The organism is Kineococcus lubricus, assembly GCF_050871965.1.
Lineage (GTDB): Bacteria > Actinomycetota > Actinomycetes > Actinomycetales > Kineococcaceae > Kineococcus.
Window position 1 is genome coordinate 113861 of the sequence record NZ_JBJLSK010000002.1, and the last position, 56169, is coordinate 170029.

Annotated in this window: 56 protein-coding genes, 1 tRNA gene and 1 pseudogene (2 of these 58 only partly in view); 31 read left to right on the forward strand and 27 right to left on the reverse strand. The window is 75.0% G+C overall.

Annotated elements, in window-relative coordinates; translation table 11 throughout:
* Positions 1 to 2251, forward strand: partial view of a beta-glucosidase gene (locus ACRYRX_RS01830; RefSeq protein ID WP_432510086.1) — the 3' portion only. 23 nt of this gene lie to the left of the window's left edge; 2251 of the gene's 2274 nt are visible here — the last part of the coding sequence; its start codon lies beyond the left edge, outside the window; its stop codon occupies positions 2249 to 2251.
* 58 nt (positions 2252 to 2309) lie between these two features.
* Here the strand turns inward: ACRYRX_RS01830 and ACRYRX_RS01835 are convergent, their stop codons facing one another.
* Complete coding sequence (locus ACRYRX_RS01835) at positions 2310 to 3359, reverse strand: serine hydrolase domain-containing protein (RefSeq protein ID WP_432510088.1); 1050 nt, start codon at positions 3357 to 3359, stop codon at positions 2310 to 2312.
* Positions 3360 to 3655: 296 nt separating this feature from the next.
* Between ACRYRX_RS01835 and ACRYRX_RS01840 the strand changes: the two genes are divergently transcribed.
* Entirely contained in the window at positions 3656 to 4624 is a 969-nt protein-coding gene (locus ACRYRX_RS01840) for an NAD(P)-dependent alcohol dehydrogenase (RefSeq protein ID WP_432510089.1), read from the forward strand.
* Between the two features lie 27 nt (positions 4625 to 4651).
* Here ACRYRX_RS01840 and ACRYRX_RS01845 read toward each other — a convergent pair whose 3' ends face one another.
* Positions 4652 to 5119 carry an NUDIX domain-containing protein gene (locus tag ACRYRX_RS01845; RefSeq protein WP_432510090.1) on the reverse strand — a complete coding sequence of 156 codons (468 nt, stop codon included), beginning with the start codon at positions 5117 to 5119 and terminating at the stop codon, positions 4652 to 4654.
* Positions 5120 to 5221: 102 nt separating this feature from the next.
* Between ACRYRX_RS01845 and ACRYRX_RS01850 the strand changes: the two genes are divergently transcribed.
* Positions 5222 to 6292 (forward strand): cell wall-binding repeat-containing protein, encoded by a 1071-nt coding sequence (locus ACRYRX_RS01850; protein ID WP_432510091.1) that lies wholly within the window; start codon positions 5222 to 5224, stop codon positions 6290 to 6292.
* Positions 6293 to 6424: 132 nt separating this feature from the next.
* On the opposite strand, the gene ACRYRX_RS01855 is transcribed toward ACRYRX_RS01850, so the two are convergent.
* Genes ACRYRX_RS01855 through ACRYRX_RS01890 form a run of 8 tightly spaced genes read right to left on the reverse strand, consistent with a single transcriptional unit; the run spans position 6425 to position 13275 of the window.
* Positions 6425 to 7543 carry a bifunctional 2-methylcitrate synthase/citrate synthase gene (locus ACRYRX_RS01855; protein WP_432510092.1) on the reverse strand — a complete coding sequence of 373 codons (1119 nt, stop codon included), beginning with the start codon at positions 7541 to 7543 and terminating at the stop codon, positions 6425 to 6427.
* Entirely contained in the window at positions 7540 to 8448 is a 909-nt protein-coding gene (gene prpB / locus ACRYRX_RS01860) for a methylisocitrate lyase (RefSeq protein ID WP_432510093.1), read from the reverse strand. The genes ACRYRX_RS01855 and prpB overlap by 4 nt, the downstream gene beginning before the upstream one ends.
* Before the next feature lie 9 nt (positions 8449 to 8457).
* A complete protein-coding gene (locus ACRYRX_RS01865; protein ID WP_432510094.1) occupies positions 8458 to 9975 on the reverse strand; it encodes an MmgE/PrpD family protein in 1518 nt (505 codons plus the stop codon).
* Positions 9972 to 10631 (reverse strand): GntR family transcriptional regulator, encoded by a 660-nt coding sequence (locus tag ACRYRX_RS01870; protein WP_432510095.1) that lies wholly within the window; start codon positions 10629 to 10631, stop codon positions 9972 to 9974. Before ACRYRX_RS01870 ends, ACRYRX_RS01865 begins: the two co-directional genes overlap by 4 nt.
* A 57-nt stretch (positions 10632 to 10688) precedes the next feature.
* Entirely contained in the window at positions 10689 to 11201 is a 513-nt protein-coding gene (locus ACRYRX_RS01875) for a hypothetical protein (RefSeq protein WP_432510096.1), read from the reverse strand.
* Positions 11198 to 11746, reverse strand: coding sequence for a hypothetical protein (locus ACRYRX_RS01880; RefSeq protein WP_432510097.1), 549 nt, complete (start codon positions 11744 to 11746; stop codon positions 11198 to 11200). Before ACRYRX_RS01880 ends, ACRYRX_RS01875 begins: the two co-directional genes overlap by 4 nt.
* Positions 11747 to 11804: 58 nt before the next feature.
* On the reverse strand, positions 11805 to 12329 hold the full coding sequence (locus ACRYRX_RS01885) for an adenylyl-sulfate kinase (protein WP_432510098.1): 525 nt from the start codon (positions 12327 to 12329) through the stop codon (positions 11805 to 11807).
* Between the two features lie 10 nt (positions 12330 to 12339).
* The gene (locus ACRYRX_RS01890) at positions 12340 to 13275 is read right to left on the reverse strand and encodes an AraC family transcriptional regulator (RefSeq protein ID WP_432510099.1); all 936 of its coding nucleotides are present in this window, start codon (positions 13273 to 13275) and stop codon (positions 12340 to 12342) included.
* Between the two features lie 96 nt (positions 13276 to 13371).
* Here ACRYRX_RS01890 and ACRYRX_RS01895 point away from each other — a divergent pair, with 96 nt between their 5' ends.
* From ACRYRX_RS01895 to ACRYRX_RS01925, 7 genes are all read left to right on the forward strand, one after another.
* Complete coding sequence (locus ACRYRX_RS01895; protein WP_432510100.1) at positions 13372 to 14238, forward strand: NmrA family NAD(P)-binding protein; 867 nt, start codon at positions 13372 to 13374, stop codon at positions 14236 to 14238.
* Positions 14235 to 14663 carry an anthrone oxygenase family protein gene (locus ACRYRX_RS01900; RefSeq protein ID WP_432510101.1) on the forward strand — a complete coding sequence of 143 codons (429 nt, stop codon included), beginning with the start codon at positions 14235 to 14237 and terminating at the stop codon, positions 14661 to 14663. The genes ACRYRX_RS01895 and ACRYRX_RS01900 overlap by 4 nt, the downstream gene beginning before the upstream one ends.
* 850 nt (positions 14664 to 15513) lie before the next feature.
* Complete coding sequence (locus ACRYRX_RS01905) at positions 15514 to 16980, forward strand: TIGR04463 family radical SAM/SPASM RiPP maturase (protein ID WP_432510102.1); 1467 nt, start codon at positions 15514 to 15516, stop codon at positions 16978 to 16980.
* A gap of 208 nt (positions 16981 to 17188) precedes the next feature.
* Positions 17189 to 17662 (forward strand): Cys-every-fifth RiPP peptide CefA, encoded by a 474-nt coding sequence (locus ACRYRX_RS01910; protein WP_432510103.1) that lies wholly within the window; start codon positions 17189 to 17191, stop codon positions 17660 to 17662.
* A 336-nt stretch (positions 17663 to 17998) separates the two neighbouring features.
* On the forward strand, positions 17999 to 18295 hold the full coding sequence (locus ACRYRX_RS01915; protein WP_432510104.1) for a hypothetical protein: 297 nt from the start codon (positions 17999 to 18001) through the stop codon (positions 18293 to 18295).
* Positions 18292 to 18888, forward strand: coding sequence for a hypothetical protein (locus ACRYRX_RS01920; RefSeq protein WP_432510105.1), 597 nt, complete (start codon positions 18292 to 18294; stop codon positions 18886 to 18888). The genes ACRYRX_RS01915 and ACRYRX_RS01920 overlap by 4 nt, the downstream gene beginning before the upstream one ends.
* Before the next feature lie 32 nt (positions 18889 to 18920).
* Complete coding sequence (locus ACRYRX_RS01925) at positions 18921 to 19523, forward strand: hypothetical protein (protein ID WP_432510106.1); 603 nt, start codon at positions 18921 to 18923, stop codon at positions 19521 to 19523.
* Between the two features lie 32 nt (positions 19524 to 19555).
* Here ACRYRX_RS01925 and ACRYRX_RS01930 read toward each other — a convergent pair whose 3' ends face one another.
* Complete coding sequence (locus tag ACRYRX_RS01930) at positions 19556 to 20041, reverse strand: hypothetical protein (protein ID WP_432510107.1); 486 nt, start codon at positions 20039 to 20041, stop codon at positions 19556 to 19558.
* Positions 20042 to 20208: 167 nt separating this feature from the next.
* The gene (gene dxs / locus ACRYRX_RS01935; RefSeq protein ID WP_432510108.1) at positions 20209 to 22152 is read right to left on the reverse strand and encodes a 1-deoxy-D-xylulose-5-phosphate synthase; all 1944 of its coding nucleotides are present in this window, start codon (positions 22150 to 22152) and stop codon (positions 20209 to 20211) included.
* A gap of 148 nt (positions 22153 to 22300) precedes the next feature.
* On the opposite strand from dxs, the gene ACRYRX_RS01940 reads away from it, so the two are divergent.
* The gene (locus tag ACRYRX_RS01940; protein WP_432510109.1) at positions 22301 to 22975 is read left to right on the forward strand and encodes a DJ-1/PfpI family protein; all 675 of its coding nucleotides are present in this window, start codon (positions 22301 to 22303) and stop codon (positions 22973 to 22975) included.
* 36 nt (positions 22976 to 23011) lie between these two features.
* Positions 23012 to 24301: an alpha/beta hydrolase family protein gene (locus ACRYRX_RS01945; RefSeq protein ID WP_432510110.1), complete on the forward strand. Its 1290-nt coding sequence runs from the start codon at positions 23012 to 23014 to the stop codon at positions 24299 to 24301.
* On the opposite strand, the gene ACRYRX_RS01950 is transcribed toward ACRYRX_RS01945, so the two are convergent.
* Genes ACRYRX_RS01950 through ACRYRX_RS01965 form a run of 4 tightly spaced genes read right to left on the reverse strand, consistent with a single transcriptional unit; the run spans position 24243 to position 27254 of the window.
* Positions 24243 to 24788, reverse strand: coding sequence for a GNAT family N-acetyltransferase (locus tag ACRYRX_RS01950; protein WP_432510111.1), 546 nt, complete (start codon positions 24786 to 24788; stop codon positions 24243 to 24245). The genes ACRYRX_RS01945 and ACRYRX_RS01950 overlap by 59 nt on opposite strands.
* 43 nt (positions 24789 to 24831) lie before the next feature.
* Positions 24832 to 26034, reverse strand: coding sequence for a serine hydrolase domain-containing protein (locus ACRYRX_RS01955; RefSeq protein WP_432510112.1), 1203 nt, complete (start codon positions 26032 to 26034; stop codon positions 24832 to 24834).
* 46 nt (positions 26035 to 26080) lie between these two features.
* Complete coding sequence (locus ACRYRX_RS01960; protein ID WP_432510113.1) at positions 26081 to 26746, reverse strand: Pr6Pr family membrane protein; 666 nt, start codon at positions 26744 to 26746, stop codon at positions 26081 to 26083.
* 25 nt (positions 26747 to 26771) lie between these two features.
* Positions 26772 to 27254 carry a Uma2 family endonuclease gene (locus ACRYRX_RS01965; RefSeq protein WP_432510114.1) on the reverse strand — a complete coding sequence of 161 codons (483 nt, stop codon included), beginning with the start codon at positions 27252 to 27254 and terminating at the stop codon, positions 26772 to 26774.
* 94 nt (positions 27255 to 27348) lie between these two features.
* Between ACRYRX_RS01965 and ACRYRX_RS01970 the strand changes: the two genes are divergently transcribed.
* Positions 27349 to 27873, forward strand: coding sequence for a GNAT family N-acetyltransferase (locus ACRYRX_RS01970; protein WP_432510115.1), 525 nt, complete (start codon positions 27349 to 27351; stop codon positions 27871 to 27873).
* A gap of 42 nt (positions 27874 to 27915) precedes the next feature.
* Positions 27916 to 28287 carry a DUF427 domain-containing protein gene (locus ACRYRX_RS01975; RefSeq protein WP_432510116.1) on the forward strand — a complete coding sequence of 124 codons (372 nt, stop codon included), beginning with the start codon at positions 27916 to 27918 and terminating at the stop codon, positions 28285 to 28287.
* A 9-nt stretch (positions 28288 to 28296) separates the two neighbouring features.
* On the opposite strand, the gene ACRYRX_RS01980 is transcribed toward ACRYRX_RS01975, so the two are convergent.
* From ACRYRX_RS01980 to ACRYRX_RS01990, 3 genes are all read right to left on the reverse strand, one after another.
* Positions 28297 to 30093, reverse strand: coding sequence for a glycoside hydrolase family 15 protein (locus tag ACRYRX_RS01980; protein WP_432510117.1), 1797 nt, complete (start codon positions 30091 to 30093; stop codon positions 28297 to 28299).
* Positions 30094 to 30149: 56 nt separating this feature from the next.
* Complete coding sequence (locus ACRYRX_RS01985) at positions 30150 to 30386, reverse strand: hypothetical protein (protein WP_432510118.1); 237 nt, start codon at positions 30384 to 30386, stop codon at positions 30150 to 30152.
* Positions 30387 to 30875: 489 nt separating this feature from the next.
* Entirely contained in the window at positions 30876 to 31391 is a 516-nt protein-coding gene (locus tag ACRYRX_RS01990) for a GNAT family N-acetyltransferase (protein ID WP_432510119.1), read from the reverse strand.
* Between the two features lie 117 nt (positions 31392 to 31508).
* Between ACRYRX_RS01990 and ACRYRX_RS01995 the strand changes: the two genes are divergently transcribed.
* On the forward strand, positions 31509 to 32177 hold the full coding sequence (locus tag ACRYRX_RS01995) for a DAK2 domain-containing protein (protein WP_432510120.1): 669 nt from the start codon (positions 31509 to 31511) through the stop codon (positions 32175 to 32177).
* Positions 32178 to 32256: 79 nt separating this feature from the next.
* A complete protein-coding gene (locus ACRYRX_RS02000; RefSeq protein WP_432510250.1) occupies positions 32257 to 32871 on the forward strand; it encodes a YceI family protein in 615 nt (204 codons plus the stop codon).
* Positions 32872 to 32967: 96 nt separating this feature from the next.
* Here ACRYRX_RS02000 and ACRYRX_RS02005 read toward each other — a convergent pair whose 3' ends face one another.
* Positions 32968 to 34104, reverse strand: coding sequence for a lycopene cyclase family protein (locus tag ACRYRX_RS02005; protein WP_432510122.1), 1137 nt, complete (start codon positions 34102 to 34104; stop codon positions 32968 to 32970).
* A gap of 15 nt (positions 34105 to 34119) precedes the next feature.
* Here ACRYRX_RS02005 and mscL point away from each other — a divergent pair, with 15 nt between their 5' ends.
* Positions 34120 to 34554 carry a large conductance mechanosensitive channel protein MscL gene (gene mscL, locus ACRYRX_RS02010; protein WP_432510123.1) on the forward strand — a complete coding sequence of 145 codons (435 nt, stop codon included), beginning with the start codon at positions 34120 to 34122 and terminating at the stop codon, positions 34552 to 34554.
* Between the two features lie 107 nt (positions 34555 to 34661).
* Positions 34662 to 34955, forward strand: coding sequence for a hypothetical protein (locus ACRYRX_RS02015; protein WP_432510124.1), 294 nt, complete (start codon positions 34662 to 34664; stop codon positions 34953 to 34955).
* On the opposite strand, the gene ACRYRX_RS02020 is transcribed toward ACRYRX_RS02015, so the two are convergent.
* Together ACRYRX_RS02020 and ACRYRX_RS02025 are read right to left on the reverse strand one after the other, a co-directional pair.
* The gene (locus ACRYRX_RS02020) at positions 34922 to 37123 is read right to left on the reverse strand and encodes a putative bifunctional diguanylate cyclase/phosphodiesterase (protein WP_432510125.1); all 2202 of its coding nucleotides are present in this window, start codon (positions 37121 to 37123) and stop codon (positions 34922 to 34924) included. The two genes, ACRYRX_RS02015 and ACRYRX_RS02020, sit on opposite strands and share 34 nt — an antisense overlap.
* A gap of 134 nt (positions 37124 to 37257) precedes the next feature.
* Positions 37258 to 38919 (reverse strand): P-loop domain-containing protein, encoded by a 1662-nt coding sequence (locus tag ACRYRX_RS02025; RefSeq protein WP_432510126.1) that lies wholly within the window; start codon positions 38917 to 38919, stop codon positions 37258 to 37260.
* A gap of 73 nt (positions 38920 to 38992) precedes the next feature.
* Between ACRYRX_RS02025 and ACRYRX_RS02030 the strand changes: the two genes are divergently transcribed.
* On the forward strand, positions 38993 to 40681 hold the full coding sequence (locus tag ACRYRX_RS02030) for a GGDEF domain-containing protein (RefSeq protein ID WP_432510127.1): 1689 nt from the start codon (positions 38993 to 38995) through the stop codon (positions 40679 to 40681).
* On the opposite strand, the gene ACRYRX_RS02035 is transcribed toward ACRYRX_RS02030, so the two are convergent.
* From ACRYRX_RS02035 to ACRYRX_RS02045, 3 genes and pseudogenes are all read right to left on the reverse strand, one after another.
* On the reverse strand, positions 40632 to 41462 hold the full coding sequence (locus ACRYRX_RS02035; RefSeq protein ID WP_432510128.1) for an SDR family oxidoreductase: 831 nt from the start codon (positions 41460 to 41462) through the stop codon (positions 40632 to 40634). The genes ACRYRX_RS02030 and ACRYRX_RS02035 overlap by 50 nt on opposite strands.
* Before the next feature lie 40 nt (positions 41463 to 41502).
* Complete coding sequence (locus ACRYRX_RS02040; protein WP_432510129.1) at positions 41503 to 42126, reverse strand: CG0192-related protein; 624 nt, start codon at positions 42124 to 42126, stop codon at positions 41503 to 41505.
* 54 nt (positions 42127 to 42180) lie between these two features.
* Positions 42181 to 42309 (reverse strand): annotated as a pseudogene (locus ACRYRX_RS02045) (PPOX class F420-dependent oxidoreductase); the annotation flags it as partial.
* A gap of 132 nt (positions 42310 to 42441) precedes the next feature.
* Here ACRYRX_RS02045 and ACRYRX_RS02050 point away from each other — a divergent pair.
* The 3 genes from ACRYRX_RS02050 to ACRYRX_RS02060 are packed head-to-tail and all read left to right on the forward strand — an operon-like array spanning position 42442 to position 44867.
* Complete coding sequence (locus ACRYRX_RS02050) at positions 42442 to 43224, forward strand: sensor domain-containing protein (RefSeq protein ID WP_432510130.1); 783 nt, start codon at positions 42442 to 42444, stop codon at positions 43222 to 43224.
* Positions 43214 to 43720 (forward strand): SigE family RNA polymerase sigma factor, encoded by a 507-nt coding sequence (locus ACRYRX_RS02055; RefSeq protein WP_432510131.1) that lies wholly within the window; start codon positions 43214 to 43216, stop codon positions 43718 to 43720. The genes ACRYRX_RS02050 and ACRYRX_RS02055 overlap by 11 nt, the downstream gene beginning before the upstream one ends.
* A gap of 49 nt (positions 43721 to 43769) precedes the next feature.
* Positions 43770 to 44867: a GGDEF domain-containing protein gene (locus tag ACRYRX_RS02060; protein WP_432510132.1), complete on the forward strand. Its 1098-nt coding sequence runs from the start codon at positions 43770 to 43772 to the stop codon at positions 44865 to 44867.
* A 101-nt stretch (positions 44868 to 44968) separates the two neighbouring features.
* Here the strand turns inward: ACRYRX_RS02060 and ACRYRX_RS02065 are convergent.
* Positions 44969 to 45052, reverse strand: a tRNA-Leu gene (locus ACRYRX_RS02065).
* A gap of 151 nt (positions 45053 to 45203) precedes the next feature.
* Between ACRYRX_RS02065 and ACRYRX_RS02070 the strand changes: the two genes are divergently transcribed.
* From ACRYRX_RS02070 to ACRYRX_RS02100, 7 genes are read left to right on the forward strand one after another with little or no spacing between them, the layout of a single operon-like run.
* Positions 45204 to 45902, forward strand: coding sequence for an FhaA domain-containing protein (locus ACRYRX_RS02070; RefSeq protein WP_432510251.1), 699 nt, complete (start codon positions 45204 to 45206; stop codon positions 45900 to 45902).
* A gap of 13 nt (positions 45903 to 45915) precedes the next feature.
* Positions 45916 to 46398 (forward strand): FHA domain-containing protein FhaB/FipA, encoded by a 483-nt coding sequence (locus tag ACRYRX_RS02075; RefSeq protein WP_432510133.1) that lies wholly within the window; start codon positions 45916 to 45918, stop codon positions 46396 to 46398.
* Positions 46399 to 46401: 3 nt separating this feature from the next.
* Positions 46402 to 47781: a Stp1/IreP family PP2C-type Ser/Thr phosphatase gene (locus ACRYRX_RS02080; protein WP_432510134.1), complete on the forward strand. Its 1380-nt coding sequence runs from the start codon at positions 46402 to 46404 to the stop codon at positions 47779 to 47781.
* Entirely contained in the window at positions 47781 to 49154 is a 1374-nt protein-coding gene (locus ACRYRX_RS02085; protein ID WP_432510135.1) for an FtsW/RodA/SpoVE family cell cycle protein, read from the forward strand. Before ACRYRX_RS02080 ends, ACRYRX_RS02085 begins: the two co-directional genes overlap by 1 nt.
* The gene (locus ACRYRX_RS02090) at positions 49151 to 50614 is read left to right on the forward strand and encodes a peptidoglycan D,D-transpeptidase FtsI family protein (RefSeq protein WP_432510136.1); all 1464 of its coding nucleotides are present in this window, start codon (positions 49151 to 49153) and stop codon (positions 50612 to 50614) included. Before ACRYRX_RS02085 ends, ACRYRX_RS02090 begins: the two co-directional genes overlap by 4 nt.
* A 36-nt stretch (positions 50615 to 50650) precedes the next feature.
* Positions 50651 to 52612 (forward strand): Stk1 family PASTA domain-containing Ser/Thr kinase, encoded by a 1962-nt coding sequence (gene pknB / locus ACRYRX_RS02095; RefSeq protein ID WP_432510137.1) that lies wholly within the window; start codon positions 50651 to 50653, stop codon positions 52610 to 52612.
* Positions 52609 to 53439: a metallophosphoesterase gene (locus ACRYRX_RS02100; protein WP_432510139.1), complete on the forward strand. Its 831-nt coding sequence runs from the start codon at positions 52609 to 52611 to the stop codon at positions 53437 to 53439. The genes pknB and ACRYRX_RS02100 overlap by 4 nt, the downstream gene beginning before the upstream one ends.
* A 25-nt stretch (positions 53440 to 53464) precedes the next feature.
* Here the strand turns inward: ACRYRX_RS02100 and ACRYRX_RS02105 are convergent, their stop codons facing one another.
* Positions 53465 to 53821 (reverse strand): hypothetical protein, encoded by a 357-nt coding sequence (locus ACRYRX_RS02105; protein WP_432510140.1) that lies wholly within the window; start codon positions 53819 to 53821, stop codon positions 53465 to 53467.
* An 83-nt stretch (positions 53822 to 53904) separates the two neighbouring features.
* Here ACRYRX_RS02105 and ACRYRX_RS02110 point away from each other — a divergent pair, with 83 nt between their 5' ends.
* Both ACRYRX_RS02110 and ACRYRX_RS02115 read left to right on the forward strand, forming a co-directional pair.
* Positions 53905 to 54981, forward strand: coding sequence for an ATP-binding protein (locus ACRYRX_RS02110; protein WP_432510141.1), 1077 nt, complete (start codon positions 53905 to 53907; stop codon positions 54979 to 54981).
* Positions 54978 to 56169: the 5' portion of a PP2C family protein-serine/threonine phosphatase gene (locus tag ACRYRX_RS02115; protein ID WP_432510142.1), read on the forward strand. Its footprint extends 728 nt past the window's final position; 1192 of the gene's 1920 nt are visible here — the first part of the coding sequence; the start codon lies at positions 54978 to 54980; the stop codon falls past the right edge of the window. The genes ACRYRX_RS02110 and ACRYRX_RS02115 overlap by 4 nt, the downstream gene beginning before the upstream one ends.

A 56169-nucleotide genomic window follows, 5' to 3' on the forward strand; every position in this document is an offset into this window, starting at 1 on the left:
CCCCCGCAGCCGCAGCCGCCGGATCACGACGACGGCCGCCACGACGCTCGCCCTGCTCGCCCCCCTGGTCACCAGCGCCCCCGCCACCGCCGCCCCCACCGCCGCGGACGCCCCCACCTCCGCCGCCTGCCGCGACGTGCCGTGGATGGACCGCACCCGCACCCCCGAGCAGCGGGCCGCGGCGCTGCTGGCCGCCAGCAGCCAGCACCAGAAGTACCGCTGGCTCGTGGAGCAACCCGCCAACAGCCCGCAGCAGACCGACTTCCAGGGCGTCCGCTACCCGGCGCAACTGCCCTGCACCCCGACCGTCGTCTACACCGACGGCCCCGAGGGCGTCCGGAACGTCACCGGGGTCACCGCGTTCCCCGCCGCGATCGCCGCCGCCTCCACCTGGGACGAGCAGCTCGTCTACGACAAGCACGTCGCGCAGGCCGACGAGGCGTTCGGCAAGGGGAAGAACGTGATCCTGGCCCCCGGGCTGTCCGGCGGCCGCACCCCGCTGGCCGGGCGCACCCCCGAGTACCTCGGGGAGGACCCCGTCCTGTCCGGTGTCCTGGGTGCGGCCGGCGTGCGCGGCATCGAGGCCGAGGGCCGCGTCCTGGCCGACCTCAAGCACTACGTCGCCAACGAGCAGGAACTCGACCGCGAGGAGAGTTCCTCCAACGTCGACGAGCGGACGCTGCGGCAGGTCTACGACCTGCCGTTCGAGATCGCGGTGCGCCGCGGCGACCCCGAGAGCGTCATGTGCTCGTTCAACCAGGTCAACGGCGTCTACGCCTGCGAGGACGAACGCCTGAACACCGTCCTCAAGGACGAGTTCGGGATGCGCGGGTACGTGGTGTCCGACTTCGGTTCCGTGCACTCCACGGCCGCGTCCCTCATGAACGGGCTCGACCAGGAACTCAACCGGCCGGTGTGGTTCACCCCGTACCTGCTCGACGAGGCGCTGACCCGGGGGCAGATCACCCAGGCACGCATCGACGAGGCCGCCACCCGCGTCGTCACCGCGTACATCCGCGGCGGGCTGTTCGACAACCCGCTCCCGGCCCGGCCGCGCGCCGACGTCTCCCCCCGCGCCCACACCGAGATCGCCCGCCGCACCGCCGAGCAGGGCAGCGTCCTGCTCGCCAACGACGGCATCCTGCCGCTGCGGCCCGAACGGGGGCAGAAGATCGCCGTCGTCGGCGCCACCGCCTCGACCCGGGACACCGACGGCCTCAGCGCGGCCGACGCCTGCGGCATGCCGCTGCCGGAGCGGTTCGGCGGGAACTCCACCATGGCGTGCGAGAACCTCGTCGCCGCCGACACCGCCCTGCGCGACCGCGCCCGCCAGGAGGGCGCGTCGGTGACGTTCACCGACGGCACCGACCTGGAGGCCGCCGCCGCGGCCGCCGCCGACGCCGACGTCACCGTCGTGTTCGGGTACCAGCGCGCCGGGGAGTTCGCCGACGTCCCCGACCTGCGGCTGAACGGGAACGGGGACGCCCTGATCGACGCGGTGGCGGGGGCCAACCCGAACACCGTCGTCGTCCTGCAGACCGGCACCGCCGTCGAGATGCCGTGGCTGCCCGACGTCCGCGCCGTGCTGGAGACCTGGTACGCCGGCGAGCAGCAGGGCCCCGCGATCGCCTCGCTGCTGTTCGGCGACGTGAACCCCTCCGGCAAACTGCCCATGACGTTCCCGAAGTCCCTGGCCGACACCCCGACGAACACCCCCGAGCAGTACCCGGGCGTGTTCGCCGACGGCAGCACCGAACGCCCCGAGGGTTCCACCGAGATCCGGCAGGTCGACTACTCCGAGGGCCTGCAGGTCGGTCACCGCTGGTACGAGGCGCAGGGGATCGAGCCGCTGTTCCCGTTCGGGCACGGCCTGTCCTACACGAGCTTCGCGTACGGACCGCTCGAGGTCGTCCCCGCCCCGACCGGAGCGCAGGACGGGGTGACGCTGCGGTTCTCGTTGCGCAACACCGGCGAGGTCGACGGCACCGAGGTCGCCCAGGCCTACCTGTCGCTGCCCGACGCCGCGGGCGAACCGTTCCGGCGCCTCGTGGGCTGGCAGCGGGTCGCGCTCGACGCCGGGGAGGAGCGCACCGTGGAGATCGCCCTCAGCGCGGCCGACGTGGCCGACCTGCACCTGCTGGAGCACTTCGACGTGCGCACCGGGACGTGGGTCACGACCCCCGGCACCCACCGCGTCGACGTCGGCGGCTCGCTGCGGACCAGCACGTCGGCGGAGTTCGAGCTCCGCTGAGGCACCCCGGCCCCGTCGGCGTCGGGGAACCGCGACCGACGGGGACCGGGGGTCCGGTTCAGGGGGTGCCGGCCCCGTTCACGAGGTCGGTCAGCAGAGCCATCCCCGCCCGGTCCACCGATCGTGCGGTGTTCGTCAGCACCACCACCCCGACCCCGAGCTCGGGCTGGAAGCCGGCGAAGGAGGAGAAACCGCCGGTGGCACCGTTGTGCCACAGCACGGAGTGCCGGGAACCCCGCAACGGGGTCAGCATCCAGCCCAGGCACACCTGCAGCCACCGGGTCGCCCGGAACCGCGGCTGCTGCACCAGGCGCAGCGCGTCGGGCACCGGGCCGGTCCCGGGCTCGAGGTGCGCACCGAGGAAGGTCAGGACGTCGTTCGCGCTCGACCACAACCCGCCGCCCGGTGCGACCGCGGCCAGGTCCCAGTCGGGCACCGGCCGGCGGCGCCGGGAGTGCCCGGTCGCCCGGCGGTCCTGCTGGTCGGCGCGCGGGTCGGGAACGGTGTCGTGCAGCCCCAGGGGTCCGGTGATCTCGTCGGCGACGAGCCGCTCCCAGGAGGTCCCCGCGTGCCGGGCGAGGGCCTGCCCCAGCAGGGCGGCACCGAAGTTGGAGTAGCGGACCCGCCGGCCGGGGCGCGCCCGGGGCCTGACCCTGCCGTACCCGGCGACGAGGTCGTCGACGCCGAACCCCCGGTAGGGGTCGGACCACTGGCGCAGCCCGCGCAGCAGCACGCCGGGCGGCAGGCGGGGGAGCCCGGAGGAGTGCCCGGCCAGGTGAGCCAGGGTGATCGGCGGCTGCGACGCCGGTGTGGGCAGCTCGGGGAGCAGTCCGTCCACGGGGGTGTCGAGGGCGAGTTCCCCCCGGGCCACCGCGGTCGCGAGGAGGAGGCTCGTGAACACCTTGGTCACGGACCCGATCTGGAACAGCGTGTCGCCGTCCGGGGTGGTCCCCGCGGCCCCGGTGCTGCCCGTGCCGTGCACCGCCCGTTCCCCGCCCCGCACCGCGGCCACCACCAGACCCTCGTGGCGGCCCGCCTCCGCCTCCGCGGTGCGCCGCACCAGGTCCGCCAGGTCCGCCAGGTCCACCGGGTCACCGTGGGAGTTCACGCCCCGATCCCAGCACGACCGGCCCACCCGGTCCTCCGCCGTTCGGCGCCTCCTCGATCATCCGACCGTCGGCGACTCCCCCGCCTCACCCCCACCCCGCAGGCGGCGTTCCCGCCCGTCGAGCAGCAGGTCCCGCCCCAACGCGAGGTCCTCGGTGCGCCCGGGGGGGGCGACGTGCGCGGCGGCTTCGACGCCGAGTCCCGGCCGAGGGCTGGGCACCGGCTTCCCGGGTCTACGGTGGGCGCGCGGCGTCACCTCACGTCGTGAGCCCCGCCGGGGCCGACCGAGGGAGAACCGTGCGCGCAGTGGTGCAGGACCGGTACGGCAGCGGGGACGTCCTGCGCAGCGCCGAACGCCCCGAACCCGTGCCCGGCCCCGGCGAGGTCCTGGTCGAGGTGCTGGCCGCCGGGATCGACCGCGGCACCGAGCACCTGGTCACCGGGCTCCCCCACGCGGTGCGGCTGGCCACGGGCCTGCGCCGACCCCGCCGCACCGTCCCCGGCCGCGACCTGTCCGGCCGCGTCGTCGCGGTCGGCCCCGGCACGCCCTTCACGGTCGGGCAGACCGTGTTCGGCATCGGCCGGGAGGCGTTCGCCGAACGCGCGATCGCGCCCGCCACCACCCTGGCCGTCGTCCCCGACGGCGTGGACCCGCTCCCCATGGCCGTCGTGGGCGTCTCGGGAACCACTGCGCTGCAAGCGGTCCGCCGCCACGGGAAGGTGCGCCCCGGGCAGCGCGTCCTCGTCCTGGGCGCCTCCGGCGGCGTCGGCTCGTTCGCCGTGCAGCTGGCCGTCGACGCCGGCGCGCAGGTCACCGCCGTCACCGGGCCCACCAAGCGCGAGTTCGCCCTCGGCCTGGGCGTGCACCGGGCCGTCGAGCACACCCGCCCCGACCTGTTCGACGTCCTCGGCCCCCACGACGTCGTCGTCGACACCGGCGGCGCCGCCCCGCTGCGGTCGGTCCGCCGGGCGATGACCCCCACCGGCCGGCACGTCATCGTCGGCGCCGAGGGCGGCGGCGCCCTGCTCGGCGGGCTCGACCGGCAGGCCCGCGCGGCCGCCGGGGCCCTGGTGTCCCGGCACTGGGCCGGGACGTTCGTGTGCCGGGAGAACGCCGACGACCTCACCGAGCTCGCCGACCTCGTCGCGCGGGGACGGCTGCGGCCCGCCCTGGACCGCACGTTCGCGCTCGAGGAGGCGGGCGAGGCGCTGCGGTACCTGGCCGCCGGGCGGGTCCGCGGCAAGATCGCCGTCCGCGTCGCCTGACTCAGTCGCCTGACTCAGTCGCCTGACTCAGGGGCCGAGGAGTTCCAGCAACCGGTCCACGAACACCACCTGGCCCGCCACCAGCTTCGCCCGCGCCACCTCCGGAGCCAGCCAGGCCACCCGGTCGAGCTCGGGGAACTCCCGCACCCGCCCCGACCTCGGCGGCCACTCCATCGTGAACGTCCCCGGCGTGACGGCCGCCGGGTCCAGGTCCGCCTCCCCCGCCCACACCGTCACGACCTTCCCCCCGGACTGCCGGGCCTCGCCGAGCGGGACGAGCACCACGTCCGGCATGGGAAGGCCCAGTTCCTCGGTGAACTCCCGGCGGGCGGCGTCCGGCAGCTCCTCACCGGGTTCGGGTTCCCCCTTGGGGATCGACCAGGCCCGCTCGTCCTTCCGCGCCCACAACGGCCCGCCCAGGTGCCCGAGCAGGAGTTCGACCCCGCCGCCGGCCGCACGGCGGTGGAGCAGGATCCCGGCGCTGCGTCTGGGCACGGCCCGATCCTCCCCCGCCCCCCACCGGCCCGCAGCCGGGAAAACCCCCACCCCGGCAGGTCACAGCTGCCACACTGGCCCCACCCGATCTCAGGAGGACCCGTGTCCAGAACGTCCCTGCGGAACGCGCTGCTGACGGCGGCGGCGCTCGCGGTGACCACGCTGGCGGCCCCGTCGGCCGCCGCGGCACCCGAACCGGGGTTCGAGACCCTCACCCCGCTGTGCTCGCCCTCTCCCCCGGTGCACCACCCGTCCTGCCGGGTTCCCGCCAAGGGCGCGCCGCTGCCCAGCGGAACCCCGAACCAGGTGGTGCAGCTCAGCGGCGCCGACCGGTTCGCGACGGCCGCCGCGATCGCCGCCCACGGTTTCCCCGAGGCCGACGTGGCCGTCCTGGTCAGCGGTGAGGACCGCCACCTCGTGGACGCCCTGTCCGCCGGGCCGCTGGCCCGCAGCCTCGCTGCGCCGGTGCTGCTCGCCACCCGCGACGCGGTGCCCGCCGCGACCGCCGACTACCTGCGCACCACCGGCGTCCAGTCGGTCCTGCTCGTCGGCGGCGAGGACGCGCTGTCGGCCACCACGGCGCAGCGCCTGCAGGCCCTCGGCATCGGCGACGTGCAGCGCCTGGCCGGCGTCGACCGGTACGCCACCTCGCGCGCGGTGGCGGCGTTCATGCCCACGAAGACCCACGGCTGGGTCGCCTCGGGTGAGGACGCGCACCTCGTCGACGCGCTCGCCGCGTCCGGGCCGGCGGCCCGCCTCGGCGAACCCCTCGTCCTGGTCGCCGACGACGACCCGATCCCCGCGGGGCAGACCCTGCAGGCGCGCGGGGTGACCGAGGTGACGGTCGCCGGCGGGCCGGAGGGCGTGCTGCCCGAAGCCCTCGCCGCCCTGCCGATGCCGCACCGGGCCGCCGGGGAGGACCGCTACGGGACCGCCGCCGCCCTCGCGGTGGAAGCGGTCGAGCGCGGCGTCGCCGCCGAGGACATCGTGTTCGCGCCCGGGGTCACCGGTCACCTCGTCGACGCCCTCGCCGCCGGGCCGCTGGGCCGGGCCACGCTGCTCGCCGGGGACCAGCAGTCCTCGTTCGACGTCATCGAGGCGTGGTTCGACACCTACGGCGCCGGGCGGGTCACCGCGGTCGGGGCCGTGGAGGTCGACGGCGGCGACGCCTGACCGCTCACCCGGCCCCGCGCGCCGACGCGGGGCCGGGTCCTGCGGCGGTCCGAGTCGTGGACGCTCCGCGCCGACGGGTTCGTCGCGAGGCGTCCACGGCGCGGGCCCCCGCGCCCCCGCGTCGCGCGATCGTCACGGCACCCCCGGGACGTGGCGCAACCCCGGCCCGTCGTACTCCGACAGCGGCCGGATGAGCGAGTTCGCCGCCCGCTGCTCGATCACGTGCGCGGTCCAGCCGACGACGCGCGCGGCCACGAACACCGGTGTGAACACATCGGTGTCCAGCCCGAGCAGGTGGTAGGCGGGGCCGGCCGGGTAGTCGAGGTTCGGGCGGATGCCCTTGGCCCCCGCCACCGCCTCCTCCAGCGCGTCGTACAGGTCCAGGACGTCGGTGCGGCCGCGGGCGGTGGCGAGGTCGTGCAGCGCGGCCCGCATCGTCGGGACGCGCGAGTCCCCGTTCCGGTAGACGCGGTGCCCGAAACCCATGACCTTCCCGTGGCGCTCCAGGGTTCCCGCGAGCCACGCGCGGGCGCGGTCGGGTGAACCCTCCCCCGGCCCGATCTCCTCGAACACCTGCCACACGGCCTCGTTCGCGCCCCCGTGCAGCGGGCCCTTCAGCGCCCCGACCGCGGCGGTGACGGCCGAGTGCAGGTCCGACAACGTGGACGTCACGACCCGGGCCGCGAACGTCGAGGCGTTGAAGGAGTGCTCGGCGTACAGGACCAGCGACGTCTCGAACGTGCGGACGGCGACCTCGTCGGGTTCGGCGCCGGTGACGGTCCAGAGGAAGTTCGCCGCGTACCCCAGGTCGTCGCGCCGTGCGGGCAGGTCCTGACCGCGCCGGCGCCGCTGGGCGAGGCCGACGACGGCGGGCAGCGCCGCGAACAGCCGTTCGGCCTTGGCGAGTTCCGCCTCCGGGGAGTGGTCCCCCGCCTGCGGGTCGAGGGTCCCCAGGACGCTGACGGCGGTACGGACGACGTCCATCGGGTGCGCCTGCACCGGGGTCTCCTCCACGACGCGGCGCACCCGGTCGTCCAGCGCCCGCCCCGCCCGTTCCCGCTCGCCGAACCCGGCCAGGGCCGCTTCGGGGGGCAGTTCGCCGTCCCACAGCAGCCGCGCGACCGCCTCGAACGGCAGCGTCGCGAGTTCCTGCACCGGGTACCCGCGGTACAGCAGGGAGTTGGTGTCCGGGTCGACCTTGGAGACGGCCGTGGTGTCCGCGACGACCCCGGCCAGACCCTTGTGGATCATCCTCGGTTTCCTTCCAGGCTGAAGTCGTACACGGAGGAGTCGAACGCGCCGTACCCGGCGTAGTCGACGAGGTCGTACAGCTCGGCGCGGGTCTGCATCTCGGGGACCTTCCCCTCCAGCGTCCCCGTCCCGCCCAGTTCGGTGAGCGCGCGGTCGGCGGCCCCCATCGCCAGCCGCAGCAGCGACACGGGGTGGATGACGATCCGCACCCCGGCGTCGCGCAGCTGCGCGTGCGTGAACAGGTCGCTGCGGCCGAACTCCGTCATGTTCGCCAGCACCGGGACCTCCAGCGCCGAGCAGATCGCCTCGAACTCGCCAAGGTCCGCCATCGCCTCGGCGAACACGACGTCCGCCCCCGCGTCGACCAGCGCCCGCGCCCGGCGGACCGTCGCGTCGAAACCCTCCACGCCCCGCACGTCGGTGCGCGCGACGACGAGGAAGTCGGGGTCGCGGCGGGCGTCGACGGCGGCCCGGACGCGCCGCACCGCCGTCGCCTCGTCGACGACCTGCTTGCCCTCCAGGTGCCCGCAGCGCTTGGGGTTCACCTGGTCCTCCACGTGCAGCCCGGCGACCCCGGCGTCCTCCAGGGCCTGCACGGTGCGGGCCATCGACAGGGGCTCGCCGAACCCGGTGTCGGCGTCGACGAGCACGGGCAGGTCGGTGACGCGGGCGATCTGCGCGGACCGGCCCGCGACCTCGGTGAGCGTCGTCAGCCCGACGTCGGGCAGCCCGAGGTCGGCGGCCAGCACCGACCCGGACACGTACACCCCGTCGAAACGGTGGTTCTGGATCAGCTTGGCGGACAACGGGTTGAAGGCCCCCGGGAACCGCAGCAGCTCCGTCCCGGCCAGGGCCAGCCGGAAGGCGTGGCGCTTCGCGCTCGGCGTCGTCGACGAGTACAGCACGGTGTCCTCCTAGAACAGTCCGCCGGGCAGCGGCACGGTCTCGAGCAGTTCGGGCGGGGCGACGACCCCGAGTTCGCGCACCTGCGCCGGGGTGAGCCGCGGCAGTTCCCGGGCCAGCGCGGTGAAGCGGGCGACCTCCTCGTCGGGCAGGACGCCCGCGGCCAGCGTGGCGAGCTTCGCCTCGTACTGCGCCCGGGTGAACGGGTGCGCGCCGAGGGGGTGGGCGTCGGCGACGGCGATCTCGTCGACGACCGTCGACCCGTCCCGCAGCCGGGCCTCGACGCGGGCCCCGAACGCCTTCCGGGCCGGGTCGGTCGAGTGGTACCGCTCGGTCCACTCCGGGTCCTCGACGGTGGACACCGTGCGCCACAGGGCGACGGTGTCGGGGCGGGCGGCGCGTTCGCGGGCGTAGGAGTGGACGTGGTGCCAGCCGCCGTCCTGCAGCGCCACGGTGAAGATGTACGGCACCGAGTGGTCCAGGGTCTCCCGGCTGGCGGTGGGGTCGTACTTCTGCGGGTCGTTCGCGCCGGACCCGATGACGACGTGGGTGTGGTGGCTGGTGCGCAGCACGATCGACTCGACGTTCGCGGGGTCGCGCAGCTCGGGGTGCTCGCGGTGCAGGCGGCGGGCGAGGTCGATGACGGCCTGCGCCTGGTACTCCGCGGAGTGCTCCTTGGTGTACGTGTCGAGGATCGCCCGGCGGGGTTCGCCGGGTTCGGGCAGCGGGACGCGGTAGACGGCGTCCGGGCCGTCGAGCAGCCACGCGATCACCCCGTCCTCGCCCTCGTAGATCGGGGCGGGGCTGGTCTGCCCCCGCACCGCCCGGTCCACGGCCTCGATGGCGAGCTTCCCCGCGAACGCGGGCGCGTACGCCTTCCACGTCGAGATCGCGCCCTTGCGCGACTGCCGGGTCGCGGTCGTGGTGTGCAAGGCCTGCCCGATGGCCTGGTGGACGACCTCGGTGGACAGGCCCAGCATCGTCCCCAGGCCCGCCGCGACCGAGGGGCCGAGGTGGGCGACGTGGTCGATCTTGTGCCGGTGCAGCGAGATCGCCCGCACGAGGTCGACCTGCACCTCGTAGGCCGTGACGATCCCCCGCAGCAGTTGCGCGCCGTCGCAGCCGAGGTGCTGCGCGACGGCCAGCAGGGCGGGGATGTTGTCCCCCGGGTGGGAGTAGTCCGCGGCCAGGAACGTGTCGTGGAAGTCCAGTTCGCGCACCGCGACGCCGTTCGCCCACGCCGCCCACTCCGGGGAGGAGTTCTGCGTCGTCCCCACCACGCGGGCCCCCTCCCCGCCGCGGGAGACGGGGTGGTCCAGCGCCTGCGAGCGGGCCGAGACGACCGGCGGGCGCAGCAGCGACGCCGCGCTGACGGCGGCGTTGTCCAGGACGCGGTTGACGACCATCTCGGCGACGTCGTCGTCGACGGGGACGTCCTCGGTGGCGAGCTCGGCCAGTTTCCACGCCAGTTCCTGCGACCGGGGGAACTCCTCGTCACTGCGGTGGACGCGGACCTCGTGCTCCTTCACGCGCTCTCCTCTCGGGTCGACAGCCGGCTCCGGAAGTGCGTGCGGCTGCGGTGCAGGTGGACGTGGACGGCGTGCGCGGCGAGGTCGGCGTCGCCGTCGTCGACGGCCTCGGCGATCAGCTGGTGCTCGGAGGCGGCGGCGACCAGCCGGCCCGGGTCGTGCCGGGCGAGGCGGCGGATCCGGACCAGGTGGGTGCGGACGTCGTCGAGGGCGCGCACCAGCCACGGGTTCGCGGCGGCCGCGTCGAGGGCCGCGTCGAACTCGGCCGTCACCGCGTAGTACCGGTCGAGGTCGCCGGCGGCGACGAGCCCGGGGGCGCGGGCGAAGCGGCGGACGAACCCGCCGAACTCCGCGCCGCTGCGGGCAGCCAGCCGCGCCGCCTTCACCTCCAGCGCCTCCCGGACGTCGTAGAGGTGTTCCAGGTCGGCCAGGTCCAGGGGGGCGACGACGAGCCCGCGGCCCCCGACGGGGCGGGCCAGCCCGTCGCGGACGAGCCGGGCGAAGGCCTCGCGGACGGGCGTGCGGGACACCCCGAGCCGGGCGCTCTGCTCCAGCTCGGCCAGCACCGCCCCGGGGGCCAGGACGCCGTCGAGGACGTCCTCGCGCAGCCGGGCGTACGTGCGGTCGGCCGCCCCACCACGTCGCTGTGCATGCACAGCCCGAGTCGACCGCACTCGGAGGCGGAAGTCAACGCCCCGGTGCATGCAGAACGGTCACGGCTCGACCAGGGGCACCGCCGTCGCGGCGACCTGCGCGAGACCGTCCAGCCGCAGGGTCGTCGAGGTCGTCGGCAGCGCGGGGCCCCACGCCACGTCGACCGTCACGCACCCGTCGGCGGGCAGCCCCGGCACGCGCAGCTCGCAGGAGTCGTACCGCTCCCCCGCCGCCCACGACGCGTTGTCCTGCCGCTCGAACAGGGCGTACCGCTGCCGCCGGCCGTCCACGGTCACGTGCACGACCGGGTCGTCCGGCGAGGCCGGGAACTCCTGCCACCGGCGGCTCTGCTCGGCCGCCTCCTCCTCGCTGCGCGGCGACGGGTTCTCCGGGAGCACCGCGACGTCGCGGCAGTGGGCGACGAACCACAGCTTCAGGCCCTCCGGGAACGCGAACACGCACCGCAACCCGACCCCGATCCCCGGGGCGCGGGCCAGCACCACCGGCCCGTGCGCGAGCGCCCCCAGGCTGCCCCACGCGCCGAACGGTTCCTCGACCTCCCAGGGGTTCACGCCAGCACCTCGGGGAACCGGTGGAAGTACTTCGGGTCGGTGAGGGTCAGCACCGTCGTGGTCGTCGGCAGACCGACCTCCGGCCAGCCCGTCCGCACGGTCACGGTCCCGTCCTCCCCCGGGCGCGGGTGCCGGGGACCGGCGATCCACGGGGAGGGGAGCCACCAGTCGACGGAGATCGTCACGGCGGGCTCGAACGTCCCCGCGTCGGGGTCGCCCCGCCCGTGGCTCCAGGTCGAGTGCAGCAGCACCTCGGTCTCCCGGGGCTCACCGTCCTGGAGCACCTCGAACCGCAGGGCGCTGTGCGGTCGGGGCGGCCGGGCGGGCACCCGGCTCCTGCTCCGGCTGCGGCCGCTGCGGGGCCGGGGGCTGACGTCGTGGACCTCCTGCGCGGCCGGCCCCACCGCCTTCGTGTCGGTGGACAGCACCATCCCGTCGGGGTACCCGAAGGCGCACCGCAACCCGACGCCGATCCCGGGGCCGCGGGCGAGCACCGCGGGCCCGTGGACGACGACACCCAGCCCCTGCGTGAACGACCGGCTCACGCCCCCCACCCGACCACGCGGACCCCCTCGCGCGCACCCCCACCGCGCCGGTCGGGGATCAGGACCAGCCGACGGCGCGGGCGACCGCGGCGGCCACCGCGGCCGGTTCGTCGTGGGCGCGGACGTCGACGACGACGTCCCCGATCCCCGCCGAGTGCAGGATCGCGTCGAGCTCGGAACTGCGGTGCAGGTGCCAGTCCAGGGCGGTGCCGTCCCCGGCGTGCCGCACCTGCAACCGGTCCGCCACGACCGTCAGGTCCGGCCGCAACCGGCACACCGTCAGCGGCACCCCGACCGCGTCCTCGTACAGCCCGCGGTGCGCCGGGTCCTCCAGCACCCCCGCCAGCACGAGCCGTACGGCCCCGGCGGCCCGGTGGTTGCGGGCCACGTCCCGCAGGTTCGCCAGTTCCAGCCGCTCGTGGAAGGGGTCGTCGGGCGGGCTGGGCCAGGCGTCCCGCAGGGCGTCGAGGTCGACGACCGCGTGCGGCACCCCCGCGGCCCGCAGCACCACCCCGAGGGCGTTCGCGGTCGTGGTCTTGCCGGAACCGACGGTCCCGGTGAGCAGCAGAGCGGCCGGAGTCACCCGGGGAACGCTAACCCGTCGGCGCGGCCGCGCGGTGCTCGCGCGGGCTCGTCCCGAACTGCCGGGAGAACGCCGCGCTCAGCGCGTACGGCGACCCGTACCCGACGCGCCGGGCGACCGCGGCGAGGGTCGCACCCGGTTCCAGGAGGAGGTCGGCGGCCAGGTCCAGCCGCCACGTCGTGAGGTACCCCATCGGGGGCTGCTCCACGAGGGCGGTGAAGCGCCGCGCCAGCGTCGCCCGGCTCGTCGCGACGGCCGCCGCGAGCGATGCGGTGGTCCACGGGTGCTCGGGGCGGGTCTGGAGCAGCCGCAGCGCCGGCCCCACGACGGGGTCGGCGGCCGCGGCGTACCAGCCCGGCGCGTCGTCGGCGGCGTCGAACCAGGCCCGCAGCGCCGACACCAGGAGCAGGTCCAGCAACCGGTCCAGCACCGCGTCCTGCCCGAGGGTTTCCTGCACGACCTCCCGCGCGAGCCAGTCCAGGACGGGCCCGGTCGCGGCGTCGGCGCGCAGCACGACCAGGCGCGGCAGCGCACCCAGCAGCCGCCGGCTGATCGCCCCGTGCCCGGGGTAGGTGCCGGTGACCAGGCGGGTGCGGGGGTGGTCGCTGTTGCCCCACACCCGGGGACCGCGCCAGGTCAGCGGCACCTCGACGCCGTCGAGGGTGGTGCAGCGCTGGTCGGCGTCGATGAGCGCCTGCGGTGCGGTGCCGGGGTCGTCGGCCACCGCGTAGGGCGCCGGGCCGCGGACCACCGCCACGTCCCCGGGAGCGACCCGTTGCGGCGCAGCATCTCCGCAGAGGACCCAGGCCGATCCGGTCACGACGGCCACCACGGTGAGCGGGGCGCGGTCGTCCACCCGCAACGCCCACGGCGGTTCCAGGTCGCAGCGCAGCACGAACGCCCCGCGGGCGCGGGGGCCGGCGAGCAGGTCCGCGAGGGGGTCCACGCCCACCACCGTAGGGCGGCGCCGTGAGACGCCGGCGCATGCGGCTGCGCCGGTCGGCCATGTACGGCGCGCACCCGGCGGGCGTTGGCTGGGTCCATGACCACGACGACGAACCCCACGACCACTCCAGCGGCGGGTGCGGCGACCGGCCCCGTCCTCGTGCTCGGCGGCACGGGCACCACCGGGCGCCGGGTCGCGCAGCGGCTGCGCGAGGCCGGGCGCGACGTGCGGATCGCCTCGCGCGCCGGCCGCCCGCCGTTCCAGTGGGCCGACCCGGCGACGTGGGGGCCGATCCTCGACGGCGCGTCCGCCGCGTACGTCGCCCACGCCCCCGACCTGGCCGCCCCCGGCGCCCCCGACGTCGTCACCGCGTTCGCCCGGGAGGCCGTGCGGCGCGGGGTGGGACGCCTGGTGCTGCTGTCCGGCCGCGGCGAGGAGGAGGCCCGGCGCGCCGAGGACCAGGTGCGCCGCGTCGCCCCGGGCACGGTCGTCGTGCGCGCCAGCTTCTTCATGCAGGACTTCGACGAGAAGTTCCTCGTCGAGCAGGTCCGCGCCGGGCACGTGCGGCTGCCCGTCGCGGCGGTGCGCGAACCGTTCGTCGACGCCGAGGACGTCGCCGCCGTCGCCGCCGCGGCCCTCACCGACCCCCGGCACACGGGGGCGACGTACGAGGTGAGCGGCCCGGAACTCCTGACCTTCGCGCAGGCCCTGGCGCTGGTGTCCGCCGCCACCGGCCGAGAGGTCGCGTTCACCCGGGTCCCCGTCGCGCAGTACCGGCGGGAACTGGACGGGCAGGGGGTCCCGCCGGACGTGGTGGACCTGCTGACGTACCTGTTCACCGAGGTCCTCGACGGCCGCGGGGAACGGCTCAGCCGCGGGGTGCAGGACGCGCTGGGCCGCGAACCCGGGAGTTTCGCCGACTACGCCCGCCGCGCCGCCGCGACCGGGGCGTGGAACCGGTGAGGGCGCTCGCGCTGGCGGGCGGCGTGGGGTGCGCCGTGGTCGGCGGGGTGTTCTTCGCGTTCTCCACGTTCGTCCTGCCCGCGCTGCGGCGGCTGCCCGACGCCGACGCCGCGCGGGCGATGCGGTCCGTCAACGAGCTCGCCGTCCGGCCACCGCTGGTGCTGGCGCTGTTCGGGACCGCCGCCGCGGTCACCGTGCTGGGCGTCCTGGCGGTGCGGCGCGGGGAGGTCCGGCTCGTCGCCGGGTGCGCGGCCTACCTGCTCGGGGTCGTCGTCGTCACCGTCGTCGCGAACGTCCCGCTGAACGACCGGCTCGCGCGGGGGCAGAACGGTTTCGCCGAGTTCGCCCGGGCGTGGGCGGGGTGGAACCACGTCCGCACGGTCGCCGGGGTCGGGGCCGCGGTGCTGCTGCTCACCCGCGCCTGAAGGTCTCCGGCGATGACTTCACCCCTGCCGCGGGCGGCGCTGCCTCGCCACACGTCCAGACGAGACGTCGTTCCGGTAACGGTGGCCGCTACCGCCCCAGAACGGCTGCCCCCGGCTTCGGCTGTGCACCGCCCCGCATGGTTGGCGTCCCCTCCACCCCGACCGTAGCGGCGAGCCGGTGTCTGAGACCGGCTCCACCAGCGTTCGAGATCTCCGACTGTTCGCCGGGAGCAACACGTTCCCCGTGGTGTTGTCCCGGTTCAGCCAGGCACCACAGGCATCGCGCTCCCGCTCCTGCACCGAGAGCGGCTTCTCGCCCGGATCTTCCGCGCTCCACCACTTTGGGCTCCCGACCCGAGCGTTGCCGCATACCTCACCGGAAGCCTGAGCGCCTTGACGGAAGGATGTCGCAACGGGACGATGAGGTACCAGTCTCGCTGGCACGTGCACCTCCCGGGAGCCGTCATGCCTAGTGAAGAACGAGAAGTGCGGAATGAAGTCGTCCTCAACGTGGAGGGCGTGGAAGCCGAGACCAGACTGAACGAGCTGACGGTCGGGCAGTTCGTTCAAGTCATTTCTCAGCTCTTCGCCCAACTACCCCGATCGAGTCGCAGCAGTCCACGTGAAGTAGAAGCAGCGATAGATGCTGTGCGGCGCACCATAGGGGAACGGCGCGACGCTGAATCGCCCGCAATGCAGCGGATGATCCGAGAAGGCCAAGAGGCCATCCTCACGTCGCTCCCCGCGGTCATCAGTGAGTTAGAGAGTGCTCGCACCGAGATTATGGCGAGCCCGCGGTCGACGAAGAAGTCGACCAGGAAAAGTCCGTCCTCGCGAGGAGGCGACGGACGTGCGTGATCTCCCGACGGTCAAGCCGTCTCGGTACAACGTCTGGGTTCCACTCAAGGACGGGCGGAGCCTGCTCCATAACACTGCATCAGGAGCGCTTCTGCTGTTGGAAGCGGAGGATGGCGGACCCGTAGTCGAAGCGCTGCAGTCTGATGAGGTCCGGCTACCTCAAGACGTGCGGCGTGCCCTGCTGTACGGCGGGTTCATAGTCGAAGAGCGGTTGGACGAAGTCGAGGAGTTGCGCCTCCAGTTCGAGAGTCGCCGAGTCGATCCGACACGAATGGTGCTCACGGTGGCGCCGACCCTGGCCTGCAACTTCGGGTGCGACTACTGCTTCCAGGGAAAGGACAAACCGACGGGAAGGATGTCGAAGGACGTCGAGGCGGCCATCGTGCCGTTCTTGTCGTCGAAGTTGAGCACAGTACGTGAGTTGCACGTCGCCTGGTACGGCGGTGAGCCTCTCATGGCCATGCCCACAATCGAGTCCCTCTCAGACGAGTTGATGACCGAGTGCGCGAACAGAGGCATCCAGTACGACGCCATGATCGTCACCAACGGTTACAGCCTGACGGCCCGAGTGGCCGAAGCACTGACCAGCCGTCGCGTCAGGCTCGCCCAGGTGACACTTGACGGGGCCGCCGATTACCACAACCGACGACGCATGCTCTTGAGTGGTCGTCCGACTTTCCAGCGCATCGTCGACAACATGAAGGCCGCCATCCGGGAGACTGATTTGCGCATCGCGGTGCGGATCAACATCGACTCGAGAAACCAGGGCGAGATATTCGGCCTCATCGACGCGCTCGTCGACGAAGGCCTAGCGGACAACGAGCAGTTCTCGATCTACTTCGCACCCGTGGAAGCGATCACAGAAGGTTGCCACGGAGTTTCTTCGATGACGATGACCAAGAACAGCTACGCCAGCCTGGAAACTCGGCTCCAAGTTTACGCCTTCGAGCGCGGGTTGAGCCGATTGTCAAGCCCTACCCGTTTCAGGGGGCTATGCGGTGCGGTGCGGTCGAACGGTTTCGTGCTCACCCCCTCGGGCGATGTCCACAAGTGCTGGGACACTGTGTCCATGCCTGCACACAGGATCGGCACCGTCTTCGACGGGCCGTCCGACGCGGTGAACCGCTCCCCACTGGCGAAGCGCTGGTTGCAGTGGAGCCCCTTCGACAACGAAACCTGCCGGTCCTGTCGAATCCTTCCGTACTGCGCGGGATCATGTGCACACAAGTTCATCAATCCCTCGCAAACCATGGGAGAGGCGGCGGTGCTGCCATGTCCGTCATGGAAGTACCAGCTCGCCGAACGGTTGCTCCTCCTCGCACTGAACCAACGGGTCATAACGCGAGCTGACTACGACCTCGAAGCTGCTCACATCGACCCGACGCATCTGTGCGATGAACAACCTGTTCCGCCTCCACCGGGAGCGGGGACCTCACTCCTGCCCCTTTCGAGGGCGTGAATCGGTGCGCTTCATCCTACCTCCACAGTTCACCTCAGGAAGACGGCTCGGTGGAGGTTCGAGAGCAGCTTGCGGCGAAGACACCTGCGGGGCCGACGGCTGCAACGGCAACGGGTGCGGAGTGGACGGCTGTGGAGCCCAGGGCTGCAACGGCGATGGGTGCGCAGCGGACGTTTGTGGCTCCAACGGTTGCGGCGGAGACGCTTGCATGGCGGACTTCTGTCCTGTCGATCATTGCGGTGGCGACGCCTGCTACTCGCAGACGTGCGGAGTGGACGGCTGTGGAGCCAACGGTTGCGGGGTCGATGCTTGCGCGGCCAATGGATGTGCCGGGCAAGCGTGCGTGGTCGACGCGTGCATAGCGAACGCCTGCGCCTTGGATGCCTGCGCCGTGAACGTTCTCCCCGTACCCGGCCCAGTTCAACCTGATCCTGGGACATGCCCTTCGATCACGCCTGGCCCCGACTCCGGGACGCCGCCCGACCCCACTCCCCGACCGCCTGGCGACATCTGCCCCCTGGTACTTCCCCTCGAGTTCGTGCTCGAACCCGTCGAGGGTGTCCCCCTAGTGCTGGGGCCCTGTCCGGTCGTCACCTGGGGACTCGATGGCCCGCCCAGACCTCCCGATGCACCGGATCCTCAGAATCCTCCCGACTTCTGCCCACTGGTGTTCCCGGTCTAACAACGCGCACCGCTGAGTGCCGTGTCGTGCATTCGCAGGCGACGACGGGGTGCCGCAGTCGATCACGATTGAGGCACTGGACACCGACCGGCAGTAGCCTGATCACTTGCCTGGTCGGGACGTTGAAGGTGTTGAGGCGCTCAGGGCGTCGTCGGTCACGTCGGCGGTGGCCGAGCTCGACCGCCGCAACCGCCATGACCTCGTGCGCACTCCTGTCGCGTCGACTTCGCCGTCTCCTCGCGGCCTCACCCCGCCGGAGCAGGTCCGGTCGCTGCCGGGCGCTGGGTGTCAAGGCCGCCTTGACAGCACCCTGAGCGTCAAGGCAACCTTGACGACATGACCGCTCCTCCCGGCACCACCCCCACCCAGCAGCGCCAGCGCCGCACCCTCGTCCTCACCCTGGCCGCACCGGCGCTGGTCTGCGTCGGCGTCGCCCTGTGGGGCGGCGACAGCGGCGAGCGGCCCGACTGGCCCTTCGTGGCGGGCCTCGCCACCGGCGCCCTCCTCGCCGTGGTGCTGCTGCTCCTCGGCGTGCGGCGGATCGACGCCGCCCGCCGCGCCCAGCAGGACGCCGCGACCCTCGACGCCCTCGAACCCCTCGGCCCCGCCACCTCCCGCGGTGAGCAGCGGTGAGCAGCGTCGCCCCCAGCACCACCGCGCTGACCGAGGACGAGGTCCGCGCGCTGCGCGAAGCCGTCGCCGAAGCGGTCCTGTCCACCCCCACCGGCCTGCGCGACACCCTGGGCGACGACCCCGACGCCGCGCTGCGCCTGGTCGCCGCGACCCGCGTCGCGGCGGAGGAGACCTCCCGGCTGCTGCGCGAGGCCGTCGCCGGCGCCCGCAGCGCCGGGCACCGCTGGGACACCCTCGGCACCCTCCTCGGCGTCAGCAAACAGGCTGCGCAGCAACGCTTCGGCACCCCCACCCGCCCCGACCCGGCCCCCGGCGACGCGGGCACCCGCGAGCGCGAGGTGCTGTCCCCCATCACCTCCCTGGAGGAGATGGCCGTCCTGGCCGAGCGCGGCCGCCGCGGCTGGCACGTCGTGGACTACGGCACCCTCTTCCACGTCGTGGAAGCCTCCGACACCCAGTGGGAGCACCACCGCCAGCCCTGGACCCCCGGCGCGCGCCGCCGCCTGGAAGCCGAGGGCTGGACGCTGGTCAAGACCATGACGTTCCCCTGGGGCTACTACAAGCGCCCGCTGGACCTGCCCGCGCAGCGCTGACCACCCGCGCGCCGGTGCGGCAGGGTGGACGGGTGAGCCTGTCCGCCTGCCGCACCCCCTCCGTCGCCGACTGGATCACCGGGAGCACCCGGCCCTGGCACCGGCTGGTCAGCACAGGCCCGGCCGGTCTTCCCGCGTACGCCCGGCTCCGCTTCATCCCCGACCCCACCCACCCCGGACAGGGCGAGGGTGACGTCGACGTCGACCCGGGCCCGGACGCGCCCAGCGAGAACGACCGGATGCGGACGGCTCTGACGGTCCTCGCCGCGTACACCACCACCCCCGACGAGTGCTTCTTCGCCGTCTGGGACGGCTGGGGCCTCGTGCCGACCGACCGGACGACCCCGCGCATCGAGGTCCCGAACCGCGAGTACCTCCTCTTCCAGGGCGCCGTGTCCGACCTCGGCGACGGGCGGGAGTGGAGCCGGGTGCTCAACCCGCCGCCCCACCCGTGGCCCGGACCCGACCCGGCGTTCACGTGGCCGCGGGACCGCGCGTGGTGCCTCACGAAGGACGTCGACCCGCACTACGCCACGATCGGCAGCTCCCGCGCGGCGGTCCGGGAACTGCTGGACCACCCGGACCTGGACGTGGTGAAGCTGGACCTCGACGAGGAACCGCCCCACTACGGGTGATCCGACGGCTGATCCGGTGGCGCGGCGACCCCTCAGCCCAGCAGGCCGGCCTCCCGCACGTCCTGCACGACCGCCACCGCGGACCCCCGGGTCAGCAGCGTCAGGTCCCACACCCGGCTCGTGCCGCGGGAGGGCCGGCGCAGCGACCACCGCACGCCGACCGCTCCGCTGCGGTCCACCTGGACGCCGACGCGGGTCCCGTCGACCTCGAGGACCGTGGAGTCGCCCGGGTGGTCCGGCGCGTGCCGGCGGTGGACCGTCGACCGCGGCCACGGTCGGTCGTCCGGCGGCAGTTGCCCGTAGAGGGAGGTGAGCTCGGAGTCCAGCACGGACCAGCCGGCGGCGTGCCGCCAGTCCAGGTCCGGCGGCAGGTGGAAGACGGCGAACGCCGACGTCGACGGCCTCCCGCGCTCGTCCACGTCGAAGGACGGTTCGCCGTCCCGCCCCGGGACGGCCAGCACCTCGCGACGGCCGGCGACCGCTCGCGGTGGTAGCCGCAGGACCGGGGCGCCGGTCACCAGCCGCAGCCTGACCTCCGTCACCGGCACCCACGCGTGGTGCAGCGAGTCGCCGCCGCTGCGACCTCCCGCACCGAACCCCTCAGCGATCCCGTCGCCGGGGACCAGCGCTCCGAGTGCCCGGACCACGTCGCACGGCAACGCCGACCGCGCCCCCACCTGCGGGGTCAGTCCCCCAGGTCGGTCCACGAGGGCGCGGGGTCCCGCAGGGGCCGCGCCTGCGGCAGCCGCGTCCCGATGACCTGGTCGATGATCCGGTGGGCGATGGACTGCGGGTCCAGCCCCGCGTCGCGCAGGATCTCCGCGCGCGAGGCGTGGTCGAGGAACCGGTCCGGCAGGCCGAGCTCGGTGACCCCGGTGTCGACGTCGGCGGCGCGCAGGTCCTGCCGCAGCCGCGTGCCCACGCCACCGACCCGCACGCCGTCCTCCAGGGTGACGACGAGCCGGTGCTCGCGGGACAGCTCCACGAGCGAGGCCGGGACCGGGACCACCCAGCGGGGGTCGACGACCGTCGCGCCGATGCCCTGCGCCGCCAGCAGGGCCGCGACCTCCAGGGCCGTCGTCGCGAGCGCGCCGACGGCCACCAGCAGCACGTCCCGGCCGTCCTCGGGGGCGTCCCGGAGCACGTCGACGCCGTCGGGCAGCCGGCGCTCGGCGGGGACGTCGTCGCCGACGGACCCCTTGGGCCAGCGCAGCACGGTGGGGGCGTCGTCCACGGCGACCGCCTCGGCCAGTTCCTCGCGCAACGTCGCGGCGTCGCGGGGCGCCGCGATGCGGATGCCGGGGACCACCTGCAGCAGCGCCAGGTCCCACATGCCGTGGTGGCTGGGCCCGTCCGGGCCGGTCACGCCGGCGCGGTCGAGGACGAACGTGACCCCGGCCCGGTGCAGCGCGACGTCCATGAGGACCTGGTCGAAGGCGCGGTTCAGGAACGTCGCGTAGAGCGCGACGACGGGGTGCAGACCGCCGTAGGCCAGGCCCGCGGCGCTCGTCACGGCGTGCTGCTCGGCGATCCCGACGTCGAGCACCCGGTCGGGGTGGCGCTCGGCGAAGGCGTGCAACCCGGTGGGCCGCAACATGGCCGCCGTGATCGCGACCAGGCGGGGGTTCTGCTCGGCCAGCTCGACGAGCTCGTCGGAGAACACCGAGGTCCACGAGCGGCCCGAACTGGCCTCCAGCGGTTCGCCGGTGGTGGGGTCGATGCGCCCCACGGCGTGGAACTGGTCGGCCTGGTCGCGCAGGGCCGGTTCGAAACCGTGGCCCTTCTCGGTGATGGCGTGGACCAGGACGGGCGTGCCGTAGTCGCGGGCCTGCCGCAGCGCCTGCTCCAGCGCCTCCTGGTCGTGCCCGTCGACGGGCCCGACGTACTTGATGTCGAGGTTGGAGTACAGCGCCTCGTTGTCGGTGAACCGGGCCAGGAACCCGCGCATCCCGCCGCGCAGGCCCCGGTACACCGCCCGCCCGGGTCCGCCGAAGCGCGCGGCCGCGGCCTGGCTCTTCTCGTGCAGCTCCCGGTACTCGCGGCGCGTGCGGACGGTGCTGAGGAACCGGGCCATGCCGCCGATGGTGGCGCCGTAGGAGCGGCCGTTGTCGTTGACGACGATGATCAGGCGCCGGTCGTTGTCGTGGGAGATGTTGTTCAGCGCCTCCCACGTCATGCCCCCCGTCAGGGCCCCGTCGCCGACCACCGCGACGACCGTGCGGTCGGACTGCCCGCTGAGCTGGAAGGCGCGGGAGATGCCGTCGGCCCACGACAGGGACGCCGAGGCGTGCGAGGACTCGACGATGTCGTGCTCGGACTCGGCGCGCTGCGGGTACCCGGCCAGGCCACCGCGCTCGCGCAACCGCGAGAAGTCCTGCCGGCCGGTGAGCAGCTTGTGCACGTAGGACTGGTGGCCGGTGTCGAAGATGAACGGGTCGTGCGGGGAGTCGAAGACGCGGTGCAGGGCGAGGGTCAGCTCCACGACGCCGAGGTTGGGCCCCAGGTGCCCACCGGTCTTGGCGACCTCCGCGACGAGGAACCGCCGGATCTCGGCCGCCAGGTCGACCAGCTGCGCCTGGGTGAGCCCGTCCAGGTCTCGGGGGGACCTGATCCGTTCGAGCAGGGTCACGGGTGCTCCTCTCGTCTGCCCAGGCAGCTTAGGTCCCGCGACGGCGGGCCGCGCGGGGCGCCCCGGGCCGCACCGGTGGCAGGAAGTGGGCGGACCCTGACCTCCTCGCCCCTGTCGGCGGGGCGCCGGTGCCGGGCACCCTGCACGCATGACCTCCCCCGCTGCCCCCGCGCGCCGCGTCGGCCTCGTCCTGTTCGACGACGTCGAGGTGCTCGACGCGTGCGGCCCCTTCGAGGTGTTCTCGGTGGCCAACCGCGTCGCCGTGCGCGACGGACGGCCCGCCCCGTTCGAGGTGGTCCTCATCGCCACCGGCGACGGCCCGGGCGCGCGGGCGCGCGGCGGCCTGCGGCTGGGCGCCGACCACCGCCTCGCCGACGCCCCCGCGTGCGACGTGGTCCTGGTGCCCGGCGGCGTGGTCGACGCGGCCGCGGCGGACCGGGAGCTGCTGACCTGGCTGGCCCGGGCCCGCGGGCACGCCGAGGTGGTGGCGTCGGTGTGCACGGGCGCGTTCGTCCTGGCCGCGGCCGGGCTCCTGGACGAGCGCGAGGTCACGACCCACTGGGAGGACGTGGCGGACCTGCGGGCCCGCTGGCCGCACCTGCGGGTCGTGGAGGGCGTGCGGTACGTCGACCACGGGGACGTGGCGACGAGCGCCGGGATCAGCGCCGCGCTCGACCTGGCCCTGCACCTGGTGGCACGGCTGGCCGGGCGCGACCTGGCCGTGGCGACGGCGCGGCAGATGGACTACGCGTGGCGGGACGAACCGGTCGCGGGTGGGCCCGTCGGTGGACGGGCGGCCGGGGAACCTCAGCCCGTGGCCTGACGTGCCGCCCCGGCCCGTCCGGGACAGTTCGGTCCCGTGGTCGCGGACGTGGGGATGTGGGTGGCGGTCCTGGGGGCCGCGGGGTGCGTGGGGTCCTCCCTGCTGAGGCGGCGCGCCGCCGCGCTGACGGCGGGGGCGGTGGCGCTCGCCGGGGTGGTCGTGGCGGGGTTCGACGGCGGGTTCCGCTGGCAGCTGGTCCCGTCGCTGCTGGCCGTCGCCGTGACGCTCCTCGCGCTGGTCACCGGCGGGCGGCGGACCGCCGCGGTGGTGGGCGTGGTGGCGGTGGCGGCCGGAGCGGCGGCGGTGTGGGCGTTCCCGCCGCTGCGGCTGCCCGGACCGTCCGGCCCGCACCCGGTGGGCGTCACGGAGTTCTCCTGGACGGGCCCGCGGGCGGAGTCCGGGCAGACCGCGGACTGCCCGGTGTCCGAGGTCGTCGCGCAGGTCTGGTACCCGGCGGCGGACCCCGGTGGGGAACCCGCCCCGTACCTGGGGCGGGACGGGGGCGAGGCCCGGCAGGTCGCGGGGGCGCTGGCCGACACGTTCGGGGTCCCGGGGTTCCTGCTGCGGGAGGCCGCGGTCGGGCGGGGGCGCGCGGTCGCGGGGACCCCGGCGGCGCGGGGCCGGTTCCCCGTGGTGCTGTTCTCCCCGGGGAACCTCGGCGTGCGGCGGCAGAACTCGGCGTGGGCCACCGACCTCGCCGGCCACGGCCTCGTCGTCGTCGCCCTCGACCACCCGTGCGACTCCGCGGTCGTCGTCGGACCGGACGGCCGGGCGGTCCGGTCCACGGTGGGCGCCACCGGTGACGACGCCCGGGACGACGTGAACGCCGGGGCCCAGGTCACGGCGCGGGCGCGGCAGCTCGTCTCCGCGCTGGACGAACTCACCCGCCAGGACACCGCGAACCCGGTGCTGGGCGGTCACCTGGACCTGGGGCGCGTCGCCGCGACGGGGCACTCCCTGGGCGGGGCGGCCGCGTTGCGCGCCGCGACGCTGGACGACCGGATCGACGCCGTCGTCGACGTCGACGGTTTCCCCCGGGGGGCCGCGGGGGTCGACGTGCCGGTCCTGGTCCTGGTCGCCGGACGCGGCACGGGGAACCCGCAGAACGACGCCGGGTACGCGCGGGCCGTGCGGGAGGTGACGGCGGACTCCCCCGACGGGCGGGTCGTGGAGGTCCCGGGCGCCTCGCACCTGACGTTCACCGACGCGCCGCTGTTCCTGCCGCCGGTCCCCGGTCTGGTGGGTTCGCTGGGGCGCGACGGGGCGGTCAGCGCGACGGTGGGCCCGGTGCGGGAGTTCCTGGCCGACGTCCTGGGTCCGTCGTGACGTCGCCCGCGAAGACCATCAGCAGTCCCCGGCCGTCGGCGGTCCGGTCACCGGTGGGCACGAAACCCGCGCGCCGCCAGGCCCGCACGGCGCGCACGTCGTCGGCGGCCGGGTCCACCGTGAGCCCCCGCCAGCCGCGACGGGTCAGTTCCGCCGCCAGCGCCCGGGCCACCACCGGTCCCAGGCCGCGGCCCTGCGCGTGCGCGGCGAGGAACATGTCCAGTCCGCACCGGTCGCCGTCGCGCCACGCCTGGACCAGCCCGACCGGCCCGGCCGCGGTCTCCACGAGGTGGACGACGACGTCGGGCAGCCGCGCCCCGGTGTACTTCGCCTGCACCTCCGCCAGCGGCACGGGCGCACCGCCCCACCCCCGGTGCACCCGTTCGTCGCCGAGCCAGCCGGTGATGGTCCCCGCGTCGGCGGGACGGGACAGGCGCAGGCGCACCCCCGGGGCGACCGCGAGTTCCGACGGGTAGTTCCAGGCCACGCACCGACGGTAGGGCCGGACCGGGCGCGTGGACCCCCGACGCTCACCCGCAGGTGGCGGCGAGCCCGGCGACGACGGCCGCGTTCGCCGGCGTCGCCACGGGGTCGGTGGCGGGGTCGACGGCGGCGCCCGTCCACACGAGCGACGCCTGCCGCTGCCCGTCGGGGGAGGACAGCGCCAGCGCGCGGTACCCGACGCCGTTGCCGCGCTGGCCGAAGACGAGCGCGGGGGCCTGCCCCTGCGGCGGGGGGAACGTCCCGCACGGGTCGCCGCCGGCGAGCAGGCCGAGGCCGTACCCCTCGGCCCCGATCGCCTCCATCTGCGCGACGCCCTCGGGGGAGACGAGCTCCCCGGTGAACAGGGCGCGGAAGAAGGCGTTGAGGTCGGGCGCGGTGGAGACGACGGCGGCACCCGCGCCCCACGCGGAGGGTTCCTGCTCGGTGGTGTCGAACCCTCCGGGTCCGGGGCCGGTGTCGGGGAACTGGTAGCCGCGCAGGGCGCCGGCCGGCATCGAGGGGTCGTCGGGGTAGGTGGTGCCCGTCATCCCGGCGGGTTCGAACACGCGCTCGCGCAGGACCGCGCCGAGGTCGTCACCGGTGACGTGCTCGACGAGCATCCCCAGGACGACGTAGTTCTCGTTGGAGTAGGAGAACGCCGCTCCCGGCTCGCCGGTCCAGGGCAGGGCGAGGGCGGCGTCGACCCGTTCCCGCGGAGTCCAGGTGCGACGCACCGACGCGACGAGCGCCTGCGCGGAGGACGAGTCCCACCCGACCGACGGCAGGCCGCTGGTGTGGTCGAGCAGCTGGCGCACGGTGATCCCGCGGTCGGCGGGCAGGACGCCGGGCAGCACGGCGTCCACCGGGTCGTCGAGGCCGAACTCGCCGTCCTCGGCGAGCTGCACGACGACGGTCGCGACCATCGACTTCGTGACGCTCGCGACCCGGGTGGGGGCGTCGACGGCGGGGGCGCGGTCGGCGCCGGGGCCGCCCGCCGGGCCGAGGGTTCCCGCGGTCCCGGTCCAGGTGCGGTCGCCGTCGCGGACCTCCAGGACGGCGCCGACTGCTCCGGCGGCGACGACGGCGTCGAGCGCGGTGCGCACCGGCCCGGGCAGCGGCTCGGCGGGAGTGGCGGTGGTGGTGACGGTGGTCGAGGTGGCGGCGGGGGGTTCGACGCTCGACGCGGTCGAGCAGGCGGTCAGGGTGAGGGCGAGGGCGGCGCAGAGGGTCGGGACGCGACGGTCGGCCATGCACGGATTCTTGATCGACACCCGTCGCCCTGCACGCCGGGCGGTGTCACCGGCCGGGCGGGGCGGGAACCGGCCGCATCGAGCGGTCCAGCCGGTGGAACACGACGAGCAGCAGCACCGACAGCACGACGACGATCCCGGTGTTCCTCGACGCCGGCCAGAACCCCAGCTCGCCCGCGTCGAGGAACGGGTACGGGTACCAGCCGGTGACGGCTCCGCGCACGAACGTGCACGCGACCCACGCCAGCGGCCACACCAGCGCCCACGCCACGACCCGCCCGCCGCCGCGCGGGCGCGGGCCGAACAGCAGCCAGCCCACGACGGCCATCACCGGGGAGACGTAGTGGAACCCCGCGTTGATCCACCAGGCGACCCCCGTGGGGTGCAGGTGGGGGGCCAGGACCGCGCCGAACACCAGGCCGGTGACGGTGATGCCGAGCAGCGCGTCCAGCCGCAGGACCCGCCACAGGCGCCCGTCGCGGGCGGGGTCGGCCGCGAGGGTGACGGCGGTGAGCAGGACGAGCAGGTTGCTCTGCACGGTGAAGAAGCTGAGGAAGCGCACGAACCGCGTCCCGAGGGGGACGGGCCCGGACTCCCCGGAGTTCGCGTCGGCGCCCCCGTCGAGCAGCAGCACCGCCTGCGCGGCGAGGCAGGCCGCGACGACGACGGCGAGGACGGCGTGCCAGGCGCGGGAAGCGGTGGGGGACCTCACCCGGCCATCCTGCCGGGGCGCCGGGTCACCAGCCGAGGAGCTGCGCCACCTCCGCCGCCTCCGGGCCCGGTTCCCCGCTCGCGCCGGGACCGTCGCCGCCGACGATCTCGACCGTGCGCTGCCCGGGGTCGACCAGCCAGACCTCGCGGACACCGCGCGCGAGGTGGAACGGCACCTTCGCCCGGCTCGCGTCGTCCGGGGAGACGATCTCCACCACGACGCGGGCGGTCGGGACGTAGAGCCCCAGGTCCTCGCCCGCCGGGACGAAGCCGAGGCCGGGCACGCGGAAGTCGTGCTCCACGCCCGGGTCGAACCCGGTCAGTCCCTCGAGAGCCCGATCCGCTGCCCGCTCGTGGAGGGCTGCGACGAGCCGGGTCGCCAACCGTGCGCGGCTGGCGTGAGCGTGGGGTGTCACGTGGTAGATCCCGTTCCAGATCTCGTCGCGTCCGTCCAGACCGAGCGCTCTGCGGCGCTCCGACCAGTCGTCGAGCGCCCCTCCGTGGGCCACGAACGTGGTGGGTGCGGTCCACGACCGGGCGGGACGCCGGTGCCCGCCGGGAACCCCGTGGCGGACCGGGTGCCCGGGCTGCTGGGATCGGCGGGTGCTGATCCGTGCCGAGTCCCCCGCCGACCACGACGCCGTCCGCGCCGTCCACCGCGCCGCGTTCGGGGACGACGGCGACCACGTCGCCGCCGTCGCGGACGCGCTGCGCGCGGGGGGCCCGGCCTCGCTGGTCGCCGAGGTGGGCGGGACCGTCGTGGGGCACGTGGTGGTGGGCCGCAACCTGCTGGACGCCCCGCCGCGGCTGGTGGACGTGGGTGTCCTGTCGCCGCTGGCGGTGCTGCCGGGGTTCCAGCGCCGGGGCGTGGGGACGGCGCTGGTCGCGGCCGCGCGCGAGGTGGCGCGCGAGCGCGGGTGGCCGGCGCTGTTCGTGGAGGGCGACCCCGCGTACTGCTCCCGGCGCGGTTTCCGGCCCGGCGGCGGGCTGGGGTTCCGGCGGCCGTCGCTGCGGATCCCGCCGGCCGCGTTCGGGGTCGTGCTGCTCGACGGGTACGAGGAGTGGATGACGGGGACGCTCGTGCACGACCGGGTGTTCTGGGACCTCGACGCGGTCGGGTTGCGGTGAGCGCCGGGGAAGACGCGGGTCGCGGCCGGGGTTGCGCCGTGCATGACGACCCGTGAGCACCGCGAACCCGGCCCGGACCACCCGATCACGATCACCCCGACGGGCGGTGAGGTCGTCGTGCGCGTCGGTGACGTCGTCGTCGCCCGCACGTCGTCGGCGCTGACCCTGCGGGAGTCGACGTACCCGCCCGTGCAGTACGTCCCGCTCGCCGACGTCGACGAGCGGTTCCTGCGGCCGACCGGGACGCGGACGTGGTGCCCGTACAAGGGTGAGGCGTCGTACTGGACGCTCACCGCGGGCGGCCGGGAACTGCCCGACAGCGTGTGGGGTTACCCCGGCGCCTCCCCGGCGGTGGCGCCGATCGCCGGGCACGTCGCGTTCTACCCCGACCGGGTGGACGTGTCCGTCGGCTGACCCGCCGGCTCAGCCGTCGTGGACCTCGGCGTCGTCGCTGCGTTCGCCGCCGCCGTTGCTGAGGTGGTGGGCGGCGACGACGAGGGGGAAGTGGCTGAACGCCTGCGGGAAGTTCCCCAGCTGCCTGCGGGACACCGGGTCGTACTCCTCGGCGAGCAGGCCGACGTCGTTGCGCAGCGACAGCAGCCGCTCGAACAGCGCCCGCGCCTCGGCGGTGCGGCCGATGCCGTGCAGGGCGTCGACGAGCCCGAACGAGCAGGCCAGGAACACGCCCTCGGACCCGGGGAGCCCGTCCGCGGACTCCTCGGTGCGGTAACGCATCACGAGGCCGTCCTGGGTCAGGTCGCGCTGGATCGCCTCGACGGTGGCGACGACCCGCGGGTCGTCGAAGGGCAGGAAACCCACGCGCGGGATGAGCAGCAGGCTCGCGTCGAGGTTGTCCGAGCCGTACGACTGGGTGAACGTCCCGGTGGTGGGTGAGACGCCGTGGGCCAGGACGTCGGCGCGGATCTCGTCGCGCACGCGGCGCCAGCGCTGCACGGGGCCGGGCAGCCCGAACTCCTCGACGCTGCGGACCATGCGGTCCGCGGCGACCCAGGCCATCACCTTGGAGTGGGTGAAGTGCCGGCGGGGTCCGCGCATCTCCCACAACCCGTTGTCGGGTTCCTGCCAGCGGGCCTCCAGGTGGTGCATGAGGGCCTTCTGCAGGTTCCAGGAGTCGTCCTCGCGTTCCAGGCCGGCCTGCCGGGCCAGGAACAGGGAGTCGAGGACCTCGCCCCACACGTCGAGCTGGAGCTGACCGGCGGCCTCGTTGCCGATGCGTACCGGGGAGGAACCCTCGTAGCCCTTGAGCCAGGGCAGTTCCATCTCCGGCAGGCGCCGGGTGCCGTCGAGCCCGTACATGATCTGCAGGTCGCCGGGGTCGCCGGCCACGGTGCGCAGCAGCCAGTCCCGCCAGGCCCCGGCCTCCTCGACGTGGCCCGAGAGCAGCATCGCCTGCAGCGTGTAGGTCGCGTCGCGCAGCCAGCAGTAGCGGTAGTCCCAGTTGCGGGTGCCGCCGAGCTCCTCGGGCAGCGAGGTGGTCACCGCGGCCACTATCCCCCCCGTGGGGGCGTACGTCATGGCCTTGAGCACGACGAGGGAACGGGTGACCGCTTCCTCCCACCGGCCCTCGACGGTGTCCGTGCGGTTCCACTCGTCCCAGAACTCGACGGTGTCCTGCAGGGCGTGGAAGGGGTCGGGGCGGTGCGGCATCGGCTCGTGGCTCTTGCCCCAGGTGAGGACGAACGGGACCTGCTCGCCCTCGCGGACGACGAAGTCGGAGACGGAGGTGAGGTCGCGGCCCTGGATGTCCGCGGTGGACCAGAACCAGACCGAGTCCGGCCCGGCGACCGCTTCGAGCTCGTCCCCGCGCCGGCGGACCCACGGCACGATCGACCCGTAGTCGAAGCGGAGGGCGAGCTCGGAGCTCATGCGGACCTCGCCCTCGAGGCCCTCCACGACGCGGATGACGTCGGGGTGGTGGCCGCGCGGCGGCATGAAGTCGGTGACGCGGACGGTGCCGTCGGGGGTGTCCCACTCCGTCTCGAGGATCAGCGAGCTGCCCCGGTAGCGGCGGCGGCTGCACGTCGCCCCGCCGCTGGGGCCGAGCCGCCAGTGCCCCGCGTCCGGCGTGTCGAGCAGGGCCGCGAAGCACGCCGGGGAGTCGAACCTCGGGAAGCACAGCCAGTCGATCGAGCCGGTGCGGTCGATCAGCGCCGCGGTGTGCAGATCACCGATGAGCGCGTAGTCCTCGATCCGGGCCATGCCCCCATCGTGCCCCGCCGCGGTGGGTGACCGCGGCTCAGGGGGCCGCGGGCGTGTCAGCGCAGGTGGCCGGCGCTGACCGAGCGGAGGTGGCCGGTGCTGACCGAGCGCAGGTGGCCGTCGGTCTTGGGCGTGGTGGTCTTCGTGGTCGCGCCGGCCTTGACGGTCGTGGTGATCTTCACCGTGGTCCCGGTGGCCGGCACGGCGGCGGAGGCGGCCGGGGCGAGCGCGGCGCCGCCGAAGAGCATCGCGCCGGCGACGAGGACGGCGGCGAGCGAACGGGGCTTGGTCACGGTGGACTCCTTCTCGGTCGTTCGTCGAGACGGAGCGTCACCGACTACCCGAACATCGGCGGACATTCCAGCACGCTTGAGCGGCAAATTGGTAGTCTAGAAACTACTCTGCGTAATCATCTAGAAGGTGGCGAACGGCTGGCCCGGGGACGTCAGCTCCCGGGAACGCGCCGCGCCGACGTCGCCGCCGGACAGCACCGCGCCGATCCGCCGCCACCGCCCCGACCCCCCGGCCGGCGCCCAGGCCCCGACGGCTCCGGGACCGCCTCGACCGGCACCCGCTCCCCCGCCCGCCCGCCCGCGATCAGCCCGCCGCCGACGGGGACCAGCAGGACGTCGAACTCCCCCGCGTCCTCGAGCGGTTCCCGCGCAGCGGTTCCCCGGCGGACGACCGCGACACCACGTCGCCGACGCCGCGGAACGCGGACGCCCCGACCCGCCGGGAGTTCCCGGCTCCGGGTGGACCCGCGCCCCCGAGCGCGCGTCGAGTCAGGGGCCGGGTTCACCGAACGTCACGCGCATCTGGAGTTCCTGCCGCGTCGGGTCCAGGCCGTAGGGGGTCCGCAGCCCGGTGTCGACGAAACCCCGGCGGCGGTAGAACGCCTGCGCGCGGTGGTTGTCCTCGTGGACGTGCAGCGACAACCCGGTCGCGCCGGGACGGGTTCTGGCCCAGCGGGACACCTCCGCCAGCAACCGGTCCGCCAGACCCCCGCCGCGGTGCGCGGGGTCGACGTAGACGGACACCAGGAAAACCCCCCGCACGGGGTCGGTGAACGCCCCCATCGTCCCCACCCAGCGGCCCGTCGGCTGCTCGACCGCGACGACGGTGAAACTGCCCGGGTCCTCCATCCGCCGGCACCGCGCGCGCCACACCTCCTCGGTGTGGTCCCGGGCCGTCGCCAGGCTCTCGGCGAAGGCGTGCGGGGTGTCGGCGAGCATGCGCAACCGCAGGTCGCGCCAGCGTTCCCAGTCCGACTCGGTGGGCCTGCGCAGCAGCACGGTCACGCCGTCACCCTACGTCTGGCGATCACCCTGCCCCCGTGCGAGGCTCCGGAGGACGGGGTGCGACGTCGGCCCCGCCCGTAGCGACGACGTTCCTCGACGATGAGGTGGTGGTGAGCCGTGAGGCGACGAGTGACCACGACGGCGCGCGGTGGTGCGACGGCACCGGCCGGGACGTCGGTCTCCCTGGACGAGCTGGAACTGCGCGAGGCCGGGCGCCGGGTCGTGCCCCTGGCCGGGACGCGGGCCGCCGACCTGGACCTGCGCCGGGTCCTGACCTGGTGGCGGGGTTTCGAGCACCAGCTGCGCACCCGGACCGTCGAGCTGCACGGGTTGGGCGCGGAGATGGAACGGGGCGCGGGCGCGGTCGACGAGATCCTGCGGGGGCGCGAACCGCAGCGGACCGGGGACGTCTTCACGGCCGTCGCGACGGGTTTCGCCGGGGTCGCGGGGGTGCCGGCGCTGCTGGCGCCGTGGTTCTCCGAGCTCGCGCGCACCTGCGAGGAGGCGGCGGGGACGCACCAGCTGGCGGAGGCGGTGCGGGACGGGCTGGTCGCGGTCCAGCGGGCGGGTGCCCCCTCGCCGGGGGCGGGCTCGCTGGTGGACGCGCTGGCCCCGGCGGCCGAGGCGCTGGAGGGTGCGGACGTGGCGGGGGTGCCGGCGGTCGCGGCGCTGCACGCGGCGTACCGGGCGGCGGCTAACGGGACCCGGCACACCGTCGTCGACGGCGTGGTGGACCCCGGCGCGCTGGTCGTGACGTGGTTCTTCGAGCGGGGCACGGTCGTCTGACGAGGTAGTTGCACTTTGAAAGACTTCGGCGTACCTTCGAGGTGAGCAGTTGAAGCTGCAAACATCTACGGAGGTCACCATGGGCTGGTTCGGCGGCAAGAAGAACGAGGACACCACCACGATCACCCGCGACGCGGTCCCGACCGCGCTGCCCCTGGTCCCCGGGTACCGGGCCGGCACCTGGACCATCGACGCCAGCCACTCCGAGGTGTCCTTCACCGTCCGCCACATGGCCGTCAGCAAGGTCCGCGGCCGCCTCGGCACCGTCTCCGGGCAGATCGTCACCAGCGACGACCCCGGCGCCTCCTCCGTGACCGCCGAGGTCGACGTCACCACCATCACGACCTTCAACGAGCAGCGCGACGGCCACCTCAAGAGCGGCGACTTCTTCGAGGTCGAGGCCCACCCGCACGCCTCGTTCCGCTCCACCTCCCTGCACCACGACGGCGACGACTTCGTCCTCACCGGGGACCTGACCCTCAAGGGCGTCACCCGCCCCGTCACCCTCACCGTCGAGGTCTCCGGGTTCGGGCCCGACGCCTACGGCGGCACCCGCGCCGGCTTCTCCGCCAAGGGGCAGATCAACCGCCGCGACTTCGGCGTCGAGTTCGACGCCCGCCTCGACAACGGCGGCCTCGTCGTGTCGGACAAGGTCGACCTCGAGCTCGACGTCGAGGCCGTCCTCGAAGCCTGACCCCGCCGTGATCAAGGAAACCCCCACGCCGATCAAGGACTCACGTGTCCTTGATCGGCGTGGGGGTTTCCTTGATCGGCGTGGGGGTTTCCTCGATCACGGCGGGGGGTGGGGGGTGCGGGCCACGGCGGCGACCGCGCGGAGCATGTCCAGCCGGGGGGCGGTCGCCATGAGCGCCAGGTCCTGCGCCGGCGACGTCGACCCGTCGAGGAACCCCAGCACGCGGTGCACCGGGTTGCGGCGGAACAGGTCCACGAAGAACCCCGCCCCCAGCCGCCCGTCCGCCACCCCCCGCAGCACCACCGAGTCCATGAGCAGGTGCCGGCGCCGGTGCGGGGCCGGCAGGGTGAGCGGGCCGGGCAGCTGCGCGACCAGGGCGTCGGCCTGCCGCTGCAGCGTGCTGAACGAGTACCCCGTCGAGGGCCGCACCGACCCCGCCGCCGCCCCCCACCGCAGCACCCCCGGCGACGGCGACGGCGCGAACACCGCGTCCGTCATCGGGATCACCCCGGTCTCCGTCGCCACCACCTCGTGCGCGCCGATCCCCGCGCGCGCCGCGTACTCCCCCAGCCGGTCCCGGTACTGCCCCGCCGTCAGCAGGCCGGCGGAGAACTCCGTGTACTCCACCAGCGCCTCGGTCGCCGACGTCGGCAGCACGTAGCCGAAGGCCACGCCCCCCGCCGGCTGCGGCGTCCGGAAGTCCATCAGCGTCGCCGTGCGGACGTCGAACGTCGGGACCGCCGTCCGCACCCGGTGCCCCAGGAAGTGCTGCCACAGCAGCGTCCGGCCCGTCGTGGGCACCGGCACCGGCCGGGTGTCGACCGCCGGGGCCGGGGGGACCCCCGTCAGGACCCGCTCGTGCACGGGCACGCCCGCCCGGTCCAGCCGCTCCCGCACGGCCCGGTCCAGGTCCACGGAGGACAGGCTCCGGTAGCGCCACGACCCCAGCTCCGCCGTCACCGCCGCCCCGTCGGGCGCGATCACCCGGACCCGGGGCCAGCTCGCCGCGACGAGGTGCCCGAAGGGGCCCGGCCCGTGCGGCCCCCACGTGCTCCAGGTGCGCTCCGGGCTGCGCTCGCGGGCCCCCGCGGGCGCCTCGACGACCTCGAACGGGATCCCCGCGTCCACCAGCCGCCACGCCAGGCTCGCCCCCGCCGCGCCCAGGCCGACGACCGTCAGCCTCGCCCCGTCGTGATCTCCGCCCCTAGGGTCGGGCACGTCGTCGCCGGTCACGGGAGGGGAACGGACGTGAAGCTCGTCAACGGTTTCAGGGACTTCGTGCTGCGCGGGAACGTCATCGACCTCGCGGTCGCGGTCGTCATCGGGGCCGCCTTCTCGGGGGTCGTCAACTCGGTCGTGGACGGGCTCATCCACCCGATCATCGCGGCCATCGGCGGCGCCCCCAACCTGGAGGGCACGTGGGTGCTGGAACTGCGCGAGGTCGACGGCAAGGCCGTCGGCATCCAGTTCGGCACCATCGTGGGTGCCGTCCTGAACTTCCTCATCATCGCCGCGGCCGTCTACTTCCTCATCGTCACCCCCGTGAACCGGCTGCTGGCCCTGCGCAGGAAGGGCGAGGTCGAGGCACCCAAGTCGCCCGGCGAGGACGTCCTGCTGCTCACCGAGATCCGCGACCTGCTCGCGCAGCAGAGCGGCCGCAGCACCCGCACCCTCGACACGTGACTCCCACCGCGTTCCGAGGCGGTCCTGGGCGCGTCCACAGCGGCGCCGCCGACCGTCGAGGAGCACCGTCCGCCGAGGACGGCGCCCACCGCGCCCGAGGAGCACCCGTGAGCAACGCCGTCACCCCGTCCGTCCCCACCCGCGTGAAGTGGTGGCAGCGGCCGGTCGTCGCGATCGCGACGGTCGTCGCCGTCACCGGCCTGACCGGCGGTGTCGCGTACGCGGCGACCCGCGGCGACGCCACCGGCTCCGGCCGGCAGCAGGAGGCGCAGTTCCCCGGGGGCGGTCAGTTCCCCGGCGGGGGGCGGTTCCCCGGGCAGCAGGACCAGACCCGGCAGGGCCGGACCACGACCGGTCTCGCGCCCGGTCAGGCCTCCGGCGACTCCGCGCCCACCACCTGAGCCGGCTGCGCGGCCAGCCACCGGGTGAACTCCTCCGGCGGCAGCGGCCGCGCGTGCAGGTACCCCTGCGACTCGTCGACGTCCAGGCCGCCGAGCACCGCGCGGGTCGCCCCGTCCTCCACGCCCTCGGCCACCACCCGCAGCCCCAGCCGGTGCGCCAGCGCCACCGTCGCCTCCACGACGTCGGCCGTGCGGGGTTCGGACAGCACCCGCGCCGTGAACGCCCGGTCCAGCTTCAGCTCCGTCGCGGGCAGGTCCGTCAGGTACGCCAGCGAGGAGTACCCCGTCCCGTAGTCGTCGATGCTCAGCTGCACCCCGCGGCGGGTCAGGCCGTGCGCGACGGCGAGCGCCACGTCCGGGTCGGCCATGAGGGTCGTCTCGGTGACCTCCAGGACGAGGCGGCCCGGGGCGACGCCGTGGCGGGCGAGCACGCCGTCCACGACCCGCAGCAGGTCGGGGTGGGCCAGGCTGCTGGCCGAGACGTTCACCGAGATCCGCAGCGGCACCCCCCGGTGCGACCAGGCGGCGGCGCGGGCGGTCGCGCGGTCCAGCACGTGGGTGGTGAGGCGGTCCATGAGGCCCTGCTCCTCGACGAGGTCGAGGAAGGTCAGCGGCGGCAGCAGACCGCGGTCGGGGTGCTGCCAGCGGACGAGGGCCTCGACGCCGACGACGCGGCCCGACGCGACGTCGACCTGCGGCTGGTAGTGCAGGACGACCTCGCGGGCCGTGCGCTCGTCGTCGGCGAGGAGGCGGCGGACGTCGGCGGCCAGACCGGCGCGGTCCCGCAGCCGGGCGTCGACGTCGCGGTCGTAGACGCTGACGCCGCCGCCGGCGGTCTTCGCGGAGTACATGGCGGTGTCGGCCTGCCGCAGCAGCCGGTCGGGGTCCAGGGCGCCGCCGGGGGCGGAGCGGACCCCGACGGACAGGCCGATCTGGACGTCGTCGACGACGGCGGCGTGCAGGGCGCGCCCGATCCGCACGGCCTGGTCCTCGTCGCGGCACGGCAGCAGGACGGCGAACTCGTCGCCGCCGATGCGGGTGACGACGGCGTCGTCGGGCAGCACCCGCCGGGAGACCGCGACGACGCGGCGCAGCAGCTCGTCCCCGGCGTGGTGGCCGTGGCGGTCGTTGACCTCCTTGAAGCGGTCCACGTCGAGCAGCAGCATCGCGGCGGGGCGGCCGTCGTCGGCGAGGTGGTCGAGGGCGCGCAGCAGGGCCCGGCGGTTGCCGACACCGGTGAGCTCGTCGGTCAGGGCCAGGCGCCGGGACTCGTTGAGGTGGGCCAGCTCCCGGGCGAGGCGGACGATGCGGGCGCTGGCGCCCAGGACGGCGGCACCGGCGTAGAGGGTGACGGCCCAGCCGTCGCGGTGGCCGTCGACGGTGAGGACGGCGACGGCGGCGGCCAGGACGACGAGCGCCCCGGCGGCGGGGACCTGGGTCGTGGTGGGGGCGGGGGCGGCGCGGCCGGGCAGGGTGGAGGCGAAGGCGATGAGCAGGCAGGCCAGCGCCCAGCCGGCCTGGGCGTGCAGGGCGTCGGCGGTGCTGTCGCGGATCGTGGTGCTGAGGGCGAGGAGCCCGGCCAGGCCGCCCGCGACGATCCACAGCCGGACGTCGCGGGCCAGGCCGCCGACGGCGGCGACGGTCAGGGCGGTGCCGAGCAGGGTGACCAGGGCCGCGACGATCAGCAGCCACAGGTGGACCTGGGGCGCGGGCCACGCGGCGGGCAGGAACCCCCACCGCTGCTGGGCGAGCAGGCCCGCCGCGGCCAGGGTGAGGGCGGCGCTGACGCCGTTGAGCCAGTCGCCGGTGTCGGTGACGTAGGTGCGGTACCGGTTCCAGCGCACGATCGCGCCGTAGGCCGCCGGGGCGGCGACCAGCACCGAGACCCCGGCGACGGGCCCGGGGCGCAGGTCGGTGAGGAGGTTCGTGAGGGATCCGGCCGACAGGACCGCGACGGCGGCCGTCCACCAGCGCCAGGCGGGGTTCTCGTGCTCGAGGCGGTGGCGCCTGCCGAGCAGCAGGACGGCCAGCGCGGTGAGCTGACCGGCGCACAGCAGCGCGTCGGCGGCGGGCGCGGACGCACCGGGCAGCAGGGCCGCGACCACCGCCAGCACCCCGAGGGCGACCGTGGTGCCGCGGGCGCGGGGGCGGCGCGGGTGGGCAGGCACGTGGAGGTCATCGGCCGGGGGCGGTGCGGACTGGCTGGGCCGAACGGGTCGGCGGGCGGGCGGGGTGGGGAACGTTGACTCCCCGGTGCCGATGATCGGCACCGGGGAGTCAACGTTCCCCACCTCCCGACCCGTCACCGCAGCCCCGCCACCCGCAGCGCGCGCAGCCGGTTCAGCGCGGCGGCGACCTCGTGGCGGCGGGGGACGGCGACGTCGGCGGGCGAGCCGCCGGTCCAGCCGGTGACGGGGCCGGCGAGGTCGGCGTCGAGGAGGTCGAGGACCTCGGGCAGCGTGCGGCGGCCGTCGAGGTGCCCGGCGGCGACGGCGTGGTCGAGGGCCAGGCCCGCGCCGGTGACCTGGCCGGCGTCGGTGAACTGCCGGACGGCGCGGACGTCGACGTCGTGCTCGCCGAACCGGAGGGTGTCGGTGCCGACGGCGGAGACCCGCCGCTTGCCCTTCGCGGTGGCGTCGACGCTGCCCGGGTCGGGGACGCGGGCGCGGACGGCGGGGAACGTCCCGGCTTCGGCGACCCGCCCGGTGGGCCGGGCCGCGACCTCGCGGGCGCGGTCGGTGACGTCGCGGCACCGGTAGGAGTCCAGGAGCAGGACCCGGTCGGCGACGTCGAGGTAGTCGCCGGAGGAGCCCACGACCAGGACGGTGGACACGCCGTGGTCGTCGGCGAGGGAGCGGACGAGGTCGACGAACGGGTTGAGCGGTTCGGAGCTCTTGGCGACGAGCTCCTGCATGCGGGCGTCGCGGACCATGAGGTTCGTGGCGGCGGTGTCCTCGTCGACGAGCAGCAGCCGCGCGCCCGCCTCGAGCGCCTCCAGGGTCGCGGCGGCCTGCGAGGTGGCCCCGGAGGCGTCGGCGGTGGAGAAGTCGCGGGGGTCCAGGCCGCCGGGCAGGCCCGTGACGAAGGCGCCGACGTCGACGCGGGTCACGGCCCGGCCGTCCTCGGCGCGCAGCGCGACCGCGCCCGGGTCGGTGACGACCAGTTCGCGGCCGTCGCCGGGCACGTGGTCGTGGACCCCGGCCTCCAGCGCCCGCAGCAGCGTCGACTTGCCGTGGAACCCGCCGCCGACGACGACGGTGACGCCCGTGGGCACGCCCGCGCCGCTGACGCGGCCGCGGTGCGGGAGGTCGACCTCGACCCGCAGGGAGGGCGGGGACGTGAACGGCACGGCGCCGGGCATCGGCCGGTCGTCGACGCCGCTGGCGCGGGGCAGGACGGAGCCGTCGGCGACGAAGGCGACCAGGCCGAGGCGGGGCAGCTGCCCGCGCAGGTGGGCGGCGTCCTCGACGGCGTCGGCGAACGCGCGGGCGGCGTCGAGGTCGACGCCGAGGACGCGGTCGCGCACGAGGGCGGGCAGGTCGCGGGTCAGGTCGACGGCGGCGTCGTACCCGTCGATGCGGCGGCGCGGCCCCGGCAGGTGGTACCCCAGCCGCAGGACCGCCGAACCGTCCTCGGCGACCTCGAAGCTGCTGCGCTGCAGCACTTCCTGCCCGCCGGCGTCGATGCGGAACGGGCCGGGCGCGGTGGCGGCGGAACGGGCGAGGTACCCGGCGAGGGCGCGGCGGCGGACGGGGGAGGTCAGGTCGAGGGCCGCGAACGGGGTCCGCGCGCAGGTGACGTCCCACCGCGACGGCGGGGCGTACGGGTCGGCCTGGCCGTGCCGCATCGTGGCGGCGACCCCGTCGCGGCCGTCGCCGAGCGGCCAGGTCCGGCCCGTCAGGGAGCGGTAGCGGGCGTAGGGGGCCCCGTCGAGGCGTTGCAGCGTCTCCCGCAGTTCCGGCACCGGAGCAGGTTACGCACGGTCCGACCGGGTACGGGTCTGTCGAGGTCGTGCCCGGGTGGTCGATGGTGGAGGTGTGCTGACGGAGCGGACGGCCGACGACGACGCGGCGGACGAGGTGGCGGACGAGGTGGCGGACACCGCCGTCCTGCTGCTGCGCTCCGAACGCGCCCGCACCCGCGGCGACTACCGCGAGGGCCGCCGCCTGGCGCGGCGGGTCGTGGCGCTGGCCGGCGGCAGCGGTGACGACGCAGCCCTCGCGCAGGCGCTGCGGCTGGTGTGCAACCAGTCGCTGCGCCTGGGCGACCTGGAGGAGTCCGCCCGCAGCGGCGGTGACGCCTTCGCGGTCGCCGAGCGGCTCGGTGACGTCGCCGGGCAGGTCGAGACCTTGAACCTGCTGGCCTTCGCGTACCTGAACCTCGCGCTGTTCGACGAGGCCCTGCAGTCCGTCGAGCGCAGCGTCGAGCGGGTCGTGACCCTCGACGACCCCGACCTGCGGTCGGCGACGTTCAACCGGGCCGGGACGGTCCGCTCGGCCATGGGCGACTTCGACGAGGCCCGCGACCTGTTCGCGCGCGCCGCGGACGAGCTGGGGTCCGGGGACGTGTCCGGCGAGACGCGGTTCTGCCTCCTGACGAACACCGCCGACCTCGCCGTGCAGCGGGCCCACTCCGGCCACGCCGTCGCCCCGGAGGACCTGCGGCACGGCGTGGAGCTGTCCCGGCAGGCCCTCGCGCTGGCCGAGGAGGCGCAGAACCCGTACCGGCAGGCGATGTCCCTGCTGAACTCCGGGACCCTGTCGGCGTACCTGGACGAGCCGGACGTGGCGACCCGGGCGCTGGAGGCGTCGATGCGGCTGAGCCGCGACCACGGGTACCGCGGCCTGGAGCTCGGGGTGCTGGAGGCGTTCGCGGTGGACGCGCTGCGCCGCGACGCCTTCGCCGAGGCGCTGAGCCGGTTCGGGGACGTCGTGCGGCTGGCCGGGGAGCTGACCGACGCGACGGTCCTGGTCCGCGCCCACCAGCTCACCGCCCGCTGCCACGAGGAGCTGGGCGACTTCCGCTCGGCGCTCGCCTCCTACCGCTGCTTCCACGAGCTGGAGACCCGGCAGCGCACGCAGACCGCGCAGGTCCGGGCCCGGCTGCTGGGGCAGACGGTGGAGCTGCAGCAGCTGCGGTCGCAGGCCGCGGCGCTGGGGCGGCAGGCGCACGAGGACCCGCTGACGGGTCTGGACAACCGCCGCTCGTTCGACGCCCGGCTGCCGGAGCTGCTGGCGGGGCTGGGCGAGCGGGACCGGGTGTGCGTGGCGCTGCTGGACGTCGACCACTTCAAGGCCGTCAACGACACGTTCGGGCACGCCCTGGGCGACGAGGTGCTGCGGCGGCTCGCGACGCTCATGCGCGAGGAGGTGCGCCGCCGGGACGTGCTGGCCCGCATCGGCGGGGAGGAGTTCGCGCTGGTGTGCGTGCTGCGCGCCCCCGAACGCGTCGAGCACCTCGACGAAGGGCTGCAGCTGCGGCTGGACCGGTTGCGCCGCAGCGTGTCCGGGTACGACTGGGACGCCGTGGCGGACGGTCTGCGGGTGACGCTGTCGATCGGGGCCGTCCTGGCCCGGGCGAGCTCGGGGCCGGTCGCGGAGGACCTGCTCGCCCAGGCCGACCGGCTGCTGTACGCCGCGAAGGCCGCCGGGCGCGACCGGGTGCTGGCGCGGCCGTTCAGCGCCCGGCCAGGACGTCCTCCAGCGTCCGCGCCGGACGCCCCGTGACGGTGCGGACGGCGTCGGTCACGACGTCCAGCTCCCCGGCGGCGATGGCGGTGTACGTGCTGACCCACCCGTCGACCATCCACGCCGGCGCCCCGGACCCGGCGCGCGACGCGTACGCCTCCTCGACGGTCTCCTCCACGTAGCGGCACGGTGGCCCGCCGAACGCGGTGAGGCGGTCGGCGACCTCGGCCAGGGTCAGGGCCTCGGGCCCGGTGAGGTCGTAGCTGCGGCCCGCGTGGCTCTCGTCGAGCAGGGCCGCGAGCGCGACCTCGGCGACGTCGGCGCGCGCGACGGCGCCGACCCTCCCGGTGCCGGCGGGTCCGCGCAGCGCGCCGTCGGTGACGAACCCCGGCAGCACGTCGAGGTAGAAGGAGTCGCGCAGGAACGTCGTCTCGAAGCGCGCGGCCCGCAGCAGGTCCTCGGTCGCGGCGTGGTCGCGGGCGAACGTGAACGTGGCCGTCGGGGAGGCGTTCAGGAACGACGTGTAGACGACGCGGCGCACGCCCGCGGCGGCGGCGGCCTCCACGACCGTGCGGTGCTGGGCGAGCCGGTCGGCGTGCTCGGCCGCGGACACCAGCAGCAGCACGTCGGCGCCGTCGAGGGCGTGCCGCAGCGCCTCGCCGTCGTCGTAGGCGGCGGCCCGCACGTCGGCCCCGTCGAGGTCGGGCGCCCGGCCCGGGTCGCGCACGACGAGGCGTTGCGGGACGCCGGCGGCGGCCAGCCCGCGGGCCACCCGTCCCCCGACCTGACCGGTGGCGCCGGTGACGGCGATGAGACCCATGCCGCCACCCTGCCACCACCCGGCCACCACCCGGCCACCGTCAGGGCGCGGTGAGCACCGCGAGGACGGCCGGCTCGTCGTCGGCCCAGCGGCCGGTGAGGGTCTCCCCCGCGGCGGGCGCGGTCGTGCCCACGACGCGCAGGACGTGCAGCGTCCCGTGACCGGTCCCGATCGTCGTCACCGCGCCCTCGGTGGAGGTGGTGACCGCGGTGACCGCCGGGGAGTCGGGGTCGGCGCCGCTGCCGGTGGCGAACCCCTCCTTGGTGCCGGTCTCCAGGCGCCCGTCGACGGCGTTCTGCACGTCGGCCTCGGACCCGCCGGTCGCGATGGTGCGGCGCAGGGTGTCGGCGTACACGGGGTCGCCGGTGGCGTCGTACACCCAGCGCCGGCCCAGCACCGAGTGGTCCATCTCGGTGATGAGGAACTCCCCGGCGCCGGCGAGCGGGGCGCCGCGGTAGGTCAGCGGGACGTGCAGCACCCGGCCGCCGGTGCGCACGAGGATCGTCTCGACCCCCACCTCCCCGGCGGGGTCGTCGAACCGGAAGCGGCCGGCGACGACGGCCTCGTCGCCGGGGGTGAACCCGCTCCACGGCTGCGACGGCAACCAGCCGGTGATCGCGTCGAGCTTGGACGGGGACAGCTGGGCGTTGTGGATGACGGCCATGACCGGAACCTACTGGGGCGGCTGCCCGTGGACCCGCCCGACGGGCAGCCGCACGACGCGCCGCCGGTCGGGGTCGTAGCGGTGCGTGACGTCGGACAGCTGCGGCCGCCCGTCGCGCTCGAGCGTCACCAGGACGCCGTTGCGGGTGGAGCCGACGAGGTCGAGCAGCGCGTCACCGGTCACGGCGGTGCGAAGTGCCGGACCGGCGGGTTCCTCCCCGCCGCACGGGCGGTTCGTGGAGGAACCGTGTAACAGGAGCGGCGGCGGGGGCGTCCTCGGAGCAGTGCACGATCGACGGAGGAAGAGGTGAGGCGCGTGGACGACGACCCGCTCGTGGCGGCCCTGCGCCGGCGCGACCCGGCCGACCACCCGCTGGGGACGGAGCAGCTGCTCCAGGGCGCCCGGCGCCGGGCGGGCCGGCTGCGGGCGCGGCGGCGCGCCGGCATCGCGGCGCTGGTCCTGGCGCTGGTGGGGGTGCCGGTGGGGATCGGTGTGGGCGGGGGGCTGCCGGGGGGCACCTCGCGCCAGACCGTCGTCGCCGACCCGGCCCCGGCGGGCGTCCCCGTCGAGGCCGCGCAGATGCTGCCGGACAGCACCGTCGCCGTCACCCTGCCCGGAGCCGTGCGCGGGGAGGACGAGGTGCAGGCCGCGGGCGCGGACGTCAACGCCGGGCTGTGCACCGACGTGCAGTTCACGGCGTCGGCGCTGCTGGGCGGCCGCACCCGGACGTGGGAGGTGGGCGCGACCCGCGAGGCCGTGTCCCAGACCGTCCGCCGGTTCGGCACCACGGGCGCGGTCGCGTACGTGCAGGCCGCCCGCGACCAGGTCGCGGCGTGCGAGGCGTCCGCACCCGAGACGGGTGCGTGGACCCTCGTGGGCGACGGCAGCACCGGGCCGAACGACATCGTCACCGCGTGGGCGGTGGTGCAGGACGTGGACCCCGACAGCTCGCTGTACCGGGTGCGGGGCGTCGTCGAACGCGACGGGGTGGTGGTCGACGTGACCGCGGACCTGGTCCGCGCGAACCCGGACACGCTGTCGCAGGAGGTGGCCGACCTCGCGATCGGCGGGCTGGACGCGGTGCTCGGTGCGAGCTGACGGCCGGGGGCTGGACTACGAGGAGTTCGTCGCGGCGCGCGGGCCGGCCCTGCAACGGCTGGCCCGCGGTCTGCTGCGCAACCCCGCCGACGCCGAGGACGTCGTGCAGGACGTCCTGGCGAAGGCGCTGCTGAAGTGGGGCCGCATCTCCGGCGCCGACGACCCCGTCGCGTACGTGAACCGGATGCTCGTCAACGAGAGCACGTCGTTCTGGCGGCGGGCGGTGCGCCGCGAGGACTCCACCGCCCCCGAGGACCTGCCCGCCACCGCGGCCGCCGACGCCCACCAGCGGTTCCTGGACCGCGACGCGCTGCTCGCGGCGGTGCGGACGCTGCCGGGCAAGCAGCGGTCCGTCGTCGCGCTGCGCTACCTCGACGAGATGGAGGACGAGCGCATCGCCGACGTCCTGGACATGTCGGTGGGTGCGGTGCGGGTCAACGCCAGCCGCGGGCTGGCGAAGCTGCGGGAGGCGATGCGGCTGCCGGTGGAGGTCTGAGACCGGGGCCGGGGCTGCAGTCGGCACCCCCGGCTGCCGATGCGGTGACGTGGGATCGAGCCGGGCAGGACGCGCGCGGGCGGCCGAGGCCGCCCCCGACGCGACCTCGGGCCGCGCCTCGCTGCGGGCGAGCGAGCTGTTCACCGTGCTGTGCGCCCCCGGCCTGCTGCTCCTGGCGCTGGGGGTCGTGTTCGTGGTGCCGCAGCTGCTGCACCCGGGCGCGGCCGCCGTCGTCCTCCTCGGGGGCCTGCTGGCGCCCCCGGTCGCCGCCCTCGCCGTCCTGCGGCAGCGGCGCACCCGGCGCCCCCAGGGCTGGTGGTCGGTGTGGGCGACCTGCGTCCTGTCCGTCCTCACCCTCAGCGTCAGCGACCCCGCGTTCCGGCAGACGGCGGTGATGTCGCTCGTCGTGGGTCCCCTGTACGCCGCCATGTTCACCAGCACCCGCGCCGTGCTGGGCCACCTGGCCCTGGCCCTCGCGGCCGGTTCCGCCATCGTCGCCGCGGTGCCGGGGGACGGGCTGGAACGAGGGCTGCGGGTGGTCGCGGTGCAGATGGTGCTGGTGCTGAGCGTCGCCGGGCTGTTCGTCCTGCGCCGCCGCCTCGACGCCACGGTCGAGCAGCTGACCGCCGCGCGCGACCGGGCCGACCACCTCGCCGGGCACGACCCGCTGACGGGCCTGCTGAACCGGCGCGGGTTGCGGGCCGCGCTCGCGGCGACCTCCCCCGACGGGACGGCGGCCGGGCTCGGCCCGACGGGCGCGGTCCTGCTCGACGTGGACCACTTCAAGTCCGTGAACGACACCTTCGGCCACGACGCCGGGGACGCGGTGCTGGCCCGGGTCGCGGCGGTCCTGGCCGCGACCGCCCGCCCCACCGACCTCCTCGCCCGCATCGGCGGCGAGGAGTTCCTCCTGATCGCCACCACCTCCGACCCCGCGGACGTGGCCGACCTCGGCGAGCGGCTGCGGGCGGCCGTGGCCGCGGACGGTGGGCGCCCCCCGGTCACCGTCAGCGCCGGCGTGGCGTTCTGCCCCCCGGGCACGGTCGTGCCGTGCCTCGTGGAGGAGCTGCAGACCCGGGCCGACGAACTGCTTTACCGGGCGAAGAGCACCGGCCGCAACCGCGTGTGCGTCCAGCCGCACCCGTAGCGGCCGGACCGCGGCACCGCGCCGCCGTGGGCATCACCGGAGGACGACGACCCCGGGAACGACGAAGGCCCCGGTCAACCGACCGGGGCCTCCACCACACGTGCGCGAGGGGGGAGTTGAACCCCCACGCCCTTTCGGGCACACGGACCTGAACCGTGCGCGTCTGCCTATTCCGCCACTCGCGCGTGCTGAGAGCAACCGTACCAGTCCCGGGAGGCTCCTCACGCCACCTCCACGTCCGCGCACCCCGGCTCCACGGCTGGGCGGGGGGTCCCCGGCTACGATTGCCGGGGCTGGGACGACCGGCGCGATCTTGGAGGGGGGCTCGACGTGGGAGTGCTCGACCGTTTCGAACGCGGCGTGGAGCGTGCCGTCAACGGGGTCTTCGCGCGCGCCTTCCGCAGCGAGGTGCAGCCCGTCGAGGTCGCCAGCGCGCTGCGCCGCGAGCTCGACGACCGCGCCGCGGTGCTCTCGCGGGGGCGCACGCTCGTCCCGAACAGCTTCATCGTCGAGCTCGGCCCCACCGACCACGACAAGATCGCCTCCTGGCAGGACACCCTCGCCGACGAGCTCGTCGCGGCCGTCACCCAGCACGCCGAGAAGCAGCGGTACAGCTTCGTCGGCCCGGTGCGGGTGGCGTTCCACGAGTCCGACGACCTCGAGACGGGCGTGTTCCGCGTCCTGTCCTCCACCGTCCGGGGGCGGGTGGCCCCCGCCACGCCCCGCACGGACCAGGCCGGGCGGCCCCGGCTCGAGGTCGACGGCCGCGGGTACGTGCTCGCGGAGGCGGTCACGGTGCTCGGGCGCGGCTCGGACGCCGACGTCGTCCTGGACGACCCGGGCGTCTCGCGCCGGCACGCCGAGGTCCGGGTGGCCCCCGGCGGCGCCCGCGTCACCGACCTCAGCTCCACCAACGGCACGTTCGTCGACGGCGAGCGCGTCTCCTCCGTCGACCTCTACGACGGGGCCGTCATCACCGTGGGCCGCAGCAAGCTCGTGTTCCACGCGGCCCGGCGCGACGAGGGCTGGACGTGACGGGGACGGCTCCGTGAGCGAACTGACCCTCACCGTCCTGCGGTTGGGCCTCCTCGTCGTCCTGTGGCTGTTCGTCCTGGCCATCGTGGGCGTCCTGCGCGCGGACCTGCTGGGCACCCGCGTCACGGCCCGGCGCACCGAGCGGGCCGCGTCCCGCGCGCCGCGGGCCCCCGTGGAGGCCCCGGCCGAACCGGCCCGCCGGCGCGCGACCCTCGTCGTGACGGAGGGCTCGCTGCGCGGGACGACCCTCGCGCTGGGGCAGGCCCCCGTCCTCATCGGCCGCGGCAGCGACTGCACCCTCGTCCTGGACGACGAGTACGCCTCCACCAAGCACGTCCGCATCACCCCGCAGCCCGGGGGCGAGGGCTGGGTGGTGGAGGACCTGCAGTCCACCAACGGGTCGTTCCTCGGTCGTGACCGCCTGACCTCCCCCGCCCCCTTCGAGCCCGGGACGCCGCTGCGGATCGGCAAGACCGTGCTCGAACTCCGGAGGTAGCCCGTGGCCATCGCGCTGAACTTCGCCGCGCGCTCGGACGTCGGGCTGGGCCGCACCACCAACCAGGACTCCGGGTACGCCGGCCCGCACCTGCTGGTCGTGGCCGACGGGATGGGCGGGCACGCCGGCGGTGACGTCGCCAGCTCCCTGGCGGTGGGCGAGATGTCCGTCCTGGACGGGGAGTCGCACGGCAGCGACGACGCCGCCCAGCACCTGCACGACGCGATCGAGGCCGCCAACGAGCAGCTGCGCCGCCGGGTCGAGACCGAACCGGACCTGACCGGGATGGGCACGACCGTCACCGCGATCCTGCGGGCCGGGTCGCGGCTGGTGCTGGCGCACATCGGCGACTCCCGCGGGTACCTGCTGCGCGACGGGCGGCTGACGCAGCTCACGAAGGACCACAGCTACGTCCAGTCCCTCATCGACGAGGGCCGCATCAGCCCCGAGGAGGCCGAGCGCCACCCGCAGCGGTCGGTGATCATGCGGGTGCTGACCGGGCGCGGCGACGACGAGGCGGACGTGTCGGTCCGCGAGGCGCGGCCCGGCGACCGGTACCTGCTGTGCAGCGACGGGCTGTCCGGCGTCGTCAGCCACGACACCCTGGCCGAGACCCTCGCCGCGGGCGCCGACCCCGACACCACCTGCCAGCGGCTCGTCGAGCTCGCGCTGCGCGGCGGCGGCCCGGACAACATCACCTGCCTGGTCGCCGACGTCGTCGAGCTCGACGCCGGGCACGCCCCGTCGACGACGCCGCAGGTCGTGGGCGCCGCCGCGTTCCACCGCCCGCGCCGGTCCTCCGCGGCCGGGACCCCCGCCGCCCGGGCCGCCGCGCTGCGCGCCGCGCAGGACGAGTCCGGCGACGACGCGGAGGACGACCACGAGGGCGGGGGCCGCCCGGCCCTGACCGCGCGCGAGCGCCGCCGCCGGCGGGTGCGCTGGATCGCCGGCCCGCTGCTGCTGGTGGTGCTCCTGGCCGCCGGCGGCTTCGGGGTGTGGCGCTGGAGCCAGCAGCAGTACTTCGTGGGCGAGGACGACGGGACGGTCGCGATCTACCAGGGGCTGTCGCAGGACATCGGCCCGCTGCGCACGTCGCACGTCCTGGAGAGCACGAGCATCGCCGTCGCGGACCTGTCGACGACGTGGGCGAACCGGGTCCGCGCCCGGGTCACCTCCAGCAGCCTGGCCGACGCGCGGGAGCTGGTGGGCAACCTCGAGGAGAACGCGGCCGCCTGCCGGGCGGCCGTCGCGGCGAGCACGCCCACGGCCGCCCCGACGGCGGACCCGACGACCAACCCCACGACCAGCCCCACGACCAGCTCCCCCACGAGCTCGCCCACCACCGGGAGCGTCACGCCCCAGGACTGCGGAGGGGTCGGCTGATGGCGACCGTGCTGCCCGTGTACCCCACGACCCGGCGCAACGTCGAGCTGCTGCTCGTCGTGGCGGCCGTGGCCATCGCGGGCGGGGCGTGGGCCGTCGTCGGGCTCACCGTCGACGGCGCGCTGCCGCCGAACCTGTTCGCCTACGCCGGCGGCCTGGGCGGGCTGGCGATCGCGCTGCACCTGCTGCTGCGGTGGCGGGCCAGGCACGCCGACCCGCTGCTGCTGCCGGTGGCGACCCTGCTCAACGGCATCGGCCTGGTGATGATCCACCGGCTCGACACCGCCCTCGACACGTCCTCGGCGTCCCGGCAGTTCATCTGGTCCGCGCTGGGGATCGTCGCGGCCGGGGTGGTCCTGGCGTTCGTGCGCGACCACCGCATCCTGCGCCGGTACACGTGGACGGCGGCCGTCGCCGGTCTGGTCCTGCTGCTGCTGCCGATGGTCCCGGGCCTGGGCCGCACCGTGAACGGGGCCCGCATCTGGATCGGCCTGGCCGGTTTCACCTTCCAGCCCGGGGAGCTGGCGAAGATCTGCCTGGCGGTGTTCTTCGCCGGGTACCTCGTGGTGCACCGCGACGCGCTGAGCCTGACCGGGCGCAAGGTGCTGTTCCTGCAGCTGCCCCGCGCCCGCGACCTCGGCCCGATCCTGCTGGCGTGGGTCGCCAGCATCGGGATCCTCGTGCTGCAGCGCGACCTGGGGACGTCGCTGCTGTTCTTCGGGCTGTTCGTCGCGGTGCTGTACGTGTCGACCGAGCGGGTCTCCTGGATCGTGCTGGGGCTGCTGATGTTCTCGGCCGCGGCGGTGTTCGCGGCGACGACGATGAGCCACGTCCAGGCCCGCGTCGACATCTGGCTGCACCCGTTCACGGCGGAGAACCGCAGCGGGTCCAGCTTCCAGCTCGTCCAGGGCCTGTACGGCATGGCCAACGGCGGGCTGACCGGCACCGGGCTCGGCGAGGGCCGCCCGCAGACCGTGCCGTACGCGAACTCGGACTTCATCTACGCCTCCCTGGGCGAGGAGCTCGGCCTGGCCGGGCTGTTCGCGGTGCTGGTCCTGTACGTCGTGCTGGTGGAGCGGGGGCTGCGGACGGCCATCGGCGTCCGCGACGGCTTCGGCAAGCTGCTCGCCGCGGGGCTGGCGTTCTCGGTGACGCTGCAGGTGTTCGTCGTCGTCGGCGGCGTCACGCGGGTCATCCCGCTGACCGGCCTGACGATGCCGTTCCTGGCCGCGGGCGGGTCGTCCCTGGTGTCGAACTGGATCGTCGTGGCGCTGCTGCTGCGGGTGTCGGACCTGGCCCGCCGCCCCGCCGCGGAGGTCCGCAACGGCCCCGGCGACGACACCGGCGTGACGCAGGCGGTGAGGACGGTATGAACCGCCCGCTGCGCCGGCTGTCCCTCGTGGTGGCGTTCCTGTTCTTCGCGCTGTTCGCGTCCACGACGTGGATCCAGTTCATCACCGCCGGGAAGCTCAACGCGATGCCGGGCAACTCCCGGCAGCTGTACGCCGAGTTCGGCCGCGAGCGCGGCGCGATCCTCGTCCAGGGCGGTGCGGCGATCGCGGCGAGCACCCCCGTCGACGACGCCTACCAGTACCAGCGCTCCTACCCCGCCGGGCAGCTGTACGCGCCCGTGACGGGGTTCTACTCCCTGCGGTACGGGACGTCGGGGATCGAGCGCGCCGAGAACGACGTGCTGTCCGGTTCGGCCGACGAGCTGTTCTACCGGAACCTGTCGAGCCTGCTGACCGGGGAGAAGCCCAAGGGCGCCGACGTGACGCTGACGCTGGAGCCGAAGGTGCAGCAGGCGGCGTGGGACGCGCTGGACGGCCGCAAGGGCGCCGTCGTCGCGCTCGACGCGCAGACCGGGGACGTGCTGGCGATGGTGTCCAGCCCCGGCTACGACCCGAACACCCTGGCCAGCCACGACGGCACCGCGCAGGAGCAGGCGTGGACGGCGCTGAACGCCGACGAGGACGACCCGCTGATCAACCGGGCGACGTCGGCGCTGTACCCGCCGGGGTCGACGTTCAAGCTGGTGACGGCGGCCGCGGCGCTGGAGAGCGGCGACTACACCGCCGACACGCTGGTCGCGGGGCCGCAGGAGCTGGCGCTGCCGCAGACGAGCAACACCCTGAAGAACGACGAGGGCACGGCCTGCGGGCCGAACGACCAGGTGTCCCTCGCCGACGCGCTGAGGATCTCCTGCAACACCGCGTTCGGGGACCTGGGGCTCAAGCTCGGTGCGGACGCCCTCGGGGAGCAGGCCGCGAAGTTCGGCTTCGGGCGGTCGCTGACGATCCCGACCGCGGTCGCGACGAGCAGCTTCCCCACCGGTGAGGACGTCGCCGGGCCGCTGCTGGCCTACTCCGGCATCGGCCAGGGCAACGACCTCGCGACGCCGCTGCAGGTCGCGATGATCTCGGCGGCCATCGCGAACGACGGCGTCGTCATGGAACCGAACCTGGTCGCGGAGGTCCGCGAGGCCGGTGACTCCGGCAGCGTCGTGGAGCGGCCGTCGCCGTCGGAGCTGGGGCGCGCGGTGAGCTCGGAGAACGCGCGGACGCTGCAGCGGATGATGGAGCTGGTCGTGACCAGCGGCACCGGGACCCGCGCGAAGATCGACGGGGTGACGGTGGGCGGCAAGACCGGCACCGCGCAGCACGGTGCGGGCCTGCCGCCGTACGCCTGGTTCACGTCGTTCGCCGACGACGGGGACGAGAAGGTCGCGGTGGCCGTGGTCATCGAGGACGGCGGCTCGACCGAGAGCGCGTACGGCGGGCGGCTGTCCGCACCCGTCGCCAAGACGGTGATGGAGGCGGCCCTCGATGGGTGAGCGCAAGGACCAGGCACGCGGGGAACGGGGAGAGCAGTGACGGACACGACGACGGGCCACGGGGTGCCGGCGCCGCGCGTGCTCGGCGGCCGGTACGAGGTCGGGAGCCTGCTCGGGCGCGGCGGCATGGCCGAGGTGCACGTGGCCCGCGACACCCGGCTGGGGCGGACGGTCGCGGTGAAGCTGCTGCGCTCGGACCTGGCGCGCGACCCCTCCTTCCAGGCGCGGTTCCGGCGCGAGGCGCAGGCCGCGGCGGGGCTGAACCACCCCTCGATCGTGGCGGTGTACGACACCGGCGCCGAGCAGACCACCGAGCACGGCGGCGGCCGCGTCGAGCTGCCGTGGATCGTCATGGAGTACGTGGAGGGCCGGACGCTGCGCGACATGCTGCGCACCGACCACCCGCTGGCCATCGAGGAGTGCCTCTCGATCACCGAGGGCGTCCTCGGTGCGCTGGAGTACTCGCACCGGATGGGCATCGTCCACCGCGACATCAAGCCCGCGAACGTGATGATCACCCCGGCGGGCGAGGTGAAGGTCATGGACTTCGGCATCGCCCGGGCCGTGAGCGACTCCTCCGCGACGCTGACCCAGACGTCGGCGGTCATGGGCACCGCGCAGTACCTGTCGCCCGAGCAGGCCCGCGGGGAGCAGGTCGACTCCCGCAGCGACCTGTACTCCACCGGCTGCCTGCTGTACGAGATCCTCACCGGCCGCCCGCCGTTCACCGGCGACGCGCCCGTCGCGGTCGCCTACCAGCACGTCTCCGAGCAGCCGCGGCCGCCGTCGGCGCTGGCCCCGCAGGTCCCGCCGGCGGTGGACCGCGTGGTGCTGATGGCGCTGTCGAAGGACCGCGAGAACCGGTACCAGAGCGCCGCCGACTTCGCCGACGACCTGCGCCGCGCCGTGGAGGGCCGCCCGCTGCGCGGGGCCAGCTTCCCGAACGACCCCGCCGCGCAGCAGGCCACGCAGCGGTTCGCGGCCACGGCCGCCGCGACGACCGTCACCCCGCCGGTGCCGGCGAGCCCGCCCACCGGGACGCTGCCGCGGGTCGGGGACAGCGCCACCGAGCCGGAGGAGGAGCGCCGCAAGCGCTGGCCGTGGGTGCTGCTGATCGTGGTGCTGGTCCTCGGCATCGGCGGCACCGGGTGGGCGCTGCTGAACCAGGGCGACGGCGGCGGCGGGACGCCGACCGAGACGGCGACGACCCCGGCGACCGTGCAGGTGCCGGACGTCGTGGGCGACGACCGGGCCGGCGCCGAGTCCGAGATCACCGGGCTCGGCCTGGTGGCGAACGTCACCGAGGAGGCCAGCGACGACGTCGACCAGGGCGACGTGATCCGCACCGACCCCCAGGCCGGGCAGGCCGTGGAGGTCGGCGGCACCGTGAACGTCGTGGTGTCGTCGGGGCCGAGCGCGGTCACGGTGCCGGACGTCAAGGGCCAGACGCAGGAGGAGGCCCGCGCGACGCTCACCGCCGCCGGGTTGAGCGCCGGGAACGTGAAGACCGTCGACGACGCGTCGGTGGACCGGGACGAGGTCGTCTCGACCGACCCCGCCATCGGCAGCTCCCAGCCGAAGGGGACGTCGATCGCGCTGAACGTCGCCAGCGGTCAGGTCACGGTGCCCGACGTGGTGGAGAAGACCGAGGACGAGGCGAAGGCGGAACTGCGCGCCCTCGGGTTCCAGGTCAACACCGAGACCACCGACGTCAGCGACTCCGCCGCCGGCACCGTCGTGGACCAGAGCCTGCAGGCCCAGACCCGGGCCGACGTCGGCAGCGAGATCACCCTCACGATCGCCGCCGAACCCGAACCCACGCAGACCCCGACGCCGACGACGACGGGGTCCCCGACGTCGACCCCGTCGGGTTCGCCCACGAGCGGCGCGTCGGCGGGCAGCAGCCCCACGCGCAACGGGCAGGGCAACGGGCAGGGCAACGGGCAGGGCAACGGGAACGGCAACGGCAACGGCAACGACGAGGAGCAGCAGGGATGACGCGGATCCTGCACCTGTCCGACACGCACCTGATGGCGGCCGGTGGCCTGCACGGCGGGTTCGTCGACACCACCGCCGCCCTCGGGCACGTCCTGGAGTCGTTGCAGCGCATCGGGTCCCTGGACGCCGTGGTGGTCTCGGGCGACGTCTCGGAGGACGGGACCGTCGCCTCCTACGAGACGGCCCGGGCGCTGGTCGGGGAGTTCGCGCGCGCCCGCGGGGCGGTGCCCGTCTTCGCGATGGGCAACCACGACACGCCCGCGGAGTTCACGCAGGTCCTGGGCCCGGTCCGGTCGGTGCAGGACGTCGACGGCTTCCGGCTGGTCGTGCTGGACTCCTCGGTGCCCGGCCGCGGGTACGGGTCCCTGGGCGCCGAGCAGCTGGACTGGATGCGGTCGGTGCTCGCCGCCCCGGCCCCGAAGGGTTCCGCGGTCGTCGTGCACCACTCCCCCGTGCCGGCGCCGACGGTCCTGCACGACGGGCTGAAGCTCCAGGACCCCGCGGACCTGCTCGCCGCGCTGGACGGCACCGACGTGCGGGTCGTGCTGTCCGGGCACTACCACCACCCCGCCGCGCAGACGTACCCGTCCGGGCTGACGGCGCTGGTCGCCCCCGCGGTCGCCAACCGCAGCGACCCGTTCGCCGCCCCCGGCCGCGAGCGCATCCTGCGCGGGCACGGGGCGCTGCTCGTGGAGGTCGACGAGGCCGGCGGGGCCGTCCGGTCCCGGGTGCTGTCGATCCCGTCCCCCGGGGACGGCGAGGAGCTGTTCGAGCTCGACGAGGAGACGGTCGCGCGGATCGTCGCCGAGTCCGGTCCGGGCGCCTGAGGGCCGCGGGGGTCACCGGCTCGGGTCACGCCGGGCGCAGCGCCTCCGGGGCCGGGAACGGCAGATCGATGCGCTCGCTGCCCGCCCCCACGGCGGAGGCGCTGCCGAACTCGTCGGTCACGACGGTCACGCCCTCGGGACCGGCCTCGCAGATGCGGACCGGCCGCTCGGAACCGTCCGGCGCCCGCAGCAGGTGACGGGCCGCCAGGAAGGCGAGCCCCCGTTCCTCGAGCGCCTCCTCGGCCGACACCCAGTCGACGGGTCCGGTGGTCGCGGGACGGCCGAGGACGTCGACGGGGCGGAAACCCTCGCCCTCGGGCACGATCCAGCCCACGACCTGCCCGTCGGGGCGGCGGTGGGGGATCCAGTTCTCCGGCAGCACGGGTGGGACGGTACGGGACGGGACGGGCGGCAGGGCCGTGAGCACCGCAGCGGGTGGGCGCCGTCCCGTGCCACGATCGGTGGGTGAGCGAGGCGACGGAGCTGGTCGACGTGCGACTCGTCGGTCTGCCCCTGCCCGTCCGCGCCCTCTTCCTGCAGCACACCGAGGAGCTGCTGCGCGAGCTGACGCTGATCCGGCTCGACGTCGCGCACGGGTCCCCCGGCCCCCGCGCGCCGGGGCCGGCCCCGCTGCCCCCGCGGCTGCTGGAGATCGCCGTGGAGCTGACCACCGACCACGCCCCGTTCCCGGTCCAGCCGGTCGCGGTGGCGGTCGCGGCGGCCGCGGCGGCCGGTCGCGACTCCTGCGACGTGACGTGCACCCTGCCCCGCGGCACCGGCTCCGCCGTCCAGCGGCTGGCGCGGCTGCTGGACGAGGTCGACGACTTCTGCCGCCGCGAGACGCACCTGCTGACGCTGCCCGCCCCGGAGGAGGTCGTGGCCTACCGCCGCTGGGTCTTCGGGGAGTTCCACCGGCAGCTGGACGGGCAGCCTCCCCGTCCCTGGCCCCGCCGGCCGTCGGCCCCGGGAGGGGACGCGGGAGAGGACGCGGGAGGGGACGCGGGGGACCGCGGCGCGGCGAGCACGCCCGGGACGGCGGCGGGGGCGACCCCGGTCACGCCGGCGGAGGGTCCGGGGACGGTCCTCGGGCCGCCCCTGGTGGTGGAGCCGCTGACCAGCGGCGTGGGCGCTGCGCGCCGCCACGTGCGCGACGCCCTGCGGCGGCTGGACGGCCGGACGGCGGAGGCGCTGGAGGAACCGGCGGAGCTCGGCGTCTCGGAGCTGGTGAGCAACGCGGTCCTGCACGCCCGCACGTCCTCGGTCGTCACGGTGCGCGCGATGCCCAGCGGCCGGGTGCGCATCGAGGTCGGCGACTCCTCACCCGCACCGGTGCAGCCCCGCCGCTTCGAGGCCGGGGCCACCACCGGGCGCGGCCTGCGGCTGGTGGCGGCCCTCGCCCTCGACTGGGGGTGCGACGCGTCCCCGCCGGAGCGGGGCCCGGGCAAGACGGTGTGGTTCGAACCGCGGCCGCTGGACGCCGGCGCCGCGCTCCCCGCCGACGCCGGCACCGGTGCCGACTGGGACCTGGAGGGCCTCCTGTGAGCGACCACCACGGCCGGCGGGGGGACGAGCGGCGGAGTGCGGGGACCCCCGGGGACGCCGGGACGCCCCCGCCGCAGCGGGAGCTGGACCGGGCCGACTACGCCGCGCTCTTCGACGTCCTGCCCACGCCGTGCCTGGTCGTGGACGCGCACCTGCGGGTCGTGACGACCAACACCGCCCACGAGCGCACCACCGGGCGGCGGCGGGAGGACGTGCGCGGACTGCCCCTGCTGCAGGCGTTCCCCGACGTCACCCCGGGCCGGCAGGACGGGACCAGCGAGCTGGAGCAGTCCCTGGACCGGGTCCTGCGCACCGGGCGCCCGGACGCGCTGCCGCTCGCGCGCTACGACCTGCCCGACGACCGCGGGGTGGTGCGGGAGCGGTGGTGGAGCGCGCTGCACCTGCCCGTCCTGGACGCCGACGGGGACGTCACCCTGATCGTGCAGCGGGTCGAGGACGTCACCACCTACGTCCAGCGCCCGGTCACCCCCGGGGGCGGTACGGCGCCCGGCGGCCCGGCACCGGACCCGCAGGACACGCTGACGGTCGAGCTGACCCGCCTGCACACCGTCGTGGCCGACCTGTACGCCCGCGGCCAGGAGCTGCGCGACGCCCTGGACGCCGAGGCCACCGCCTCGGCCCGGCTGCAGAGCCTGGTGCAGGTGGCCCTGCAGATGGGCACCGCGCGCGACGTCGCCGAGCTCACCGACGTCATCGTGCACGCCGTCTCCACCGTCCTGGGCGCCGACGAGGGCGCGGTGGCGGTGACGACCGAGGGGAACCGCGACCTGGAGCTGGTCTTCAGCACCTCCGTCGGCGAGGAGATGCGGGACGCCTACCCGCGGCTGCCGCTGACCGCGCCGCTGCCGGTCTCCGTCGCGGCCGCCACCGGCCGGGCGGTGGTGCTGGCCGACGAGGACACCTGCCGGGCGTGGTCGCCCGAGCTCTCGGCGGCCATCGACCTGGGCGACTACCGGGCCACGGTGGCGCTGCCGCTGCGCAGCGGTGAGGAGGTCCTGGGCGCGCTGTCCATCAGCTGGCGCCGCGAGCAGGACTTCGACCAGCGCGACCGGGACCTGATGGACGCCTTCGCCGCGCAGTGCGCCCAGACCCTGCAGCGCCTGCGCGCGCAGGAGCGGGAACGGCGCGCCGCCGCGGCCGAACGCCGCCTGTCCGAGACGTTGCAGC

What these genes read in the sequence shown, in the direction of transcription:
- ACRYRX_RS01855 (WP_432510092.1), bottom strand. Translation starts at nt 7,543, where the DNA reads ATGATCCACAAGGGTCTGGCCGGGGTCGTCGCGGACACCACGGCCGTC.
- ACRYRX_RS01895 (WP_432510100.1), top strand. Translation starts at nt 13,372, where the DNA reads ATGACCACGACGACGAACCCCACGACCACTCCAGCGGCGGGTGCGGCG.
- ACRYRX_RS01910 (WP_432510103.1), top strand. Translation starts at nt 17,189, where the DNA reads ATGGCGGACTTCTGTCCTGTCGATCATTGCGGTGGCGACGCCTGCTAC.
- ACRYRX_RS01915 (WP_432510104.1), top strand. Translation starts at nt 17,999, where the DNA reads ATGACCGCTCCTCCCGGCACCACCCCCACCCAGCAGCGCCAGCGCCGC.
- ACRYRX_RS01940 (WP_432510109.1), top strand. Translation starts at nt 22,301, where the DNA reads ATGACCTCCCCCGCTGCCCCCGCGCGCCGCGTCGGCCTCGTCCTGTTC.
- ACRYRX_RS01955 (WP_432510112.1), bottom strand. Translation starts at nt 26,034, where the DNA reads ATGGCCGACCGTCGCGTCCCGACCCTCTGCGCCGCCCTCGCCCTCACC.
- ACRYRX_RS01975 (WP_432510116.1), top strand. Translation starts at nt 27,916, where the DNA reads ATGACGACCCGTGAGCACCGCGAACCCGGCCCGGACCACCCGATCACG.
- ACRYRX_RS01980 (WP_432510117.1), bottom strand. Translation starts at nt 30,093, where the DNA reads ATGGCCCGGATCGAGGACTACGCGCTCATCGGTGATCTGCACACCGCG.
- ACRYRX_RS02000 (WP_432510250.1), top strand. Translation starts at nt 32,257, where the DNA reads ATGGGCTGGTTCGGCGGCAAGAAGAACGAGGACACCACCACGATCACC.
- ACRYRX_RS02035 (WP_432510128.1), bottom strand. Translation starts at nt 41,462, where the DNA reads ATGGGTCTCATCGCCGTCACCGGCGCCACCGGTCAGGTCGGGGGACGG.
- ACRYRX_RS02040 (WP_432510129.1), bottom strand. Translation starts at nt 42,126, where the DNA reads ATGGCCGTCATCCACAACGCCCAGCTGTCCCCGTCCAAGCTCGACGCG.
- ACRYRX_RS02085 (WP_432510135.1), top strand. Translation starts at nt 47,781, where the DNA reads ATGGCGACCGTGCTGCCCGTGTACCCCACGACCCGGCGCAACGTCGAG.
- ACRYRX_RS02090 (WP_432510136.1), top strand. Translation starts at nt 49,151, where the DNA reads ATGAACCGCCCGCTGCGCCGGCTGTCCCTCGTGGTGGCGTTCCTGTTC.
- ACRYRX_RS02100 (WP_432510139.1), top strand. Translation starts at nt 52,609, where the DNA reads ATGACGCGGATCCTGCACCTGTCCGACACGCACCTGATGGCGGCCGGT.